Raw genomic sequence first — 57671 nt, forward strand, 5'->3', positions numbered from 1 at the left:
TTTAATGAGGCTTTGAACTCCTTTAATGAGGCTTTGAACTCCTTTAATGAGGCTTTGAACTCCTTTAATGAGGCTTGGAACTCCTTTAATGAGGCTTGGAACTCCTTTAATGAGGTTTTGAACTCCTTTAATGAGGCTTGGAACTCCTTTAATGAGGCTTTGAACTCCTTTAATCAGTCTTTGATACTCATTAATGAGTCTTTGAACTCCTTTAATGAGTCTTTGATACTCATTAATGAGCCTTTTGATACTTGCAGACGTAGCTTGGAACTTTGCGCCCTGCTCCCTTACCCCTCTGCCCCTCCGCTCCCCTGCCCCTCTGCCCCTCCGCTCCCCTGCCCCTCTGCCCCTCTGCCCCCTTCCCCCTTCCCCTCCCTACCCTATGACTTCCGCAGAAAAAGATCCTAAATTTGAAAATCTACTGGTTTATCTCAGACAAAGCCGGGGATTTGATTTTACAGGCTATAAGCGCTCGACTTTGATACGTCGGGTACTCAAGCGGATGCAGTCATTAACCATAGAAAATTTTGAAGAATATCAAGACTATCTAGAAGTTTATCCAGAAGAATTCAATTATCTTTTCAACACTATCCTAATTAACGTCACTGCTTTTTTTCGAGATTCATCAGCTTGGGAATATATAGCAGAGCAAATACTGCCTAATTTGATTAAGAATAAAAGAACTTCCGATCCAATCCGCATTTGGAGCGCTGGCTGTGCTTCTGGGGAAGAAGCTTATACCTTGGCAATGTTGATAGCTCAAATATTGGGAGCAGAGGAATTTCGCCAACGAGTGAAAATCTACGCCACAGATGTAGATGAAGATGCTCTCAATCAGGCTAGGCAAGCTGTGTATTCAGCAAAAGATGTCCAAGCTGTGCCAGATGAACTGCGGCAGAAATACTTTGAGATTATCGGAAACCGCTATGTCTTCCGCCAAGACTTGCGCCGTTCAGTGATTTTTGGTCGCCACGATTTGCTTCAGGATGCGCCCATTTCGCGCTTAGATTTATTAGTCAGCCGCAATACATTAATGTATTTCAATTCTGAAACTCAAGGGCGAATTCTGGCGCGGTTTCATTTTGCACTAAATGATAATGGCTATCTGTTTTTGGGAAAAGCAGAGATGCTATTGATGCATTCTAATTTGTTTACGCCATTGGACTTGAAAAACCGAATATTTACTAAAGTATCGACGGTGAATTTACGCGATCGCCTCTTAGTTATGGCAAATTCAGTAGATGACGAATCTAGCAGCCGTTTGTCTCGAAACCTCCGGCTGCGAGAGATGGGTTTTGACACAGCCCCAATCGCCCAAATAATCATTGATATCAATGGCACTCTGGTAATGGTGAACGAGCAGGCGCGGACTTTGTTCGCCCTTTCCCCCAAAGATTTAGCTCGTCCCTTCCAGGATCTAGAACTTTCCTATCGGCCAGTTGAATTGCGATCGCTAATTGAACGGGCTTATACTGAACGCCGTCCTGTGAGTCTAAACAATATAGAGCGCTATTTATCTAACACAGAAACCCAATATCTGGATGTGCAAATTACGCCTTTACAAGAAACAGATACCAATTTTTTAGGGGTCAGTATCTCCTTTCATGATGTCACCCGTTATATTAAACTCCAAGATGCCCTGCAACGTTCCCAACAGGAATTAGAAACTACCAACGAAGAATTACAATCTACTAATGAAGAATTGGAAACTACTAATGAAGAACTCCAATCTACCAATGAAGAATTAGAAACTACCAACGAAGAACTCCAATCTACTAATGAAGAATTGGAGACGATGAATGAAGAACTCCAATCTACTAATGAAGAATTACAGACAATTAATTACGAACTGAGCGATCGCACCACAGAACTGAATCGCACAAATATTTTCCTCGCCTCTGTTCTCAAGAGTTTCCAAACGGGAATAGTAGTAATTGACAGTAGCTTTAATATCTCTATTTGGAATTATATGGTCGAAGATTTATGGGGCTTGCGGACTGATGAAGTTCTAGGAAAGTCTCTCTTTAGCCTAGACATTGGGCTACCAGTCGAGCTGTTGCGATCGCCTATTCGCGACTCCCTATCCGGGAAAAAACAGTTTCAAGAAATGATTCTCGATGCTACCAATCGTCGGGGTAGGCAAATAAAATGTTACTTAGCAATCACTCCAATGCTTGGTATTGAAATGCAAGGAGCAGTTTTAATGATGGTAGATGTAGAGAGAGTCAGCAGTATGATTTCTACTCAAGAAATGGAGCAACGGCAGCAGCAGTAATAACAATTAACAATTAACAATTAACAATTAACAATTAAAGACAGCGATTTAAACCAGACTGTAGCAAGATTCACCACCAGAGTAACTGATGGTAGATGTAGATGTAGAGGTCTTAGAGGATGTTTGAAAAGTTTTTATACCAATTCTTTCTGAAGCTGCATAGAATTCGATCCCCCCTAGCCCCCCTTTTTAAGGGGGGAATTCAAAGTCCCCCTTTTTAAGGGGGATTTAGGGGGATCAAGATATGTGCAACTTCACATTAAATTGGTATTAGTGATGTATCAAACCCTTCAACTACTTTTCAAACATCCTTTTAAACCTTTTAATTTCCGATAAAAATGTTTAACTGAAGAGTATTGTATTAAATCCTTATTCTCATTGGTCGCTTTACTGAAGCAGAGGTCAGTTTTCCTTCTGCGTTTATCGATAAAAGCAATCATAGGAAAAAACTACAAATGACTAAGGCAAATTTTCAACAAGCGATTGTTGAGGCGCATCAGCGATTGGAAAACCTTTCGCAGCTTGCAAGTCTCGCTACAGATAATTCTATAAAGCAGGATTACCCTATAGAGCTTTTGCAACAAGCGATTACCGAAATCTCTATTTCTTTAGAAGAGTTACAGCAACAAAATGAGGAATTGATCGCTACACGCCATTTGGTAGAAGCAGAACGCCAACGTTATTACGATTTATTTAACTTTGCCCCAGATGGTTACTTACTTACAGACGCTACTGGAATGATTCAGGAAGCTAACTATGCTGCGGCTAAGTTATTGAATGTGCATCAGTCTTATCTGATTGGTAAACCAATGGCTGTGTTTGTGCATCAGACAGAACGGCAGAAATTTCGTAACATCATGCTGCAATTGCAACAGCAGGGGCAAATCCGCAGAGAAGAGTTACAGATTTTTCACGATCGAGGAAGTGTAAACTTTCCGGCAGAAATAACAGCGATCGCAGTGGAAAATAGTCAGGGTAAAACCGGAAGCTTGCGCTGGTTATTCCGAGACATTAGCGATCGCCACCAGCAAGAACAGAAAATTCGCGAACAAGCTGCCCTACTAGACATCACAACAGATGCAATTATCGTAGAGGATTTGCACAACCAAATCTTATTCTGGAACCACGGTGCAGAGAAGATATATGGCTGGCAAGTTCAAGAAGCTCAAGGAAAAAACACCTGGGAACTTTTATCTAAAAAAACCTCAACTCAACTCTTGGCGGCTCAGAAAACTGTGATTGAGCATGGAACATGGCAGGGAGAGTTACATAAATTTACCAAAAATGGTAGAGAAATAATCATTGCTAGCCGCTGGACATTGATGCTCGATGCTGTAGGCTTGCCTAAATCAATCCTAATTATTGACACCGATATCACCGAGAAAAAACAACTCGAAACTCACCTATTGCATAGTCAACGTTTAGAAAGCTTAGGCACTCTCGCCAGCGGTATTGCTCACGATCTCAACAATATTCTCACTCCAATCATGGGAATTGCTCATCTGCTGCCCCTAAAATATCCCCATCTTGATGACAGTTCGCTGCAAATGCTGAAGATACTAGAAAGCAATGCCAAACGGGGTGGTGATTTGGTGAGGCAAATTTTGTTATTTACTCGTGGTTCTGAAAAAAAATTCACAATCCTATTAGTATCGCAACTGCTTGAAGACATTAAACAGATAGCCCAACAGATATTCCCCAAATTCATCGACATCAACACAGACATAGCGCCAGAGATCGGGATGGTTTTCGGAGACAGTACTGAACTGCATCAGGTGTTCATGAACCTAGTAGTCAATGCTCGTGATGCCATGCCCAATGGTGGTAAACTCTGTATTTCTGCCACCAAGATATTCATCGATGAAAACCATGCCAGGATGCACATAGGCGCAACAGTTAATTCCTACGTGAAGACTACAGTTACTGATACTGGAGTTGGCATTGACTCAGAAATTATCGATCGGATTTTTGATCCCTTTTTCACCACCAAAGAAGTGGGTAAGGGTACGGGACTGGGTTTATCTATCTTGATGGGCATCGTCAAAAGCCACGGCGGTTTTGTGGAAGTAGCCAGTCAGGTAGGAATTGGGACTAAATTCCAAGTATATCTGCCAAGCAAGGAGGGCAGCATTTCTCAAATAATAGATGAGATAGAACTGCCAAGAGGTGAGGGAGAATTGATTTTAGTTGTTGATGATGAAGTAGCCATAACTCAGATCGCCAAAACCACACTGGAAATCCATAACTACAAGGTATTAACTGCCCAAAATGGGGTTGAGGCCATTGCCCTGTACACCGAGCATAAAGATGAAATTAGGCTAGTGCTGATAGATATGATGATGCCGTTAATGGGTGGGGAAACTGTCATCAGCACCTTGCAAATCATCAACCCACAAGTGCAAATTATTGCCATGAGTGGATTAGCTAGCTCTGAGGCATTAGTCCAAAATACGGGTATTGGTATCCAAGGCTTTTTAGCGAAACCCTTCACCCCCAAACAATTATTGAGCTTTGTCCAAAGAATATTCCGTTAAAATCAATTTGCTAGGATACTCAGCCAAATTTAAATTCTGGAGTTTTTTGACTCTGTGCTTACTCAGTTACCGACTATCAACGTCCTAAAACAGCCCACAAGTTCTGCTTGGGTTGAACAAGCGATCGCTAATTTAGATATCATCTTACTCGACCACTCCCACTGCGAACGCAAAGCAGCAGGCGTAGCCTTGAACATGATGTTTCGCTACCCTTCCAATACTAAAATGGTACGGGAGTTAACTGCGATCGCCCGCGAAGAACTAGAACATTTTGAACTAGTTAACCAATGGTTAGAACGCCGGAATATTCCCCTAGCTCCCCTACCACCGCCTCCCTATGGCGCGGGTTTAAAAGCTCAAGTACGCCCCAAAGAACCTGAGCGATTTCTGGATTCCTTACTAGTCACTGGTTTAATTGAAGCTCGTTCTCACGAACGCCTGGGACTATTAGCTGCTCACTGTCCAGAGCCAGAGTTAGCAAAATTTTATCGTGGGCTAATGGCATCCGAAGCGCGTCACTACGGTATATATTGGGTTTTAGCTGCTACTTATTTCGACAAAGAAATTGTCATGCAGCGGCTTGATGAATTAGCAATTGTCGAAAGCGAGTTGCTAGCGACTTTGCATCCAGAACCTAGAATTCACAGTTAGTAGACTAACCCAACAGATATGAAGCTTCAGCTAACACACCTGAGACTGCTTGTCTCCAATTACAAAGATTCTTTTCTGTTCTACCGGGATCTGCTGAAATTTGATGTCGATTGGGGCGATGAAGATAGCGGATATGCTGAGTTTAATACCGGATATCTCAAGCTGGGTTTGCTCAAACAAGAATTAATGGCTGAAGTAGTCCCCAGAATTGAACAGCCTTCATACGTTGTCAATCGAGATAAAATAGTCTTGATTTTGGCAGTCGATAACGTGGATGAGGTCTATGAGCAAGTAAAGGCTCAACATGCGCTCGTTGTGACTCAACCACAAGATCGTCCAAGCTGGGGAATCCGCACAGCTCATTTGCGCGATCCTGATGGCAATTTGATCGAAATCTACAACAATCTCGGAATTATCAGTTAAAAGTCTGCCAACAACGTTAAGCTGTTCCACATTTAAATTGCATAATTACGGCGGGCAAGATGCCCACCCCACAAGAGTTATATAAATTTTAGATATGCAAACTAGATGTGGTTTAGCTTATGAAGTAATTAATCATGAATTAGCATGATACAGAAATGGCTTTCTATTGTTGGCATTGGGGAAGATGGATTACAGGGGTTAAGCGCGATCGCTCGTTCTCTAGTCGATCGAGCTAAAGTAATTGTGGGAGGCGATCGTCATTTAGCAATGCTTCCTACAGACGATCGACGTGAGAAACTAGTCTGGTCATCTCCCATTAGCACTTCTGTAGACGAAATCATCCAGCGTCGGGGCCAGTCAATCTGCGTACTCGCAAGCGGCGATCCGATGTGTTATGGCATTGGTGTCACCTTGATGCGGCGAATTCCCGTCTCTGAAATGACGATTATCCCCGCACCTTCAGCCTTCAGCCTCGCCTGTGCCAGGGTGGGATGGTCTTTAACTGAGGTGGAAACCTTGAGTTTGAATGGTCGTCCATCCTCCTTACTCCAGTCTTACATTTACCCAAAAGCGCGGCTGTTGATTTTGAGTGAAGGCAAAGACACACCCGCCATTGTTGCTCAAATTTTGACAAATCGCGGCTATGGTGGCAGTAAAATTACCGTATTGGAGCGTATGGGCGGTACTCATGAAAGAATTGTAGAAGGTACGGCTGCATCTTGGAGTGAAACGGAAGTTGCAGTGTTGAATGCGATCGCAGTTGATTGTATTGCTGATGCTGGGGTTATCGCATTACCAAGATTGCCAGGATTACCAGATAAAGCCTACCACCATGATGGACAATTAACGAAGCGTGAAGTTAGGGCAATTACCCTAGCAGCTTTGGCTCCCACACCGGGAGAATTATTGTGGGATGTAGGCGCGGGTTGCGGCTCAATTTCCATTGAATGGATGCGGAGTAATGCGCGATGTCGAGCGATCGCGATCGAACAAAACTCGTCTAGACTACTGTATATTGCCGATAATGCCGCCACTCTCGGTACTCCAAATCTGCAAATCATTGAAGGGAAAGCGCCCCATACCCTGAAAGATTTGCCAGCACCAGATGCCATTTTTATTGGTGGTGGGGTGACAGCAACGGGACTTTTTGATGTTTGCTGGGAAGCACTGCGGCCGGGTGGACGTTTAGTGGCCAATGTTGTCACAGTAGAGGGTGAGCAAACTTTATTTCAATGGCATGAACGAGTCGGTGGCGATTTAACTCGTATTGCCATTCAGCGAGCGGAACCTATTGGTAAATTTTTAGGTTGGCGAGGAATGGCGGCTGTGACGCAATGGGTAGTAGTGAAGTCTTAAAAATTGAATAAAGTTATGAGTGCGTAGACGCTTAGTCTTGTCGCAGACATCGCTTTTGTAATTTGGTGATAGATTACGTAAAATATAATTTTTTATACTCAGTATATTTTGTACAATGTATCTTGCTGTCAAAATTATGAACAATTATGAGTATATTCTCTACCTCTAGATACAGCAAAATGAACATCTGTCTGCGGTTAAAATGTCTAATATTTATGTGCGATCGCAGCATTTTTAAATTTTCGCTTTTTGAAGAAACTAAACATAAATAGCCGCTCATTACCCGTTAATACACTGATATTCTTATACCTCAGTTACTTACAATATGCTACCAATTGGTTATTAATAACCCTACTTTTTAACACCTTACAAAATCCCATTATTCACTGATAGTAGCTACTATGCTCTGGGTATACTAAACCATAGAAAGAAAATTATCATAACTAAATGCAATGTTAGTAGAATCAGATAAAGTATTTCCTATACTTGGCTATCGCATTATTAAGCAACTATATTCAGGTAAAAAAACCTTAGTTTATCGAGCTATCAGAGAAAAAGATCGGCAATCAGTTATTTTAAAATTGATGCGTAACGAAGATCCTAACTTCGCTGAAATTAATCAGTTTCACAATCAATACACTATTACCCAAAACCTTGAAATTCCAGGCATAGTCAAACCAATCAACCTAGAAAAATATCACAATAGATATGTGATAGTAATGGAAGATTTTGGTGGTATTGCCCTTAATCTCTGGCAGCAAGAAGAGCAGAAAAAAGGAAATAATTCTGTTTCATTGAGTGAGTTTTTCGGTATTGCCATTGAAATTAGTGCAACTTTAGAACAACTACATCACTATCGCATCATTCACAAAGATATCAAACCCGCTAACATTTTAATTCATCCGCTAACAGGTAAAACTAGAATCATCGATTTTAGTATTGCTACTCTATTACCAAAAGAAATTCAATTTCTCACAAATCCCAACGTCCTAGAAGGTACTCTAGCTTATATTTCCCCTGAACAAACAGGACGTATGAATCGAGGGATAGACTACCGTACCGACTTTTATTCCTTGGGTATCACCTTCTTTGAACTCCTGACAGGGCAGTTACCATTTAGTACTACTGAACCGATGGAGTTAGTCTACTCTCACATTGCCAAAGAACCGCCAAAAGCTAGTCATATTAACTCCAATATTCCCACAATTTTATCTGATATTATCAGCAAGTTGATGGCAAAAAATGCCGAAGACCGATATCAGAGCGCTCATGGACTCAGGTATGACTTGGAGAGATGTCAAAACCAATGGCAAGAGAAAGGAAATATTACAGCCTTTGAATTAGGAATTCGGGATATCTCAAATCATTTTGCCATTCCTGAAAAACTTTATGGTCGTCAAAGAGAGATTGAAATTCTCCTCACTACTTTTGACCGGGTGACAAAGGGAAGCACGGAAATGATTTTAGTCTCTGGTTACTCAGGGATTGGTAAAACTGCTGTGGTTAATGAAGTCCACAAACCCATTGCCAGACAGCGTAGTTACTTTATCAAAGGAAAATTTGACCAATTCCAACGTGACATCCCGTTGTCAGGATTGGTGCAAGCTTTGCGAGATTTAATTAGTCAAATCCTTTCCGAAACAGACGCCCAAATTCAACAGTGGAAAACCAAAATTTTATCGGCATTGAGTACGCAATCTCAGGTAATAATTAATGTAATTCCTGAACTTGAAATTATTATTGGCAAACAACCCCCATCTGCTGAACTTGCTGGTAGCGCTGCTCAAAATCGCTTCAATTTATTGTTCCAGAGATTTATCCAGGTCTTCACTACTAAAGATCATCCTCTGGTTATTTTTCTAGATGATTTGCAATGGGCAGATACGGCTTCCTTGAAGTTTATTCAATTATTAATGGATGGAAATTCTTCTTCCCTTGCTAAAGATAAAGAGAATATATATGAAAGTAAAGGTAGTTTGCTGCTAATTAGTGCCTATAGGGACAATGAAGTTTCAAACCTACATCCACTACATTTGACACTACAAGAAATTGCCAAAGCAGGAGCAGTAATTAATACAATTAAACTCTCACCTTTAAGTCAGATTGATTTAAATCAAATGATTGCTGATACACTACGTTGTCCAGAAACCGTTGCTGTACCTCTGACTCAAATGGTGTTTTTCAAAACGAAAGGAAACCCATTTTTTGCATCTCAATTTATCAAACTATTATATGATGATGGACTGATTGAATTAGATTTTGATGCAGGTCATTGGAAGTACGACATTACCAAAATTAAAACCTTATCTCTTACAGATGATGTCGTAGAGTTTATGGGCATCCAAATAGGAAAATTGCCCCAAAATGTACAAAACGTCTTAAAAATAGCTGCATGTATTGGTAATGAGTTTGACTTAAAAACATTGTCACTTGTTAATGAAAAATCTTTAATAGATACTGCATCTGACTTATGGCAAGCATTACTTGAAGGACTGATTATACCTCAGAAAGATGGTTGTAATTTTACACCAGAAAATGATAGACAACTATTAAGCTTTTCCACTAGAGAATCGGAACATTTATCACTTAATAATGCCCAAATACCAAAATATAAATTCGTACATGACAGAGTTCAGCAAGCAGCCTATTCTCTAATTGCCAAAGACCAAATCAAGCAAATACACTTAAAAATTGGGCTGCTTCTCTTGAACAACACTCCAGTTGCCGAACGGGAAGAAAATATTTTTGAGCTGGTCAATCATTTCAATATTGCAGCCGAATTTATTACCCATCAAGCTAAACGTAATGAGTTAGCTGAAATGAGTCTGATGGCTGGACGTAAAGCTTTGGTATCAACAGCTTATTCATCGGCACTGAAGTATTTAACTATTGGAATTGAGCTACTAGCAGATGATAGTTGGGATACTAAATACGATCTCACCTTAGCTTTGTATAATACGGCAACAGAAGCGGCATATCTCAGTGGTGACTTTGAATATACAGAAAAATTTGTCCAGGTTGTGTTGCTAAAAGCGAAAACTTCACTAGATCAAGTGAAAGCTTATGAAGTTAAAATACAGTCTTATGGCGCACAAGGAAAAGAACTAGAAGCTGTCCATATTGCAAAAAGCTTTTTGAAAACTTTGGGAGTAGAGTTCCCTACAAATCCTAGCCAATCAGATATTCAGTTAGCAATAGAGGCAACATCTGCAAAGTTGGCTAATAGGTCTATTCAAGACTTAATTGAACTGCCGGAAATTACAGAAGCGCAACCACTAATAATCATGCGTATTCTATCTAGTTCAATTGGTCTTGCTTATACAGTTGCGCCGGAATTATTACTGTTTATTATTCTGAAACAGATCAATTTATCGATCAAATTTGGTAATTCTCCTTTGTCTGCTTTTGCGTATGTGATGTATGGAGTAATGTTGTGTGGGGTAATAGGAGATATTGATTCTGGATATAAATTTGGGAAACTAGCTGATAGTTTGTTGCCTAATTTCCAGACAAAAGAAGTAACTGGCAAGGTTATGGAAACATTTAATCACCTTGTCAGGCATTGGAAAGAGCATCTAAAGCAAACATTGAAACCCTTACTTGAGTCTTATACGACTAATCTCGAAGTCGGAGATATGGAATTTGCCGCTTATGCTCTTTATGGTTACTCTCAACATGCATACTTTACAGGACAAGAACTAATAAAACTTGAACAAGATATAGAAGTATATAGCAAGACCATTAAGCAAATAAAGCAAGAAAGAGTATTTTATTGGAATGAAATATTTCGGCAAACAATCTTGAATCTGCTAGGAGATGTTCAAAATCCGCAGAGTTTAATTGGTACAGCTTATGATGAAGAGAAAATGCTACCACTTCATCTGAAAGCTAAAGATGGAGTCGCACTGTTTTTCCTATATTTCTGCAAACTTCAGGTATGTTATCTGCTGGCAGATTACTCTCAAGCTCTTAAAAATACTGTCATGGCAGAAAAGTACTTATATGCTGGTGTAGGCATGTTTGTTACTGCTCAATTTTATTTCTATGATTCATTGACGCATCTAGCAGTATATGCTGATTTCGATGAATTTGAACAAAAAGAAATCCTGCATAGAGTGACAGAAAATCAGAAAAAAATGCAAAATTGGGGAGATCAGGCTCCCATGAACCACTTGCATAAATTTTATTTAGTAGAGGCAGAACGGCATCGAGTTCTTGGTGAATATCTTGAGGCGATAGATAATTATGAGAAAGCTATTTCTCTTGCCAAAGAAAATGATTACATTAACGAAGAAGCCCTTGCTTGCGAATTAGCCGCTATATTTTACCTCAAATGGGGTAAACAAAGAATTGCCCAATTCTATCTCACTGATGCCTACTATTGCTATGTTCGCTGGGGAGCATTAGCTAAAGTTTATGACTTGCAAAAACGCTATTCTGAATTACTTCTCCCGATGATTCAGCAAGAAGAAACTAGCTATTCTTGCAGTGAAAAAAATCTACCTGAACTCAGTCTACACCTATCTACACTTAGCAATAAATCTACTCTGATTACGAATGAAACTGTGATTGGCTCCAACACTAGTATTTCAGATATGTTAGATTTGGGAACTGTAATTAAAGCTTCTCAAGCAGTGTCTGGAGAGATTGAACTGGAGGCACTCCTTTCTACTTTAATGGAAGTTGTCATGGAGAATGCAGGAGCTTCTAAATGTGTGCTGATATTGAGTGAAGCTAATAACTTAGACTTAACTGTTGCCGCAATTAGTCCTGGTTCTACTTTTAGAGATACTCACACAGAGTTTTTATCTATTCCTTTAGAATCTAGCGATTGTGTTCCTATCTCTTTGATTAATTATGTCAAACGAACCCAAGAAATATTAGTAATTGATGACATTAAAGCGAAAGCGTCTTTTGCAGTAGATCGTTATATTAACCGTGAGGAGCCAAAGAGCATATTATGTATTCCGATGCTTAACCAGGGTAAATTGCTGGGACTGATTTATCTAGAAAATAATTTAACTACAGGAGCATTTACACGCGATCGCCTAGAAGTTCTCAAGCTCTTAACTATCCAAGCTGCAATCTCTTTAGAAAATGCTATTCTCTACAATAATTTGGCTGAAGCGAATGAGCAATTGGAGAAGTACAGTCATATATTAGAGGAAAGGGTGGTAGTAAGAACAGCAGAACTTAATGAAAAAAATCAGCATTTGCAAGAAGCCCTAGAAGAATTACAAAGTACCCAAAGTAAATTAATCCAAAGCGAAAAAATGTCTTCATTAGGGCAAATGGTAGCGGGAATTGCCCATGAAATTAATAACCCTATCAATTTTATTCATGGTAATATTACTCACGCAAGTGACTATGTTCAACAATTGCTAGATTTGATTAATATCTATCAGCAACAATATCCGCATCCCTCAGCAATAGTGGAGGAAAAAATTGAGGAAATGGATGTAGAATTCCTCACAGAAGACCTCCCAAGGGTTCTCGACTCGATGAAGGTGGGAAGTTCCCGTATCCGAAATATTATTCTGAGCTTACGTAACTTCTCTCGTCTAGATGAATCGGAAATGAAGCCTGTAGATATTCATGAAGGCATCGATAGTACTCTCATGATTTTGCAGCACCGACTCAAGGAAAAGAGCGATCGCGCGGAGATTGAAGTCTTTAAAGAATACGCACAACTGCCAGATGTTCTTTGCTATGCTGGTCAACTCAACCAAGTGTTTATGAATATTTTAAGTAATGCGATCGATGCTTTAGAGGACTACAACAATGGAGAAGATGCTCCAAGGAAAAATCCTCAGATTCGTATTCGTACTGAATTAGGAGAAGTAAACACGTTGAAGATTCGGATTGCTGATAACGGTTATGGGATGACTGCACAGGTGCAGCAGAAAATATTTGATCCATTTTTTACCACTAAGGCAGTAGGAAGTGGTACGGGGTTGGGGTTATCAATTAGCTATCAAGTGGTAGTGGACAAACACAAGGGTCAGTTAAGCTGTGAATCAACTCTGGGAGAGGGGACTGAGTTTGTGATTGAGATTCCACTGCAACAATAAGGGAACTCCAAGAAATAAATTATCCAATATTGTGGGGTGGGCATCTTGCCCGCTCTATGGACTGGGCGGGCGAGACGCCCACCCCACAAGAGTTATTGGATATTTTTTATTTGGAAGTTCCTAAGGCAAGCTAACGATATTGGAAAATTGACGTGAGTCTCCAACAGAGACTCACGTCAATTTAGCATAGGGTTCGGGTGAGAACTTCACCGAACCATATTCGGGAGATATCAACGAACGCTTGTTACCTCTACATTTGCCGCGATGGGCATAGCCCCGCCGGAGGCGATCGCCAAATCATTGAGAGATGGATGTTGTTTTTGTTTTGCTTGCAATTCCTCACCCAGATGCTTGTAAGCAGATGGATCTATTGGCATCAAAAACTCCCCAACCAAGTTCCCTCCTTGACGGCGGCTACTCAGACCCATGTCCTGAAGCAATTCATCAATGTAATGGAATGTAAAAGGAGTTACACATGCTCCACTGACGAAAGCATAAGGTCTATCTTTTTTCCTCCATTCCAACTCTGTTGTTACATCCTCTAGCATCTGTTGCGGGGATGGTAAAGGTAAATTTCCTTTAGCATACTCTGATAACCACCTAGCACCAATTTCTGCTGATAACTGGGCACAGAAAGTATAGTTATAACCAACAAAACCCATTTGGGGAACATGAGGGTGAATCAGATGGCGGTAAAGATGGATAGTGCCTTCTTCATCAAATACGTGTCTGCGGTACTTCTCTTCTAAAAAGGGGATATCCTGAAGAAAACCTGTGCCAAAGACAACAACATCTGTCTGTATTCGTTCGCCGTTATCCAATTCGACGCCACTAGCAAAAAATTTGTTGATTTTTGTCTTCACAGCACGAATTTTACCCGTGCGTACATGCTCAAAAAAGCCTTTAGGCACTAAGCCAATACTACAACCAATCAATTTGTTCATCGGTTGTTTGGGCACCATCCCACAAGCATCAAGGGGAAACTGTAAGCGCAGCATAATCTCATTTAGCCGCCAGAATGCCCACACTAGTGGCTTGCCAAAACTATGCAGCCACTTTTCCCATCCTTGAAGTTTATGATAGGGCATCCAAGTTTCTGCAAACCGAGTCAAGAAGACATACTTGATGTTCAGCAGACCGAGAAAGAAGTTAGGAACTTTCCACAGCGCTTGACGGAACACAAGGGTACATTCCTTAGCTTTGCTAGCTGCGAGATTCGCTAAATCGGTGGCTGACTTGCCAAAACCGACAACAACCACTCGCTTGCCCTCAATTACAGAGCCGTCATTAAAGTTGTTAGTATGTATTACCTGCCCTCCGGCGGCAATGAACTCTTCCATCCCCGGCAAGTTAGGAATGTAGGGAATATCATAAGTACCATTGCACACAATCACAAAATCAAACTCGTAATTTTGTTTTCCGATCTCCTGACCATTTTCTTGAAAGCTAACACTAACTACCCATCCAGGAGTATTTCCTGATTTGCGCTCCACTTTGGTGACATTCGCACCGAACTGAATTTTTTCTGTGACACCAAAGTGTTGGGCATAGGATTCAAGGTAAGCGCATATTTGCTCTCCTGAAGGCCATTCTGGATAAGAGGCAGGCATCGGAAAGTCTGAAAAAGCATAGGTGTCTCTGGGATTTTGAATTGACAGTCCTGGGTAAGCCCTCGACCTTTCCCATACACCACCAAGTCCCTGCCGTTTCTCGAACAATGTCACTTCGTAACCTTCCTCAAGAAACGTCTTTGCTGAGACTAATCCGCTGACTCCAGCCCCAATCACACATACTTGTTTCACCGTCATCTTGGGTTCTCCTAAATTATGAAACTAGTGTGGGAATCTGATATGAGCGATCGCTAACCACACTCAGATACTCTGACTGTTCTTGTGACTTCATCACATAAGTTAAGTATTCATACTGAGACGGTAAAGTTGAAGTTAGGTAATTGGCTCTTTCCCTAATTTCCAAAAATGCAGCCTCGGCGTTGTCATTTCCGATATGTTCTAAAATGGGAAGACTGCTTTCAGGCATGTAATTTAGCCCCAGCAACATTACCGAATAAGAGTAAGACTCGAAGCCGTGGTATTTCGGGTTGATAGTCTTATTGCTTGGCAGTCTATTTTTCCATAATCGTAATTTTTCCTGTAGTTCTTCTGGAACTTTGATATTGTTCTTAGTTGCTTTCCAGAATTCCGTGTCGGTGCGATCGCTAGCATAGTAATGAAGTGTCAAAAATTCTCGCACACCATCTATGCAGTCAGCGACAACTTTGTTATAGCTATGAATTAGCTCTTGGTTGAAAGATTTGCTGGGAAAGTGGCTAACTAACTCTTCAATTCCATGTTGAATGAAGAAGATGCCAGTAGATTCTAGTGGTTCCACAAATCCACTGGAAAGGCCAATTGCTACACAGTTTTTCACCCATGAGTTTCTGTTCCGTCCAATCCGCATCTTGATATGAGAGGCTTGACGATGATCGGCAACGGCTCCCAAATGCTGGCGAAATTCCTGTTCTGCGTCCTCAGCAGAAGTGAATGCACTCGAATAAACATACCCAGTACCATTTCTGCCATACAAAGGTATATTCCAGACCCAACCAGACGAAAGCGCCGTTGAGGTAGTGTAAGGGTTGATACCATCTTTTTTGATATCAGTTGGTATTTGCATGGCGATCGCGCGATCGCACAATAGTGAATCTGAATAAGAAATGAATGGCTCACCAAGGGCTTTGTTGATCAAAAGACCACGGAAACCAGTACAGTCAATGAAAAGGTCGCCACTGAGAATCCCATGCTCTTGGGTTGTGAGACTATCTATGCTCCCATCCTCAGTTAACTTAATATCTACCACATCATCAACAATTTGCTTTACTCCCCTTTCCATTGCATAATCTTTCATGAATCTTGCCAGTAGATTCGCATCAAAATGATAGGCATAGGGGTACTGAATCTTTAACTTATCCAGGATATTTTTCTTGACGATATTATCTTGAGAAAATTCATTTTGAACTTTGCGATCGAAGACTTTACCATCTAAATATTTTGGCGACAGTTTATAGTCACACAGCCAAGGAATTAGAAAGCAAGCATAATCAAATGCTTCTCGATCTTTCTTCATTTTCAGCCACCATTCCGAGATATCAAAGCCATCAATTACCTCATATCTCTGGAAGGGATGGTAGAAGTGTTGCCCCTTCGCATTCCAATTGACAAACTTAATTGCCATTTTATATGTGGCATTACACTTTGGCATCCATTCATATTCTTGTAGCCCAAGAAAATCAAAGAATACTTTGATAGTACTAAAAGTTGCTTCTCCAACTCCAATTTTGGTGATATTAGATGATTCCACTAGAGTAATATTAATATTTTTATCTAGTGCTTTACTCAAATAAGCTGCCGTCATCCAACCGGCTGAACCACCACCAACAATTACAATATTTTGTACATCCTGTACATTCTGTGACATAGCAAAAGTTCCTCTTGAAGTCTAAAATTAAGTAGGAAAGTCAATTACAAAAAACTTGTTCAAGAATTCATGCAGCTTTTAATTCTGGCTCGATTTGATGGGTTTTAGCATATATCAAAAGCTCATTTGTAAATTGTGTGAAAACTGTAAATAAGTTCTCAACTAATTCAAAAGCTTCTTGTCGAGTTTCTTCTGATAGTTGAATGTCTTGTAAAAATTGCTCTATTCCAGATGTACCCGTGATGTGACCAGTTTCAACATTCAGATGAAAATCGGCAAAATATCGGCATGGTTTTTGGGTAATAGCTTTAATTTCTCTACCAACCTCTGCCGCATTTGAAAACATGATGTTTCCGGTTGCTTCGAGAACTTCAATAATTACAATTTTCTGAATAGGAGTAGCGTTTGAAGTATATCGATATAGCTGATAGTTCAGCCAGCGAGCATTCTTAGTTTCTTCACTCCAAAGAAATTTCAATGCATCACTAAATTTCAATGATTTATCAAGTTCTAGATTCTTCAAATCTTCCAAAAACCACAGCCAATGATGGTCATCTTCATAAGTATGGTTGTTAATTAGTGCCTGAATTGGATCGTTTGTTGGTTCTACTCGCAAAAAATACTTATTCAATTCGCCAAAATTCATAATAAAATGGGCAGCGCATGGTGCCCAAGCTAATCTTTGTCTGGCATTTATACTCTTGTCTTGTATAAAACTAAACAAGGGTAATTGAGCATATTCTTGTTTTTTTTGTTCAATCAATGCTAGTAATTGTTGCATTTTTAATCGCACCGATTTCAATGTTTAATATCAGAGCAAAAATAAATTTCTTGCTTTGCTGTAGAAAGGATAATCTGCCACATCTTTGGTTGCTAAATTTCCAAAGTTTTTTTGATATTCATGGGCATAAAAACCACTATTTGAATAGCAAGCAATGCAGAACTTGTTATATTGCAATACAGTTAATTGAAGGATAATTGGTCTTTGAAGATGTGATAAATTGCTTCTCTACATCAATACTTTAGGTGTATTGTGTTATATCGTATTGAGGCTAACGCTAAATTGTAACCAGCTAATTTACTGTGATTTATTTTTACTTTAACTTCAACATGTCTATGTAATAAACGCAGGTTTTACGTAAGTACACTTGTTAAGAAATAGTCTGATATGAGCGTTTACTTTGCCCAGAAAAACCAAATCGGTCAGTTAAGCGTTCTGCCCTAGCTAAGATTTGAAAGCAGGCTCGTATATACTTGGAAAAATTTTTAGATTTGTTATAGCTAAATACAGTATCAATAATTACTTTTCATACCCAAGTGCCACTGCACACTCAAATTCTTCCGGTGCATATTGCAAATGTACTTGGGCATCAAACCAAGAAAATGTACTAGGAGTAACTTGTGGAAACAAAGAAGGCGCAATTTTACTAGCACGAGCAGCAACAACAGCCTGAGTCATAAATTCCAAAACCGTTGAATTGAGATCACAACGTCTGTCTGGGAATTTTGCTATTATTTGCTACTTTAAAATACATGCAAATAATTGAAATTTCTCCATTCCAAGCATTTCGCCGGAGTGTAGCAACAGTAATACAGGTAGTTCCAAAGGAGCTACGCTATGTAACAATATTGACATTACTGGGTGGTGCAGGCCCAGCGATCGCCATTTGGCTCAACAAAACGATTATTGATGAAATTACCCGCCTATTGAGTACAGGGACAACGCAGAATGCCATCACCCTGATACTTTCGCAACCGTTGCTACTGTACAGTATTGCAGGTTCGCTGCTAGTAAATTTGGTCAGTGATGCGATCGCTAACATCAATGCCTTTGTGTATACTTCTCTGCGCGACCGTATTTTCGGCTTTGTCCAAGGACAAGTAATTGAAAAGGTTGCCACTTTTGAAGATATTGCTCTGTTTGAAACACCCGATTTGCTCAATTTGGTGCAGTTGACCGAAAAGGGAGTGCAAAGACTTCCAGAGCTTTGTCTCAGGCTGGTGACAATGTTAGAAGGAATTTTTATCTTCATTCCAGCCATACTGCTTTCGGTGTCCCTGGCTCGGTGGGTACCGCTAATTTTGTTTAGCTGCGTTACCCCAGTGATGTATGTGCAGATGAAATACCGTAAGCAAGCTTGGGGAGTAGAAAGAACCCAAGCGAGTGTTTTTCGGGAAATGAACTTATATAAAACAGTTTTAACCGGGGAAACATACGCCAAAGAAATACGCTTGTTTAGCTTGCAACCCTTACTACTAGAACGCTGGCACGGACTTTACCGTACCATTTTTCGAGCAATGGAACAAATCCGCCGTCGGGGGACAACAGCGGTTATTGGTTGGTCTTTATTGAGTGGGTTCGGCTTGGCGTTGCCATACATCTACGTCATCCAGGGAGTGCTAGGTGGAACTCATACATTAGGAGATTTGGCACTTTACACTGGGGTAATTTTGGAAGTGCGTCGGAGTTTGGATAATCTGATGTCTGGTGGGTCAGAGTTATATAATATTGCACTGGCAACAACGCCGATTTTTCAGCTTTTGGAGTTAGAGCCGCAGTTGTCCCATTCTCATGCAGAGTTGCAATCAAAGTCAGTAACAAAGGTATGGGGAGAAGTCAGAGAATCGGCTGCTAACAATCGGAACTTTCAAAGAAATGGGAACGATCGCCGATCGCAAACAGGTATTGACATTCAAAATCTATCCTTTACCTATCCCAATAGCAATCAGCCAATCCTGAAAAACATCAATCTGACGATTCACCCCAACGAGATGATTGTACTGGTAGGTGAAAATGGTGCTGGCAAGACCACATTAGCAAAGCTATTATGTCGCCTCTACGATCCTAGCCAAGGTGCGATTATTTGGAATGGGCAAGATTTGCGATCGCTCCCATTAGAAGATTTGCGATCGCGTATTGATGTAGTGATGCAAGATTACGCTCGCTTTCCAACTACCGTGCGGGAGAATGTTGCTTTTGGGGATTTACTTAAAATAAAGGATGACGACGCGATTATGGAAGCGATTGCTGAGGCTGGTTTGGCAAGAGTAATTTCAAATCTCGATCGAGGTTTGGAAACTCTCTTAGGCAAACAGCTAGAAGGCGGTATCGATCTATCAGGAGGACAATGGCAAAGATTAGCGATCGCTCGTGCTTTGCTGCGACTCTCTCCAGCCGAGCTAGTTATCCTTGACGAACCAACAGCAAACCTCGATCCGAAAACAGAACACGAGATTTACAATATTTTGCGTAACCTAGCGAAGGGAAGAATAGCCGTTGTAGTCAGCCATCGCCTCGCTTTGGCAAAACTAGCAGATCGAGTAGTAGTACTAGAACACGGTCAAATTATCGAAGTAGGCACTCATGACGAACTTATGGCACTAGGGGGACAGTATCACTTGATGTTTTGTCGTCAAGCTAGTAGTTATAACTAATACCATTTCTTTGTGAGGCTGCGCTAAACCTTTGAAAATAATTGCCTACTCTTACACCGATCCGCTATTAGAAACTTCTCCCGATCGAGCCGATTGGGGATGGGAAGTGGATCGGGTTTATGAAGATTTAGGCAAGCCAGACTCTTCTTTCCGATCGCAATTACAACAATTATTTACCGATTGCCAAACTGAACCAGCAAATTATCTCCTGATTCGTCGGTTGGAAGAATTGGGCGATACTGTAGAGGAAATTAGCGATCGCCTCAATCAACTTGAAGTCATGGGAATCGCAGTAATCGCCACTGAACAGCCCTACACTTCCGAAAATTACCCTCTGGGCGCTGACTTGCTGAATTTACTACACGCAATCCAACGTCAACAACGCAGCCGTCGCATCCGCCAAGGACATGCCCGTAATCGTCTTGAAGTTGCACCGCCACCCGGTAAAGTTCCCTACGGCTATCGCAGAGGTAAGGGAAAATATACCATTGACCGCAGTACTTCACCAGTAGTCAAAGATTTTTTTGAACACTTTTTACTTTATGGTTCCCTGCGGGGTTCAGTGCGTTACTTGGCGAAAAAATACGGCAAGAAAATCTCTGTCACCACAGGAAGACGCTGGCTGACTAATCCAGTTTATCGCGGCAATACAGCCTACCAAAATGGTGAAATTATCTCCAATACCCATATTCCAATAATTTCTAAGGAAGAAGCAGCCCAAGTTGATCGGCTTTTACGCCGTAACAGCCGTTTACCATCCCGAACTGCTAGCGCACCGCGTTCTCTGGCTGGGTTGGTTGTCTGTGCTGAGTGTCAGTCGCATTTGACAGTTACCCGTGTTACCCAACGCAACCAAGATAAAGAGTATCTTTATTTACGTTCTACTAGCTGTCCCCAAAGCCCCAAGTGTAAGGCTATTCCCTACCAAGAGGTGTTGGAACATACCATTGAAACCGTTTGCCGTGATTTACCTCTGGCGGTAGCAGGAATGAATTTTCCTCAGTTGGATGCATTCAAGAATAGTTTAGGACAAGCGATCGCTCGTCAGCAAGAAATACTTGCTCAGTTACCCGCTTTAATTGAAACTGGAATTTTAGATGATGAAACAGCAAAGTTAAGGGCTTACAAACTCCGCACAGAAATTTCTGCACTCGAAGCAAAGTTGGCGATTCTTCCTCCAGTTAACTTACGTTCTGTTGCTCAAGCTGTTTCCATACCACAATTTTGGTTAGATTTGTCGGAAACAGAACGAAGATTTTACTTTCGAGAATTTATTAGGCAAATTGAGATTGTTTGTCAGAATAAAGAATTAAAGCTCCAAGTTATTTTTATTTTTTGATTGATATCATGTCCGCTTGATTACTTATCAAACCCGAAGAACCCCACCCCGCCAAAGCTACGCTTTGTCTCCCTGCCCCTAATCCCCAGAGGGGGCCCCGAGTTCCCCGCTTGCGGGGAGGGGATTAAGGGGTGGGGTGCAATGATTGTGGGAATCATAACTAATTATGCGGACATAATATTAATTGAAACACTATTTTTGAGACGGTTGATCCTTAGTATACGCAACAGGTTTTGGCCCTGCATTCCGCACATTGATAACTTTATTCAGGATGTCAAACCAAAAAGGCGCACCCATAGCAATAGCAAAACCACTTACTATCCAACCACAAATTAATTTAAAAACCTGTGAAATTCTGATGTAAACTATATTCGATTTCGTTGTATCTAATACCTCAAACTGTTGATTAATATTTTGCCATCCAATGGGTATAGAAGCATTTCCTAATAGCTTTTCAATCTCCTTTCTGGCTTCTAGATCGTTAATATAATCGATTCTTTGACTTGCACTTTGAGTAATAGTAGAGCGGATAACCGAATCCTGCGACAGTCTTTTAACCAAGTGAAATGTATCAGTATTAGTTAAAAAGGCAACTAATATTCCAATTAAAATAGCAACTCCTTTGGCATTTCGCTTATAAACACCGCTTGCTCGATCCATCGAGCGATCGAACCATGTTTCTACTTCATTTTTAAATTGATTCACTTCCTCTGTGAGATCGCCAATCTTTATCCTGCTACGTTGAGCAATTACACTAAGGCTCTTAATTAAACTATCAGGGACTTCATCAGGTAACTCTTTATTAACAAAATCTATAAATTTCTGGTCAATTTCTCCATAAATTTCTTGAATTTTTGTGTAACTTGCACTATTTGGACTATTAATACCTTTTTTAAGTTCTTTATAAGAGGCTAATATCATCTGCAAATTGGTTTTTGCTTCTTCACTAGGATGTTTAACATAATTAATGAGCTCAGGAATTTTTAAGGTATCTAATAAAGTAATTGAAAATGTTTCCGAAGGAAGATAGGAAGGGCCGCTTTGTTTTTCTAATACTAGTTTGTCAGGTTTTTTAGTAATTTCTTGGAAATGCTTTTCTACTTTACCCTTGGCTTGGTGATTCAATGTATTAATCAAAGGATCGTTATAAAGTTTCTGTACTAGATGGATTGCATTAATAATATCTGATTTTTCACTTTCACTACCACCTGATAAAAGTAATTCAATTGAAGTTCTTAAATGTTTTGCTCTCCATTGTAATAATGTGGCAAGTAATTCCTGAATTTCCGAAGCTAGCAAGCTCAAAATCAAGTAAATAAAAACCAAGCCAAGAGTAATATCTACAACTACAGGTAAATTCATTGATAGTCTCCAATAATTTTTAGCTATTTATTGTTATCAAAAGTGCTTAAAAAATTATATATCATAGATATCTAAATTCAAGAGTTGCTTAATTAAAATTAAAAAATCAAAATCAGTTTATTTAGACAGTTTTATTAAAGACTATTTTGAATTAAAAATTATTGAATTTGCTTTAATGAAAAATAAATAATTATATTTTTCATAAAACCACTATTCAAAAATTTGATAGACAAATTTTTGAATTATTCAGTATATCATTTAATTGATGTAGCAATCAGTTCCAAAATTTATGGAATTAGCTAGAGAAAAAGTAAATAGATAAAATTTAAACTAAGCGTCACCTTAAAAAGAAAATACAAGTTTATTTACGGACTATCTAACAGGTAATAAATAATTGTTTGTATTATTTTTATCATTTATTAGCTGAAATGTGATTTAAATAACCAATATAAATTTTTCAAAAAATAGCGCTAATTATAAAAAATTGAGTTAATCTTGGAAACTAGCAATTGTTAAGAACATACGTTGTTACTGGGTGGCAACATGGGAGATTCGCTAGATGTCTCTATGTAATCAAACCAGCATGTAAAATGATTACCAGAGAATATGCAAGAAGGAAGCTTTATTTGGAGTCATCTGGAAAAACAGCATCGCACGGTTGGCAAATGGATTGATTGGGTATGGCTAATAGTATTGCTGTTGGCAGCAGTATTACTGTTTAGCATCAATCTGGGAGGGTTGCCGCTGCGAGATTGGGATGAAGGTACTGTGGCACAGGTTGCTCGTGAAATTTGGCACGCCCCAGCAGGTTCAATGCGTTGGCTTTACCCAACGTTAGGAGGCGAACCATATCACAACAAGCCGCCTTTGATGCATTTGCTAATAGCTTGGGCTTATTCTCTAGGAGGCGAAAATGAGTTGACAACGCGCCTACCGGGAGCAATTTTAACAGCAACATCTGTACCTTTACTGTATTGCATTGCTCGAGAGATATTTCGCCAACGCTGGGCTGCTATTTATAGCGCCTTGATTTACCTAACAATGCTACCTGTGGTACGTCATGGGCGGTTAGCAATGTTGGATGGGGCGATGGTAAGTTTTTTGATGGTGATGATGTTATGCGTGTTGCGATCGCGCCGAGATTTACGCTATTGTCTTGGTGTTGGCATTAGCTTTGGGTTTATTTGTTTAACTCAAGGACTGTTAGGTGTATTACTCGGTGCGATCGCGATTGTATTTCTATTTTGGGATACGCCACGACTGCTCACTTGTTACTATCTCTGGATCGCAATCTTAATTGGCATTCTACCTGTAGCTGGTTGGTATGGTGCCCAACTAATTCACTATGGTTATACTTTCGCCCAAATTGGTATTGCCAACCCATCACTAGGCCGAATTGGCTCAGTTGTAGAAGGGAATTCTGAACCACCTTGGTACTATGTGATTGAACTTCTCAAATACACATGGCCGTGGTTATTATTCTTACCACAAACTGTCCGCTTAACTTGGGAAAATCGCAACCTTAGCTGGGCAAAACTAGTAATGGCGTGGAGTGGGGTTTATCTACTGGTAATTTCCTTCATGATTACCAAAGTTCCCTGGTATCTATTCCCGATTTACCCTAGTTTAGCTTTAGCTTTTGGTATCCAATTATCAGAAACGGAAAATTCGCCTTTACTCTCATCTTATCCCCGTGCTTGGGTTGCTGGTTTGGCAATACTTGCTGTGGCTGCTTCTGCTGGTAGTATTTATTTCAGTTCCGGTACAACACCAAAAACAGATTTACAACTGATTTTTGCCGCCGTAGCTTTAACTATGACATTAGCAGCTATTTTGGCAGAACGAGGTGACGGACAATTTCTGAAGATTTTGTTTTGGGGAAGTTATATTTCGCTGCTGCTGTTAATGAAATCTAACTACTGGGTTTGGGAATTATCTGAAGCCTATCCAGTGAAACCAGTCGCCGCCATGATTGTACGAGCAAATCCTGCGACGAGGAAGATTTACACATCTTTTCCTTACCATCGTCCCTCGTTGGATTATTATAGCGATCGCACCATTATTCCCGCTTCTGTTGGTGAACTGGAATATTATTGGCACTACAACGGCCAACCCTACTTCCTGCTTAATGTATCTGATTTCAACAATCTTGAACTAGAGTCGATGAAGCTAATTGACCAAGCTGAAGGTTGGAAATTAGTCACAAAAGATATCAATAGATTGTAAGTATGGGGCATGGAGCATTGAAAAGAGGCAGAGGGGAAAGACTTACTGCTCCCCTGCTCCCCTGCTCCCCTGCTTCCCTACTTGTCCCCTTGTCAGGAAAAAATCAGGATGATTTATATTTTGAGCCATCAGGCATAATCGCACCTTCGGTAAAGGCACTGCTCAATTCATAATCGCTCACTTTAGCATTTTTGAGATTAGCACCAGTTAGGTAAGCTCCTTCCAGGTTAGCACCACTCAAACTAGCATCTCTCAAATCTGCACCACTCAGGTTTGCATAGCTCAAATCTGCACAAATTAAATTGGCACTTCTGAGATTGGCACTATTAAGATTAGCCTGGCTTAAGCAAGCAAAACCCAGTTTTGTATAACTTAAATCTGCACCACTAAGTTTAGTCTGGCTGAGATTAGCATTATCTAAATTGGCATAGCTCAAATTAGCATTGCTCAAGTCACTTTCTATCAAATTGGCTTTACTAAGATTGGCATGGGAGAGATTAATATCTACTAACTCCGCACCAGGAGCATCCAAACCTTTCAGAGAAACACCATCCTCATTCAAATCTTGCAGTGCCAAAATTCTGGCATAACTAACTTTAACATTGTGTGCTGCATCAACCGTACTCCAAGCTTGATAATGAAATTGTTTTCTACGATCTGGAGCTTCTTTAATGAATAGAACTAGTGCCACCACCAAACTGATAGTGTCAGCAGCACCCAAAACCTCTGCTAGTAAAGAGTTGTCATCGACAATTAAAAGAATTACCGTAAAGATAACTACCGAAGCTATGGCGACTAACCATGTTGGTGCTATCCAGAAAGCGTCAATAAGTTTCCTCGCTAAAGTTACAAGTTTTTTCTCAGCTTGGACAGCTTTAGATGAAGATTCTTCCCCTGCACCTTTTAACATCAACGCAGTAATTGCTCTATAAGCATCTCGCCAAGCTTTTTTGACTTCAGGAGTCCAATCTTCTTGGAGATATTGCTCAAGCGTCACCAGCAGTGTTTCCCCAACTGGGCCATAATATTTGGGAATGGCTCCATAGCCGACGTGTCTACCTCCTAGAGCGTTGAGAACTGGCCCTAAAGTTTCTGGGCTGCGGAGATTTTCTACTACCAAAACCAGAGAATTTAACAGCTTTTTCTGTTGATTCACCATATCAGTCTTGGTAAACAGTGGTTTCACCTCTGGGTGAGCTTTAAACAAATTATCATAGAAGCTGGCTGCAAATTCATTAGCGTAAGGTTTTACTTTTTCAAAACTTTGCTCTAATATTTCAACATTTAAAGACATATTTTTCTATGATATTAGGACTTACGTACAGGTAACGGAAAATCGAACCACAGAGACACAGAGAACACGGAGGAATAAGAGTTTGAGAGATATTTTGCGTAAGTCCTGGATATGTAAAGAATAAATAGTTTAATTTTTTGGACTACGAGCGATACGATTAATAAAATTGATAAAATATTAAAATTTCTGTACGTATGATTTCATAAATAACAGTTAAAAACTCAAATTCTCTAATTCCTGCCATAAAATTTTACAAGGATTTTAATAATTATAAAAAGGGATTACCGATCAAAATTTGGGCTATAAATTTTCTTTTTTATAGCCCAAATTTCATTAGATGTCTGGTGGGCGATCGCTCTTTAAGCGGACATAATATAAAACCGCGTCCTATTTGGGGTAATAAGACACGGTTTTATCAGAGTATTTAGTTATAATATTACAAAAATCAAAGTAGAATTTGATTTATACCAAAGTAATCGATTTACTGGGATTTGTTTCCTGGTTCATTAACTTTCTCTGTTGTGGGAAGTATTTGGCGATCGTAACTTGTCTTTTCTTGGGTCAAAGCGATCGCACCAAAGAAAATCGCACTACCTACAGCCAAGGCTACCATCGGACGCTTGAGTAGGATAAAATCTCTGAGAATCCTCGCTAAAGGTCGGCTTTGACGACGTAGCGACGAAGACATCATCAATTGTCTCCAAGTAAACGGATCGCGGACATAATGACCACTTTGGCAAACTACTAGCCTTTCCTGGCAATAGGGACAGCAAAACAAGCCCATGCGTGTTTTAACTGGTTTAGGCGTAGCATTTCTTTGGCAAATTGGGCAAGTAACATAATGATTATCAAAAGTGTGTATATTCATTTACCTCGTCCGCCTAGTCCACTTACTCGCTCTATAACAATAGCTATATTGAATTGGGGTCAATCAATGTACGATCTGATATCAGGCATCAATCATACATACATTCTATTACTACCAAGGATGCCTCAATAGTCGCAACACGAGTATAGCTAGATTTAAACAAGGATGACTCATGGTTAATGTTTACGGGTACTACCACCCAGCCAAAAAACTTTGTTGTCTCTAGAAAAAATAGTGTTGGTGCCCACTCGCACCCCACTAGCAGCAGCTACGCTCAACTTAGGCATTGCTGACCCTTAACTAATAATTGTCCCTCATTTAACCATTCTCCCCACACAAATTTTGCACAATGACATTTTTAGCTAAAGCTTTGTAAGTTAAGCAAATAAAGTCTACTTGTCCGGTTGCTAAATAATGGCTCACAATGATAAGTAACAGATAAAAATTTAAATTTTTTCTTACATTTACCCCGCCTCTCAATGACTCTCTTGCCTCCCACTCAACTGAGGAAGGTAACGGAACAACCTGCCTTTCCTACACCTTCCGCTCGTTTAGCTCACCTAATTAATCGTTTTCAGCCATCCCCAGAAACAGTGGTACTGTTTTTAGCCATGCTCATTGGCGGTGGTACTGGTATGGGTGTAGTCACCTTTCACTATTTAATCCAATTGGTTCACCAGCTGATGCTGGAAAATTTAATGGGTCAAATTGGCGCCTGGGGTGCTTGGACTTTAGCCTGCGTTCCCACCCTTGGCGGATTAATTGTTGGCTTGATGCGCTGGCGCACTCAAGACTTTGGCCCTGGACTTTCATCTCTCATCGCCGCCTCTCAAGGAAAAGAGATTAGGCGACCACTAAGACCAGTTAGCAAAATGCTAGCCGCATCTGTTTCTTTAGGGAGCGGTGCTTCTTTGGGGCCAGAGGGGCCGAGTGTCGAAATTGGCGCAAATTTTGGGATGTTGTTCTCTGTAATTCTCAATGTATCTCAAGAACGACAACGCTTGCTGTTAAGTGCTGGCGCGGCGGCGGGACTGGCGGCGGGATTTAATGCTCCCATAGCTGGAGTATTTTTTGCTCTGGAGGTGGTGATGGGAGCGACATCTTTCGCTACTTCTGCTGTCAGTGTGGTGCTGTTAGCTGCGGTGGTAGCAGCATTAATTGCCCAAATTGGTTTGGGGGCCCAACCTGCTTTTGATTTACCTGTTTACCAAGTTCGCAGTCCTTTGGAATTACCCCTTTACCTAGGTTTGGGTTTAGGGGCCAGCCTCGTTTCTCTGGCTTATACCCAATCAATTCGTTTAGCAAAAGCTTGCTTTGCTGGGAAGGTTCCAGGTTTTGCCTTTTTGGGACGAATTCCTGAGCCAATTCATCCAATTATTGGCGGTGCAATTATTGGCGCTGTTGCTTTGCAGTTCCCGCAAATTCTAGGTGTCGGTTATGAAACTGTAGAAGCAATGCTTCAAGATGTGGAGTTTCCACTCTACTTATTGGTGGTGTTGTTGGTGGTGAAATTATTGATGACTGCAATTAGTGCAGGTAGTGGTTTCATTGGTGGTTTGTTCGCACCAGCAATGTTTTTAGGTGCTTCTTTTGGATCGGCTTACGCCAAAATGTTGGCTGTAGCATTCCCGACAATTTGCGATCAAATGGCGGCTCCCCCAGCTTACGCGATGGTGGGAATGGCAGCAGTTCTGGCTGCTAGTGTAAGAGCGCCATTAACGGCTATTTTAATGCTGTTTGAATTAACCCGTGACTATCGAATTGTTTTACCGTTGATGGCAGCTGTCGGTTTGAGTGTTTGGCTAGTAGAAAGGATTAAACCAACTTTTAACTCTAACTCTAATCTACAACAAATTGGTCTTTCGGAATTGAAAGATGAACAAGCGGAAATTGTGCAGCAAATTTTGGTAGAAGATGCCATGTATCCCTGTCCCAAAAAGTTACCTGCAACTCTGGGAGTATTAGATGCCGCTGTAGAAATGACCCGCGATCGCGTTCGTAGTGCTTTAGTATTTGATGAAGCAGAGCAATTAGTTGGTATACTTTCTTTGGAAGATATTAACCGTGCCCTTGCTATTTGGCAAACATACCCAAATTCTCTAACTGAAATTCCCGATAATTTATCCAGTCAAACCCTCATAGACATTTGTACTACTGAAATACTCTATGCATGGCAAGATGAACTTTTATCTGAGGCTTTAGATCGAATGAGTCTTCGAGGTTTACATCAATTACCAGTGGTAGCACGAGACCAACCCGATCGCATTTTGGGTTTATTAGAAAAAGAGCAAATTGCATTAACCTGTAATTTAGCAGTTACGCGCAAGGCACTTCGCCACTATTTACCAGTCTTACCCACCACAGATATAGTCATTAGTCATTAGTCATTAGTCATTAGTCATCAGTCATTAGTCATTAGTCATTATTTTTCACAAAGGACACTTGACTAATGACTGTTTATAGTCATTGTTTTTCACAAAGAACAAATGACAAATGACAAATGACAACGGACAAAGGACAAATGACAACGGACAAAGGACAAATGACCATTTATTAAGCCGTGGCTTCTATGGCTTCATCACCTTCGCGATCTTCTGGATCTACCTGTCTCAGACGAATGTGCTTTTTGCCTAAAGTGATCAGAAACTCATCTCCTGGTTTAAGATTCATCTGTTTTGTATAAGCTGAACCTATAAGTAAGTTACCATTCGATTGCACACTAATTCTATAGCTAGCACTACGTCCACCACGCCCATTAGCACTGGGTGTACTGTCTAACTGAATGCCTTCAGCATCAATTAGGGCATTTAAGAACTTCATCATATTGACGCGTTCTATACCATTTTTGGTAACGGTATAGTAGCCGCACTTCTTAGCTTTGTCTTCTTTGCTCTCGTTCTCTAGCTCTTTGACTTTTTTGAGCAGTTCTTCGCCGAGTAAGGGTTCAATTTTTTTCTGTTTAGGCATCAACTTAGGTCGAAAATGAATGTTTGAAGTGTTTGAATCGATTTTATTTTAGCTGAGGTTGAGCTAACAGGAACATAATCCTTTAGTTTTTATCTCAACCTAGCCAAGTATATTACACTCAGATGCACAATTGTTATGCCATTACCAATATTGACAAGACAATCTATTTTAGAAAATGCTGGCAATGCTGATAACTATATATATATAGTTTGTGAATTACTGCTAGACTATATGAGTTTTAAGTTTTCTAAACTAACGCTCAAGAGGTTGTCTATTTCTTAAGGATGAGAACTGAGTCACAGAATGATAAGCAAAACTGATCCTTAGTCATTAGTCAATGGTAATTAGTCATTGGTTATTTAGAAACGACAAACTAAAGAAGTCTCAGAGTCGGAAGCCGACCCTCAGAATTTCTTTTCAGGGAGATGCAGTGCAAAGGACAAACAACAAAGCTTGCCAAAATGAAATTAACTACCAGAGGACACTATAGTGTAAAGGCGTTGCTAGATTTAAGTTTACAGCCAAGATATGGGCCTGTATCTGTGAGAGCGATCGCAAAACGCCAAGATATTCCAGCTCCTTACCTCGAAAAACTACTAATAGAAATGCGTCGTGCGTCAATAGTTAAATCAATTCGTGGTAGCATCGGCGGATATCAATTAGCAAGAGAGCCTGCACAAATATCTATAGGACAAATCTTAGAAGCTGTTGGCGAGACTAGCCATTTACCTCATCACACCCCAGCACCTACACAAGCTGAAGATTGGGTAACGTTTAGCCTCTGGCAGAGACTCAACCAAAAACTCAAAGAAGCTTTATACAGTATTACTCTGGCAGACCTTTATTACGATGCTCGGAGTCGGCAAGCTTCTCTTGGAGAAGAAGCTAGTTTTGTGGTTTAGTCAAGAGTCAATGGTCTAAATATTGACCCTTGACTTTTAACCCAAGACTTATGACTATGACTAATAATATCTATATCTTAATAATTGCAGCATTTTTAGATTACTTAATTGGCGATCCTTGGGATTGGCCTCATCCAGTACAACTTATGGGGTGGGTAATTGCTCGCCTGACCAAATTTTTTATCCACTTATGTCAAAATTCTCTAACACAACGCCTAGCTGGAATTGTACTAGGCATCATCTTAATAATTGGTAGCGGTCTTGTTGGCTTTTTGATGATTCAAATTGCCAGATGGGTTCATCCACTCTTAGGAATTGCCATAAATAGCATTCTTTTGGCTAGTTGTTTTGCTGGCAAAAGTTTGCGAGTAGCAGCGGAGGCTGTTTTACAACCTTTAACAGTCGGAGATTTGGAGAAAGCTCGAAAGATTTTAAGTAATTATGTTGGTCGAGATACCCAAAACCTCTCACAAGCAGAAATTTCACGAGCCGTTTTAGAAACGGTTGCAGAAAATGCCACCGATGGGGTGATGGCTCCGCTTTTTTATGCAATTGTTGGTGTCTTTATACCAGTTGTGGGGCCAACTCCCTTAGCTTTAGCATATAAAGCCAGCAGTACCCTTGATTCAATGGTGGGCTATCGGGAAGCACCCTATACTTATTTAGGATGGTTCTGTGCGCGGTTAGAAGATTATTTGACTTGGCTACCTTGTCGGTTAACAGTCGTGACTCTGGCGCTATTATCGGGTAAGCCGATGCATATTTGGCAAATTTGTCGTCGGGATGCAATTAAAGATCCTAGTCCCAATTCTGGCTGGAGTGAGTGCGCCTATGCTGCATTTTTAGGTGTACAGATGGGGGGTACAAATTGGTATCGGGGGGTAGCTAAGTACAAACCACTGCTAGGAGATGCTATTTATGCCATTACTGCAACTTCTATTCAGAATGCTTTACAGCTGACTCGATATTGTTTTTTGCTATGGTTAGGGATAGCGATCGCAATATTCTTAATGCTCCCAAATAAAATGTAAAGTTAGGAGTTAGGAGTTAAGAGTTAAGAGTTAAGAATAAAAACTCCTAACTCTTAACTCATCACTCCTAACTCCTAACTGATGACTCGCTATGTCTGCCAAAGTAGTTGAAATTCTCTCATCCGAAGAAATCCGTCGTACCTTGACTCGTCTTGCTTCTCAAATTGTCGAAAGGACGCGTGATTTATCTCAACTGGTGCTTCTTGGTATTTATACTAGGGGTGCGTTATTAGCCGAATTATTGGCGCGTCAGATTGAGACGCTCGAAGGTGTCGCAGTTTCAGTCGGTGCTTTGGATATTACATTTTATCGAGATGACCTTGACAAAATTGGATTGCGGACTCCAACGAAAAGCGAAATTCCTTTTGACCTTACCGGGAAAACGGTTGTACTGGTGGATGATGTGATTTTCAAAGGACGGACGATTCGCGCGGCTTTGAACGCAGTCAACGATTACGGTAGGCCAGAGGTGATTCGTTTAGCTGTGTTAGTAGACAGAGGCCATCGAGAATTACCAATTCACCCAGATTTTATTGGCAAAAAGTTACCTACAGCTAAAGAAGAAATTGTCAAAGTTTACTTACAAAATTGTGATGGACGAGATGCAGTAGAGTTGATTGCAGATTAGGCTGTGGAGGCAGGGGAGCAGAGGGGCAGAGGGGCAGGAAGTACAAACTGATGCATTAATCCGGCATTTGTCCCTCATGTACTTGAAAACTAATGTCAGTAATCAAGCAAAAATGATCCCACGGGTAAGGGCAACTGTGAGAAGTCTGTAAAACCTTGTTAAAAAATAAAGCTTGTTTGGCTGCCTTGCCAGAAAACCACAACTCCTAATGAGAAAATAAGACATTCTAACCAAGCGATCGCCATAAGATTGTTAACAAACCTGTTAATCAGACCCAATTTTTTTGAATTTAAAGGAAACAAAAGCATTATGGGACATGACTGAGAAAATTAGTGCCTCAAGATACTCCTGAAAGCCAGTCTTTGTTTAATAAGGTTTGTGTAGAATTTGGTGGTGAGGTTCTTTACTTGATTCTCAATTGCAGCAATCCAGGTTTCATTTATGAGTCAGTCTTTTTCTCAAAACCAAGCAAGACGAAATCGCCAACAGAGACTCTGGCAACAAAAATGGAGTTTAAAGACTAAAGCAATGGTTTGGGCACTAGGTATCAGTGTCCTCCCTGTAGTTGCGATTGGAACAGCTACTTACAACTATGGCATTAATTTAATTAACACACAAACTCCGCAAGTAAGACAAGAGAGTGTAAAAAGTTCACCAGAAAGTGAACTTGCTCTAAAAAGACAATTGTCACTCTTGTTAACTGGTATGGGAGTAACAGCAATTTTAGCAGGTGCGATCGCTGTTTTTGTGACGAATCGAGTTATGAGTCGAGTCAGCAACGTTGCTGCAATTTCTAATAATATTAAAAAGAGGCTACGTCCAGACAGCGAGTTTACTCAAGTCTTTATCGCTGGCCAAGATGAATTAGTGATGTTAGAGAGAAACATCACCTTATTCACAGACCTACTTTCGGTTTTAATACAGGAGAAAGAAGCCGAAGCTGATTACTCTCAACTATTAATCAAAATTACCCGTTGGGTTCGAGAATCATTCAATGAAGAAGATGTTCTCAAAACTACCTCAGAAGAAATTCGTAAAGCTTTAAGCATCGATCGCGTCACCATCTTTTGCTTCGACTCCAACTATAATGGAACCTTTATCGCCGAATCAGTAGCACCTGGTTTACCGAAAATATTAGGGGTTACAGTTTCCGATCCTGGATTTGAGGCAGGGTATATAGAAAAATACCAAAATGGTAGCATCCATGCTACTGATAATATCCATCAAGGCGATCTCAGTGATGCTGATATTGAGTTGCTGGAGCAATTTGCTGTCAAATCTAGTTTAGTAACACCTATTCTCAAAGGCAAACGGCTATTCGGTTTATTGATTGCACATCAATGTTCTAGACTTCGCTTTTGGCAACAATCTGAGATTGATTTGTTTTCTCAGATAGCCATGCAAGTAGGATTTGCCCTTGACTACGCCAACCTTCTACAACAAGTAGATACCAAAGCAGATAAAGCTCAGGTATTTATCGAAATTACCCGCAGCATTCGTCAATCGCTCAACGAAGAAGATGTCCTCAAAACGACGGTGGAAGAGGTTCGTAAAGCATTGAGTACTGACCGAGTACTGGTTTATAGCTTTTACCCTAATTGGTCTGGAATTATAATTGCCGAATCAGTGGTTCCAGGTTATCCCAAAGTTTTGCGGTCTGAAATTCAAGACATCTGTTTCGGTCAGGGTTATGTAGAAAAGTATCAGTCTGGTCGCGTTGTAGCCACAAACAATATTTATGAAGCAGGTTTGGCTGATTGTCACATTAGCCTCCTGGAATCCTTTGCTGTCAAAGCAAATCTGGTCGCCCCCATTCTCAAAGATGAACAATTATTTGGCTTATTAATTGCCCATCAATGTTCCAGACCCCGTGATTGGCAACAATCTGAGATTGATTTATTTGCTCAGACAGCGATGCAAGTCGGGTTTGCTCTCGACCATGCAAGACTGCTGCAACGAATCGAGGCTGAGGGTGTGCAAAGTCAGTTGTTAGCAGATACTATCGGCATCATTCGCCAATCACTCAACGAAGAGGATGTTCTCAAAACCACTGTGGAAGAGGTTCGCAAAGCTCTGAGTACCGACCGAGTGATGGTTTATAGCTTTGATGCTAATTGGTCTGGAACAGTGATTGCGGAATCAGTTGTTCTCACTTACCCAAAAGTTTTGCGAGCTGAAATCCAAGACCCATGTTTCGGTCAAGGCTATGTAGAAGAGTATCAGTCTGGTCGCGTTCTCGCAATCAACAATATTTATGAAGCTGGTTTGGCTGATTGCCATATTAACTTGCTCGAATCCTTTGGGGTGAAAGCAAATCTAGTAGCCCCCATTATTAAAGATAAAGAGCTATTTGGCTTGTTAATTGCACATCAATGCTCCAAACCTCGTGATTGGAAACAATCTGAGATTGATTTATTTGGCCAGATAGCGATGCAAGTAGGATTTGCTCTCGACCATGCAAGACTCCTGCAAAGAATTGAAGCTGAAAGGATGCGAAGTCAGTTACTAGTCGATATTATCCGCAGCATCCGCCAATCCCTCAAAGAAGAGGATGTCATCAAAACTACTGTAGAAGAGGTTCGCAAAGCACTGAGTACTGACCGAGTGTTAGTTTATAGCTTTTACGCTAATTGGTTCGGAATTATTATTGCTGAATCCGTGCTTCCGGGTTATCCCAAAGTTTTGCGGTCTAAAATCCATGACCCCTGTTTCACTCAAGGCTATGTAGAAAAGTACCAGTCTGGTCGCGTTGTTGCAATCAACAACATTTATGAGTCTAGTTTGGCTGATTGTCACATTAACCTGCTCGCATCTTTTGGTGTGAAAGCAAATTTAGTAGCACCAATTATTAAAGATGAGCAGCTATTTGGCTTGTTAATTGCACATCAGTGTTCTGAACCCCGTAATTGGCAACAATCTGAGATTGATTTATTTGCCCAGATAGCCATGCAAGTAGGATTTACTCTCGATCATGCTAGGCTCCTACAAGCGTATCAAACTGCTGAAGCTAATTCTGATGAATAGTAGGGGCGCGCAGCTGTGCACCCCTAATTGATATATGTATTTTTACGTGACACTTGGTGTAACTTTTGACGAATCAGCTGCCAGAGCGATCGCTAATGGTAAAATTCGATGTTCCTGAATTTGAATCCTGGCGTGGAGTGTTTCTGCTGTATCATCCGGCAATACTGGCACTGCTGCTTGCATTAATATTGGGCCGCTATCCATTTCTAAGCAAGCTATATGCACTGTACAACCAGTAATTTTTACCCCAGATGCCAAGGCTTGTTCTACAGCATGGATTCCCTTGAAACTAGGTAACAAACTAGGATGGATATTAATAATTCTCTCAGGGAAGGCATCAATGAAAACTGACGTTAATAATCGCATCCAACCTGCCAAAATCACCCATTCTACATCGTAGTGCCGCAATGTCTGCACAATTTTTTCGTCAAATTCTTCTCGGTTTTGATAGTTGCGGTGATTTAATAATACAGTTTCTACACCTCTATTAGCTGCTCTGACGGCTGCTTTCGCTGAGGGATTATTGTAAATTAAAACTTGAATTTGAGCATTTAGCCGCCCATCTTGGATAGCTTGGGCAACTACATCAAAATTGCTGCCATTCCCAGAAGCCATAATTCCCAGTTTTAAAGGGGCGAATTGTTGGTAATCATCGCTAATGTTGGGAGAAATTAAGCTAAGGGTAGAATCAAGGCGGAGAGTCATAACAGCTAGGAGGGTTAATTTATAGATGCCAAAAATATATACTAAGTCGTGGTTGGATAATGATACAGTAGCCGCGTGGATTTTTCTCGCACCAGCATTAATTTTGCTGGGTGTTTTTATCATTTGGCCAATCGTCTATTTGTTCTATCTCAGTTTCACTGCTGGTAGTTTCAGCTTAAAAGGTATTTATTGGATAGGCTTAAAAAACTATTGGCGCTTGCTACTCGACCCCGATTTCTGGCAAGTTCTGGGTAACACCTTTTATTTTACTGTTGCTACCATCATTCCCAGTTTAGTTATCTCCTTGGGATTGGCAGTACTGTTAAACCGTTCCATTCCCTTGCGGGGCATCCTGCGGAGTGCCTATTTTCTACCTTCAATTATTTCACTTGTGGCAGCCGGTTTGGGATTTCGCTGGCTGTTTCAAACATCAGGGCCAGTTAACGGACTTTTAGATTTTTTTGGGATTTCAGAAATTCCCTGGCTAGGAGATACATTTTGGGCAATGCCAGTAATTATTTTAATGAGTATTTGGAAACAACTCGGTTTCAATATGGTAGTTTTTTTAGCCGGGTTGCAAGCAATTCCTTCCAGTCGTTATGAAGCAGCAGACTTAGATGGAGCGAATGCTTGGCAACAATTTTGGTATATTACTTTGCCCGGATTACGCCCGACTGTAATATTTGCAGTCATTACTACCGCAATTTTTACATTGCGGAGTTTTGAGCAAGTTTTTGTGATGACTGGCGGTGGGCCACTAAATTCAACTAATCTGCTGGTTTACTACATTTACCAAGAGGCTTTTGGTCAATTTGATTTTGGTTATGCAGCAGCAGGAGCGACTGTGTTACTAGCAGTGGCGCTGGTACTAGTTTATTTGCAACTGCAAACTTGGGGAGAGGAGTAGAGGAGGCAGGGGGGCAGGGGGGAATTTTGGCAATTGCTGAGTTGTCGCGCAAATATGCAATGCCGAGTTTTTACTTCTTATATAGGCTGCGATATTCCCAAGGATTTATAAATTTAGTATCGCTCCAAACGCCGAGCCGTTGTTCCTTCGCTTTGGCTTCGGCTTGTTGAACTAAGTCTTTACTAGGACACTTGTTTAAATAGGGACGATAGACTTTTGCTAGACCTTCTTGCAACAATACCTGTTGTACAAAAGTGCCATTTTTTAAACGGACTTCAGCAATTTTACGCCCATAGCGATCGCTATCGGTGATATTCAAAGTCACGCGATCGCCTCCTTGTTGTACCAGTTGTTGCACCCGTTCTTGGGCTTTCACACCCCAACTAAATTGATTGCGATCGCTTGTGCGTTTACTCTGTTTTTCTTTGTTTGTATGAGCGATTTCTGGCGCATCTACACAAGCAAAACGCACGGTAAGATTTTTGCCATCGGCATCTTTTACTACTAAAGTATCACCATCACTGACTCGCTCAACTGGTTCTCCAGAATTCCCGATAAAGCGATCGCAGCCCATCAAATTTAAAATTATGATAGTTGCACAAAGCCAAAATCGCACTGGTTTAGTTAATTTCTCCATCCAAACTTACCTGCATTACCTCTGTGGAATGATACTAGCAAAATGCAAAGATATATTTGTTAACTGTTGACATATAGTTCCACAGACAATTCAAAATTCCAAATGGTAAGACCCTCTGGCAGCAATCGATAGAAAATGCGGATTAGTATAAGAATTGTAACCTTCCAATTGTCAGCGGGAATTTCTGATGAACTTCTTGACTAACCTTCTGCATCTAGCTGGTTCAAGTGTTTTTGCCTATTACTCTGCTGCTCAAATTCGTGATTCTAAAACCCGCCCCAATATCCTTGCGGGGTTTCAGTTAGCCGAATCTGGCTCTGTGCCATTTTTATCCGCACTTAGCGAGCGCGCAGCTGCTGAAGGTGATACATGGCTAGCCGAAAAATTAGCAAAACATGCATCAGATGAAACTAAGCATGGTCAAATTTTTGCCCACGCCTTACAACAGCTGAATAAACAAGTTATAGATTTCAAGCGTCAACCCCAAACTACATCTACAAAAAAATCACAACAGCGTAGTCCCTTTTTCGCAGCATTTTATGAAGGCTACACCCAAGAACAGCTAAAACCAGCTGTAATTGACTGGGATATGTTTATGGCTAGCACATATATTCTGGAGTTAGATGCTAGTAAAGACTTTGCGCGAATGGCGAAAGTATTACCTGATAACGAGCCAACCGCTCGTAACTTGAAGTTAGGAATGCTAAGTATTGCCCAAGATGAAACTGGACATGCTGCTTATCTCTACGAAGCGATGATGCGCCGGATGTCTGCAACTGAAGTGCAAAACCTCGTAGATATGTGGCGAACCCGCAAGGTGAATGCCTTGTTGGCAATGGTTGGCGGTATCCTTCAGCGTAACGGTGAAACGCGATCGCTAGTCCAAGATAGTGCGCCGTCGGAAATCGATTCTGAATTGGTAGCTACGTAATTATAGATATTTTGAGTATCTAACCATCAACTACCCCTGGCTCAAACTTTCGTTAGCCAGGGGTTTCTGAACCTGAGATTTTTGAAGCTTCTTTGCTCTGCTGTATATTACTAGTTTAGCGGCGTATTCTGGTAGAGATTGGGACTCATTATCTAAAGCTTCTCAGACATTCTCTAAGAGCGATCGCAATGTAATGAGGTTAAATAAGATTTGTCACGTAATTTTTCAATATAGCAGGCAGTTCTTCCTTGCTTATTTCATGCGTAACTATCTGTACCGTTAATTTCTCAGCTTCTTCTTCTGTTATTTCAATATCGTAATCATTGGCATTTAAAAAAGTCACCATAGCAGCAAAAGCAGTGCGTTTGTTACCTTGTTCAAAAGCGTGATTGCAGGCTATGTGGAATAGTTAATGCAGATGCCTGTTCATAAATTGTGGGATGTAAATACTCTCCCCCAAAAGTTGCTTGAGGCGCGTAAAGAGCAGAGTCAAGCAAGCCTTCATTAATTATGTTTGATGACTCGCCAGTTTCACTGACGAGTGCTTCATGTATAAGGATTACGTCTTCTTTCCCAAGAAATTTAGGATGCTGCAAGTCTCTTGTAAACTGGTTCCCATTTTTTCATTGTTGATAGGAAGATTAACACAGTTTCTGATTCTTGAGGAGTTATATCTCCTAAATCAAATGCGTTAACCTCCTCTTGGGAGAACGCGTTAACTCGTAACCCTGCTTCAAGGAGTGAGTTTAGACTATGTTTTAGGGTTTCTACGACAACATAATTTATGTCTTTTTTAGGAGTTTCAGGACTAACTAAGCTTTTGAGGTCTTTGTATAGAGCGACAGAACCTGATGTTAGCTCTTCAATTGCTTTTTTTGCGTCTTCTCCCCAGTATAAAACCCAGTATCCATCGTCTAAAATTTCCTTTAAAAGGAAATTGGATTTGACAAAGTACAGTACTGTTAATTCTCCAACGCTAGCTCTGTCGCGAATTTTTTCAAGCAGTTTGACAAGTCTATGAAGTTTTTGTTGAAGTTGAGCTATCTCTTCTCTAAGCTCATCTTGCGAGATCCCTCTAGTACTGACAATTTCAGCGAGTTTGGCGCTGGTTTCATGTTGTGCATTAGGAAAATCCAGGTATTGCTGAAACTGCTCTATTTGTGCTTGAAATGTTGAGATTTTTTCTTGTATGAGCATGAAGCGTGGAGAGATTACCTTGTCTGGAAGGCTCTACTTGATTGGATAGCTATCTATCCAATTCTAAAACAAGCGATCGCACTTTGCTGATTACTGTTACAGTAATCAGCAAACATCTGCCTCCAGTTGACTGCAAAAGACAGCAAGTATCTATTCTATTGTCATATTCCTCCAGCTGCTACACTAATTATGAAAGACATAAAACAAGTAATACAGGACTTACGCAAAATATCTCTCAAACTCTTATTCCTCCGTGTTCTCTGTGTCTCTGTGGTTCGATTTTCCGTTACCTGTGCGTAAGTCCTATAATAATCAGATAACTAGCGGTACTACCGAGCAAACCTGAGTCAGGTTATTCCTACAAAAAAACTATGAAAGCTGAAGCAGAAAACCATCTCAGGCTGACTTGTGAAGTAGAAACTACCCTAAAAGTGATTGGCGGACGCTGGAAAGTTTTAATTATTAGAGAATTAATGACTGGTGTCAAACGCTTTGGTGAGTTGCAACGAGCTTTACCTGGAGTTACGCAAAAGATGCTAACTCAGCAACTTAGAGAAATGGAGGAAGACGGCATTATTCATCGAGAAGTTTATCCCCAAATTCCACCCAAGGTAGAATATTCACTGACGCCTTTAGGAGAAACTTTGCAACCAATTCTCTATGCTATGCACGAATGGGCTGTGCAACATTTAGCTCAAACAAATCATCATTAATATTGATTTTGAAGAAGAATTCAGAAGTCAGAATGGGCTAAACGCCCCGCTACCGCTAACAGGAGTCAGAATGAAGACGCGACTCGAAAATACTCGCTACCGCTGCGCTATCAGTGCGGGATTCAGACCCGCAACTGTTTTGTTGCACCACTAAATATGCAGATTTAGTGAGGGTCTTAAACCCCTGGATTTATCCACCAGCGATACACTGAGCGCAGTCGTTGTGTCGCACAAAATACCCAACTGAATTCTGGCTCCTGACTCCTGAATTCTGTTTCAATAAATAATAATTGCTAATTTTTAAGACAACTGTAGTATTACGGCTTGCCTAACTTACAATTTGAGGTTTGCGGTGCGTTAAGCTAATGCGGTAACACACCCTACACTATATTTTAATTATTTGCACTTACTTAACTTAAATAAATAATTGCTAATTTTCAATTCAAGCAAGCAAGCACATTGATGAGCAGGATATTGAATTTTTAATTCATTCATTGCTTCTTAAATATTCAATCGCTGCCTCTAATTTTGAAGGGTAACTTTCAGCAAACCTTTCAAACCAAAGTCCTTCAGACGAAAGTGGATCTACTTTGGTTAACCATTCTTTCGCCTGCACTTTTAAAGCTTCGAGTTGTTTGGCTTTGATTTTTTCTTGTCGAATTCGTTCCTGTTCAAGTTCTTGCTGTCTTTTTAATTCAATCGCAGCATCCTCTTCGGCAAAATCAGCCTTAACATCTGCCAAAAGGTTATCTATCAAAGATGCCGACTTTGGCGATGATGGAATAAACGATTTGGCTGCGACTGATTTTGATTCCAGCTTTTGTGGTTGTACTTCTTTGTATTCAGTTTCGAGTTCAGCTAATAGCTTATCAATGGAATCCATTTTGGCAATTCCTAATAAATAGTATAGCTAGTCATTAATAGCATTGAGTAGCACTTCCGATAGACTCAAATCTTCCATATCTTCCATAGTAATGGTGTCACAGATATCAAACTTAGCACCAGCACTTTGGAGTTCATCATCTAAGACTTTGAGAAAGCGGGTAGCTTGTTGGTCTGTGCCAACTTGAATAAAAGAAATAGCTAATTCTTCATCTCGTTCGATGCGACGAGAAGCTTCAATAATTACCCTCATGACTGCTTTGCGATCGTCCGGCTCACCATCAGTAACCACTAAAATTGTTTCACCATTTGGCTTGGTTTGACCGGCTGCTTTGCGTTGAAGGTAATCATCAGTTGCATGTTTTAACACACTTGCCAAATCAGTTGTACCAGAGGGATCGTTCTCTCGAAAAATTTGTGATACCTTGGTGGATGTGACATTTTCGTATCGCTTGAATTTGCCAGAAAATACATAGATAGTGATACCATCTGGATCAAATTGCTCACACTTGCTAGCTAAAGCTAAAGTTGATTCTTGGGCTGCAACCCATCTAGTTCTACCACCCTTTTGATCTTGGGTTGCCATGCTACCGCTTTTGTCAATAATCAATGTATAATCACGATTTTCTAGCATTATTCAATTCTCCAATTAAGAATTAACAGTTACTGAACTATGGGCGATCGCCAAACATACAGCAGAGTTTAAGTTGGTAAGGTACACAAGGGAAGTCTGTTACCCAAGTATAAAGCGTGTTTTACTCCTGAATTCTGAATTCTGCTATACTAGTCAGTTATTGCGTTCGTCAGCACATCTACAAGACTCATTTCTTCTAAGTCGTCTAAAGTGACGGTATCGCAAATATCAAATTTAGCGCCGACGCTTTGTAACTGGTCATCCAAAGCTTTGAGGAATTTAGTTGCTTGGGCATCTGAACCTACTTGAATAATCGAAATTCCTAATTCTTCATCACGCTCCATCTGGCGAGTAGCATGAATGATCACTTCAAACACAGCCTTGCGATCGTCTGGTTCACCATCGGTGATCACTAAAATTGTCTCTCCGTTTGGCTTGGTTTTACCAGCTGCTTTGCGTTGAAAGTAGTTATTGAGGGCATCTTGGAGTACACCTGCTAAGTTTGTTGTGCCAGAAGGGTCATTTTCGAGAAATATCTGGGCGACTTTAGCTGAGGTGACATCATCGTAGCGTTTAAATCTCCCAGAAAAAACGTAAACGGTAATGCCATCGGGGTCAAACTGTTCAGCCTTTCTGGCCAAAGCCAGAGTAGACTCTTGAGCGATTTCCCATCTACTTCTACCACCCATTTGGTCGGGTGTAGACATACTACCGCTTTTATCAATGATTAAGGTATAGTCGCGATCGCTCATCATAATCTTCCTTTGATTGTTACCCTGTGGTTCTAGTCTAATCCACGAATTTAACGATACCGTAAGTACTTTAAGGTTTCGTATCAATTGTGCTACTCAAAAAAGCCGCATCACAGTTGATGAATGCGTTGGCAACATCGCTACTGTGATTTCTTTGGTCATATTCCAGAAGAATTAATTGGCAAGTCAGACTATGCTTTTTTTGCAAGCAGAAGCTGATGTGTTCTGGGAAATAGATGAACTGGTTTTCACAACAAATATTACTAATGAGAACCAGCATCTTTTTACTGATGCTCAGGGTAGGACAAGGCGCTGAGTTTGTGATTAAGATTCCCCTGATCCAGAATAAGCCAGCATAATTCGTAATTGATAAGTAGTAATTACGAATTACGAATTACGAATTAGCTAAATACCTCCACTTCTTCAGGAACCTTCATTTGGTCGAGAATTCCCCAAATTTCCTGTAACATCGGGTCTAACCCGGTGCGAGTAACCGCTGAAATCACAAAAACGGGGGCGTAGGAGAGATGATTAAGTTGGGTGGCTAACGCCTCCAAATCGACGGTTTCCCGATCGACTGCATCAATTTTATTCAGCGCCAAAATTTGCGGACGTTCTGCTAAACCCCGTCCATAAGCTTGTAATTCTTCCTTAATTGTGTTGTAGTCTCTAACCACATCATCACTAGTGGCATCAATCAAGTGAAGTAGCACCCGCGTGCGTTCGATATGGCGCAAGAAATCATGTCCCAGCCCTGCCCCATGAGCTGCTCCTTCAATGAGTCCGGGAATGTCGGCGAAAACAGTACCATCGCCAGTAGGTTTCCGCACTACACCCAAATTTGGAATCAGGGTAGTGAAAGGGTAGTCTGCGATTTTCGGACGTGCAGCCGATAAAGATGAAATTAAAGTGGATTTACCAGCATTTGGTAAGCCAATAATCCCGACTTCTGCCAAAAGTTTTAACTCTAGGCGCAGCTGCTTTATTTCCCCTGGTAATCCTGGGAGAGCATATTCTGGGGCGCGGTTACGGTTGCTCAAGAAATGCTGATTTCCCAGTCCGCCTTTACCACCTTGGGCAATCAGCAAAGTCTGCTTAGGCTCAGTTAAATCTCCCAGGAGTTCGCCAGTTTCAGCATCATAAATGGTTGTACCGCAGGGAACTTCGATAATTAAATCCTTTCCTCCTGCTCCGGTGCAGTTATTTGGCCCACCACGAGTCCCTTTTTCGGCCTGAAAGCGATGGTTGTATCTGAAGTCCAACAAAGTTTGTAAGTTTTCATCGGCAACGAAAAATATCGAACCACCTCTTCCCCCATTACCACCGGAGGGGCCACCAGTCGGCACGTACTTCTCTCGCCGGAAGGCGACAATACCATCGCCGCCCTTACCAGCTTCAACTTCAATTTTTGCTTGATCGATAAATTGCATCTTTCTAAAGTCCTGTTAGCGGATAGCCAGGGTTTAACCCGTGCTGAATTATGAGTTGCGAGTTATATGGGAGTTATAAATTATAAGTTTTAAAATCTCATTTCTCACTACTTTACTTGTAACTCACACTCCCTACTCCCCTGCCCCTTTTGCTCAAGATATGGGAATATTATAAAGTTGTAGCTAACCGCCTACGTAGAGGTTTAAAGTGGATACCATTGCAATTCCTGCTCTAAATCGGCCAGTGGATGCCACGGTAGAAATTCCTGGTTCTAAAAGTCTGACCAATCGGGCGTTGCTTGTCGCAGCTTTGGCGCAAGGTGACTCCATTTTAGAAAATGCCTTATTTAGTGAAGACAGTGAGTATTTTGCTAAATGCGTAGAGCAATTGGGCATTCCCATTACTTTGAATCCTCAACTGGCACAAATTCAAGTGGCGGGAAGGGGAGGCGAAATTCCAGCTAAACAGGCAGATTTATTTGTGGGTTTGGCAGGTACAGCAGCACGGTTTATTTCGGCGCTGGTGGCACTGGGGAACGGTGAATATCGCCTAGATGGCGTTCCCCGGATGCGAGAACGACCGATGGGCGACTTGTTGACGGTGCTGCAAATGGGTGGAGCAACCATTAACTTTGAGGGAAACTCCGGGTTTATGCCGTACACCGTCTATAGTCGGCAATTCGCTGGTGGAAATTTTCGGGTGAAAGCAAACCAAACAAGTCAGCAACTTTCGGCATTGCTGATGATTGCGCCTTACGCTCAACAAGACACAATTATTGAGGTTGAAGGTACGTTGGTTTCTCAGTCTTACATCAAAATGACCTGTCGTCTGATGGCAGACTTTGGCGTGGAGGTGATTCAAATCGGCGATAATCAATTTCAGATTAAAGCGGGACAACGTTACCAAGCTCGACATTACACAGTCGAACCCGATGCGTCAAATGCTTCTTACTTTTTTGCCGCCGCTGCTGTCACGGGTGGACGGGTGCGTGTCAAACATTTGACCAAACAATCCTGTCAGGGTGATATTCTGTGGCTGAATGTTTTAGAACAGATGGGTTGCCAAATTAAGGATGGGGATGATTACACCGAAGTGACAGGGCCGAAGCAATTGCAAGGCATCGACATTGATATGAATGATATATCGGATCTAGTGCAAACATTAGGAGCGATCGCACCCTTTGCCAGTTCCCCGATTACCATTCGGAACGTGGAACATATTCGCTATAAGGAAACTGACCGAATTAAAGCTGTGGTGACAGAGTTACGGCGGCTAGGAGTTGAGGTTGAAGAATTTGCAGATAGACTGAAAATTCAACCCGGCCCCATTACCCCGGCGGCAATTGAAACCTATCACGATCATCGAATGGCGATGGCTTTTGCTGTCACTGGCTTGAAGGTTCCAGGGATTGTAATTAAAGATCCTGGTTGTACAGCGAAGACTTTTCCAGATTACTTTACCCGATTCTTCCAAATGCTCGAACAATAAAAGCTATTTTCGCTCAACTTACTTTTTCAGTGCCAAAGTTAAGCCATCTGCGATCGCTACTACACTAAGACTAACTCGCTGGTCTTGATGCAGTTTTTGATTAAAGGCACGAATTCTTTTAGTTCTATTATCTTGCACTTGCGGGTCGGCAACCCTGCCTGACCAGAGAACATTATCGATCGCAATCAGTCCCCCCGGACGCACTAATTGCAGCGATCGCTCATAATAGGCATCATAGTTGCTCTTATCTGCATCGATGAAGGCAAAATCAAAAGTTTCTCCTTCTCCTGTTGCCAGTAGCCAATCCAAAGTCTGCAAAGCTGGGGCAATATGCAGTTGAATTTTATCTGCTACTCCTGCTTGTTGCCAATAACGTCTAGCGATCGTTGTAAATTCTTCACTAATATCACAGGCTACCACCTTACCGTCCCTTGGTAACGCCAATGCCACCACCAGGGAACTATAACCTGTAAATACCCCAATTTCCAAAGTTTTCTTAGCTCCCAACAACTGCACCAGTAACGCGAGAAACTGCCCTTGTTCGGGAGCAATCTGCATTCTCCCGATTGGATATTGGGCTGTTTCTTGCCTCAGTTGGGTTAAAATTTCTGGTTCTCGCAGAGAGACTGACAGTAAATAGTCGTAGAGGTTTTGTTCGAGTCCTAGTGTTTTAGTTGTCATGGGCATTGGGCATGGAGAATAGGGGACGAGTCTTTGATATTCGTGAATGATTTTTTAAAAGTCAAAATTATATTTAAATGCAACTCAGTATGATGAGCAAAGCGATGTCTACGACGGGCTGCGCCTACGATCAGGATATTTTAAATCATGCCAAACCTTAAAGAAGATGATAACGCCCTGCGTGAGGTGTTGATCCAAGCAAAAACCATCGCTGTTGTGGGTCACTCTGATAAACGCTATCGTACTAGTTATCAAATCGCCCAATTCTTGCGACAAAAAGGGTATACAGTCTATGCCGTCAACCCGATAATTAAAGACATTGACGGTCAAGCCAGTTATCCTGTACTCCAGAAATTACCCGAACCCGTGGATATTATTAATGTGTTTCGCCGTTCTGAGTGCTTGCCAGAAATTATAGATGAAGCAATTTCTATCAATGCGAAAACTGTATGGACACAACTGGGTATCTGGCATCAACCATCAGCACAAAAAGCTATAGATGCAGGACTCAATGTGATTATGGATGCTTGTATTAAAATTGAATATCTGCGGCTGAGAGTAGATTCAACAGAAAATGTCTAGTATTTATGCGTACAGATAACTCTAACAATCTACATGATTGTAATTATTATGCAAAAAGCGTAGTTTACCACTGTAAGCATCGCACAAACATTTTATGTGTAGAGATATTGCATACCAAGTCTTTGTTTGAGTTACTTGCTTAAACCCTTCTAGAATAAAAACTATTGTGGGTATTTTATTACTAAAGTTGTTTTTATTGTGGGAGGTTATGATGAGCCGTCCAATAATTCTTGGTATTGTCGGTGATAGCGCGGCTGGTAAAACAACACTAACGCGAGGAATCGCTCAGGTACTCGGCCCAGAAAATGTCACGCTCATCTGTACAGATGATTATCACCGTTACGATCGCCAACAACGTGCAGAAATTGGCATCACAGCCCTTCACCCAGACTGCAATCACTTAGATATTATGCAGCAACATCTGTCGCTGCTACGCACGGGACAGCCAATTCTGAAGCCAGTTTACAGCCATAAAACCGGCACATTCGAGCCACCACAGTATATCAAGCCTAATAAATTCGTCATTATTGAAGGATTACTCGGTTATTCTACCCGTGCCGCTCGTGATTCTTACGATGTTAAAGTTTACCTTGCACCCCCAGAAACACTACGTTCTAAGTGGAAAGTTAAACGAGACACCCAAAAGCGCGGCTACACAGCTGAACAGGTATTAGCGGAATTAGAAAAGCGCGAACCAGATTCAGCAGAGTTTATCCGTCCGCAGCGGCAATGGTCTGATATAGTCATTAGTTTTTATCCACCCACAGAGGAAGATGATGAAACCAATGGACATCTGAATGTCCGTCTGGTATTACGTCCGACAATTCCCCATCCAGATTTTACCCAGATTGTCAACTCTGGCTATGGTAATTCTGACTCAGCGATCCGCTTGGGATTAGACAGGGATATGAGTAAGCCTGTAGATGTCTTAGAAGTTGATGGTCATGCAACTTTAGACCAAGTAAATAAGTTAGAGCATATTATTTGTTCTGATATGCCGCATTTACGAAGTATTTGCGATCGCGAAAGTAATCCAGAACTGGGTAAAATTGCTGGTACAACTGGAGAAACACTGCAAAGTTACCCCCTGGCTTTGACTCAGTTGATTATTACCTACCACATGCTGAAAGCAACACAAATTTATCAGTGAGTGAAAGAAAATTATTTATCCATTGTTCCTAGATATAATCTGGGAATGTTTCATAAATAAGTTGATTTAGACTTTTTTAGGGTCAAGAATACGCATAAAGTTTATGAACAAGCGAAGCATTTGAATATCTTCCTCAGCAAAGGGATCTGGATCAAAGTGCATTACATCATTTCGCAATTCGCGTATAATGTCTAAATGCTTAATGAAAGTTGCCCGATCAATTGAAATGTTGAGGTTATTCCAATGTTCGGGCTTTTCAAGCAACCGTAAGTATTCCCCAAAAGTTAGATCAACTACAGAATTTATTACGCGCTCATCCTTTGGATCTCGAACTGAAGCAAGCTGCTCGGTAGTGAACTTACCGTCGATTAAACGTCGAACATAGTTCTCAATTTCACCAACTAATAGAAAAGGTTCAGTAAGTTGACGAAACTGCAAACTTAAATCACTTGTTGTTACTATCCCAGAAATCTTCTGATCCTGCTGACGAACAAGCACATATCCATGTTTAACAATCAAGTCGATGGCGGAAAACAATGAGGATTCTGCTGTCACTTCAGGCACTGTTGTTTCCATACAATCACGAACCCTTTCGCAGGGACGCTTAAGAGATATTCTCCTACCAATTGATTCCCAACTGATTACCCCTTTTACTTCCCGCTCTGATTGCATCACTGGAAGTTGTGAGAAGTCACGCATCATCATTAATGTTGTTGCTTCTAACAGTGGTAAGTTCGGATTAACTACTATAGGGGTACTGTTTGCTGATGCAAGTTGTCCAATACGAAAAGTTGGATCTTCAATGGCTCCATAAACAAACTCTGCTGTAGTAACCTCCGCAGTTGCATCTGGTAGATAAGTTGCTGAAATAGCATCTTCAGTTATAGCTTTTGCTTCTGCTTCATTAGGCTTCTGAGCAGGAACAAAACGTACTTCGGCATCAATGTATACGTTAGTGAAGTCTGGCTCAGTTGCCAAATTTACCTCGGTAAGAGCTTTGCGGATTGTATCTACAACAAATCTACGTCGCTTGGCACCGAACCATGTAAGAAGAGTTCTGACAGTTTCCTGAGCTTGGCTGTTATCTTCATATACTTGCCGAGCGATTTCTTGGAGCTTTTCTGGAACCATTAGATACGTACTTTTTCTCCGGAAAATTGTTATAATTCTAACTTTAAATAGAAGTTTGATGCAGAAAGCCGATAGATAAACTAATGTAGGCTGACCATAAGCTAGTGAGCATTCAAGTAAGTTGCATAGAAGCAGGGCTGAAGCCCTTATTAAAAGCGAATAATTCTAGAAAAATGAATGAGGATTAGCTTAGTAAGTAGTGTGTACTGTAAAGTCTTTGTTTACTGAGAACTGCACCAAACTCATTTTGCAAGGATGGTCGCCTTTATATTAATACAACAGCTTGCTACTGATAACCGTAGTTTCTCTGAGAACAAGATAGTTAGAAATATGAAAAAACTTACCAAGGTTAAAGATTTTCTCAAATAAAGATGATTTTGAGAGCAAACGAGGGATAACTAAGGATAGTTCTATGTGTGGTGCTATTTTCTTAGTTTAATATGACCTATTGCCTCAGAATTGCTGACCTACCTACAAATGAGCGTCCGCGCGAGCGATTAATGACGCATGGTGCAAAAATTTTAGCCACAGCGGAGTTAATCGCAATTCTTCTAGGCACTGGTCAAGGGCCAGGAAAACTATCTGCTGTGGGTTTGGGACAATATATCTTGAGCGAATTAGCCAAACACCAACGCGATCCTTTGGTAGTTCTGCGAGAAGTTAGCCCTGCTGAGTTGATGCAAATTTCTGGTGTTGGCCCGGCGAAGGCGACAAGTATCTTAGCAGCAATTGAATTGGGTAAACGCGCCTTTCAATCACGTCCCAATGATGGCACATTAATTGATAGCCCACTTGCTGCTGCTGCTACCCTTAGCCAAGATTTGATGTGGCAGATACAAGAACGTTTTGCAGTGGTGCTGTTAGATGTCAAGAATCGTTTGCTGGGTACGCAAGTAATTACTATTGGCACTGCAACCGAAACCCTAGCTTCTCCCCGTGATATTTTTCGAGAAGTTATTCGTCAAGGTGCAACGCGGGTAATAGTTGCCCACAACCATCCTTCTGGGAACCTTGAACCCAGCCAAGAAGATATAGAATTGACGCGTCAGTTATTATCAGGGGCGCAGCTTTTGGGCATTCCAGTACTAGATCATCTGATTTTGGGCAATGGTAATCATCAAAGTTTACGAGAACTAACAACCTTGTGGGATGAGCATCCGCAGGGGGATTAAAATAATTCGTAATTCGTAATTCGTAATTCGTAATTCGTAATTCGTAATTAAAGACTTGTGAGAATCGCAACCCGCAGATCCCCGACTTCTTTAAGAAGTCGGGGATCTTGTTTCTGAGTGTTTGATTTAGGGTTACTATCTTACAACTTATTTGCTTTCCTGCATGTTTCTGACTAGTTTAGTCACTAGCTTTCTGGGAGTAAATCTTACAGATTCAGCGAGTAGCTTATTTTTAATTCCAGGAACAACAACAGTTTTGTTTTCAAATAGACCGCGATAGCCGATTTCGGCTACTGTTTCCGCAGTCATAATTTTTTGACCGCTTACCAACTTTGAGTCTTCCATTGCGGCTCTTTGTTGAAAACCAGATTCGGTAGGCCCTGGACATAGCGCCGTCACAGAGACACCTGTACCTTCTAATTCATTTGCGATCGCTTCTGAAAACGATAAGACATAAGCTTTACTAGCGTAGTATACTGCCATCAGTGGCCCTGGTTGAAAAGCAGCAGTGGAAGCCAGGTTTAATATTTTTCCAGACCCCCGTTTAACCATACCTTTGAGAAATAACTTGGTTAAATGTGTCAGACATAAAACATTAACCTGTAGCAATTGCATTTCAGCATTCAGGTCAATTTCGTTAAATAATCCGTAGGTAGCAAACCCGGCATTGTTCACCAACACATCAATATTGATTGATGCTTGTTCTAGCTCCGTGAAAATTTCTTCTGGGGCTAATGGGTTAGATAAATCTTTGGAAATAACTTTGACATCAATGCCAAATTTCTTTTTAAATTCATCGGCTATTTTATTCAGCTTTTCCAGACTTCTAGCTACCAACACAAGATTGTAACCATCCTGAGCAAATAATTTCACAAATTCATAACCAATGCCGCCAGATGCACCAGTAATAAGAGCCGTTTGTTTGCGATTAGTCTGCATAATTTTCCTCTATTAACAGCTTGAAATAAATAGACATCTGATGAAAATAACTATGTGTTAATCCAGAAACCTTATAGATACGGAGGTTGTATCTATCCATTCTTTTTCACACATGTCTTTTAGAAATCATTAGTTATTAGTCATTATTAACCTAACGTTCTTTAAGCTTGATTATTCTCTCTCCAGAACAATTAAGAAATGCTAAGTAAACACAACTAATCACTTATTTATTTCCATTGGGAAATTTCCAAGCGAACTGCTGCATTTGCTCCTAAGACTTTTTGCCCGCGTTCAGGTAAAGAAACATACGCAACATATATACCCGAACTAGATTCTGAAGTCGGATTTAACTTTGTTACTGGCTCTTTTTCTTCAGAATTCCAACTGTATTTGGCCTCATAACTGCTATTTGATTCGGAAACATCAGTAATTAGATAGTCAGACCACAAAGGTACTTGGTCGAGATGATGGTCACGTAACCAATTCTTCTCTTGTTTTGTAAAGGAATGCAGTGCTAAACGCAGGGCATATCTACAGGTATTATCATCATTGACTGAGTTTTTGGGGATTAAGAAAGCTGTAAATAGCGGAATAGGTTTATCTGTTCGGGTTAACTCTTGTGTAATTGGGCAATAATGAGCGATCGCTTGCTCATATATTGGAATAGGAAGACCACGCAAAGCCACCCTAGTTTCCAGTTGATAAAAGTTATTGTCCAAGTCTTGTAACTCAACATTGCTCAGAGACAGTTTCACCTGGATATCACCAAACAAAAATCGTTGCAGGTTTTGATAACCTTCTTCGGAGTTCAATATGCCATAACGTCCGCCATGAGAGCGATGAACATAAGCACGATGAGATCCAAGGATATAAGCTTTATCAATCTGAACTAGACCATCACTTTTCACTCCAACAAGATTGCGTGAAAGACCAAAAGCTTCTTCATAATCATGTGCATTCGTGCCGATTAGAGAAAAAACGCGGCTTGGCGAAAATGCAGTATCTATGCTTTGTAGTGTTTCTAACTGAAAGTCATCGGGTAACTCAGTTGTTGGCTTTATACCAGGTGTTAAATACTGATACATCCTCTGGGGGCCAAAGTCATCAGAATTATTCAATTGGAACCTGTCTCTAAGGTTTTCAATTAAGCCACCCCCGACCTCAAAATAAATACCGCCATGAGGTGTAGCATAGGTAAAGAATTTGTCAATGTGATCCGCAGCTTGCTCGTTTTCATCTGGATAAATCTTTTGAATCAAGCTGCGACAAACAAGACCTCCCATCGAGTGGGCAACAAGATAAATTTTCTCAGCACCCGTCGTTTTTTTGACATTCTGGATCAGTTTTCTTAAACCCTTAGCTATCTCCTCCATCTCTTGTCGAACTACACTTGAGGAGCCAAAGCTAGGTGTAGAGATATCATAAAATCGATAGATCCAAATAGTTTGATGAAGTTGATCGGACAATCTTTTAATCTGATTGCTCACATTCTGATTGTCAACAATCGGTTGATAACCATGATCGGTCATTAGCCGCAGCAATGGACTCTCGAAAAAAAACTTCTGGGGATTTTCCTTCTCATCTACTCGAATATGGGTTGAACCACTATTGAATCCATAAAACGGATCGTTGACTGTTTGCTCAACGTCTTTTTCTGTACCTGCATATCCACGAACGAAGACGATTGGTAAATACGGCATATATATCCTTGCTATTTAATCAATATTTTTTCTCGTTCCCAGATTTAACCTGGAAACGAGTGCAGAATATCAAGACAATTTGTCTTAGTACAACATTTTATTAATTCGTAGCGAATTCTCTGCGTTTAAAACACTACGATTTTACACGGAAGCTGTACTTAGAAAGTTTTCACAAACTCAATTAGGGCTTTCTTATCTTCATCTGGCAGATTTGAGCCAAAATAATGACCCTCATCTTCTACAAAGTCAGGAGATTTGTTGGCTCTTAAAAGCACACGTGCCAACTTACCCTTAATTCCACCCCCTGGTTTCAAATCTTGGAAAAGGCTGCCGAGATTGAGAGATGTAATCGCCTCTCTAATATTGATGCTTGCTAGCAAATTCACAGGCGTACCTTTAGGAACAGGAAGTTTAAATCTCGGATTCGGATCTCCTGGGGGAAGCTCTAATTTGGTATCTTTAGATGTTCTGCTGATAATTCCCTCACGCTTTTCAGGCCACAGCAGCTTTTCCATTGCATCCGTATAGGCTTCTACACGTCCTTTCACTGAAGGATCTTCGTTGTAAAGTCCTAGTGTGTTGTTGTGAAGAAGTGGTGCTGTTGCCCAAATGCTTACTAGCGAGGGTGTACGGTAATAACCCAAACCGCCGTCAGGTATCTTAAATTCGATAGGTTTTTTCTCATCAAAGGGGTTGTACAGCGTTAAAGTACCTGGTGAAGGCAGTTCTTTGTAAGTCTTCGACGAGAACTGATCCCAAATATGCCCTTTAGTGGCATTTGTCCCTAGCGATCGCGCCACATTGGTTCCAATTAGGGTAACTGGATAACGCTGGTCATCAGACAAGAAGTTGTGGTCAAGAAAATTACTACTGAGTACAGACTCTTCGTACCATTTTTGAGCCTGTTCGGTGTCAGCTGCGATCGCATCTGGTGGCTTTTTGCTGGAATGGCAACTAGCACAAGTGCTAGCAAAAACCAGTTTGCCACGTTTGAGAACTTCTTCATCTTTAGTCAAGAACTGTTCGCCATCTGGTGCATCTTTCAGGTGCATCGGCTTGATGGTTTTCAAGAATGCTTCAGCATCAGCCATACGTGCTTCTGTCTGTCTCCAGCCTTCACACTCCTTCCGCGCCTTTTCGATATCAAAAGGTTTTTGGGGAGTTCTGCCTAATAAAGGCTCATGGAGACTTGTCCAGTAATCGCCGCACATCCCAATGTTGACGTAGACGCGTAGTGAGGCAATTGCCACTCCTGTAGAGTCCGCACCATCCTTGAGAATATGATTAACATCCTTGGTTGAACCATCGTTCATTACCTCTGGATATTTGGGGCGATCGCCTAAATTAAAAATGGAATTGATCGCATTCGGATTGTTGATGTGATCGGTGGCAATCCGAGAAGTATCAGAAGTTCCAGGTCTTTGAGAATCAAGTACTTGCTTAACAAAACTATTTTCTCCAACGCTGGATGCAAATAATTTATTTTCCTTAATGTACTGATTACCCAATGCTGCTACAAGGTTTTCCCATTTTGGATGTTCCTTGTCTTTGGGTGGATTAAGGGGATCTAACGCTACGTGACAGATGGCGCAGGACTGGCCAATTACGTAAGGAGGCTCAATTTGTGAGGTTTTGGCATATTCAACAGGGTTCCATTTTGCCGAGTCGAAGTTGGGGTTTTGGAATTTACGTAACCCAATAACACCAGTTGAGAGCGGATCTTTACACTTATCTAGCCACAAACCATATTCATCTGGCGCTGTTGCTTTTTCACATCCAGGATCGTTAATTGCGCCATAACGTTGCAATCGCTCGTCATGCACGCGCGAGTCAATCAGCTTTAACAAGTCAACACCGCCATGTGTTCGCTTCGCTAAATCACGATAGTACTTAGAATTACCTCCAGTCCATAAGTACCAAGTGCAACGACCTCGTTTCTCGGCATCTGTCAAATTCTCCTTTGTGTATTCTGGGAGATAACCGATACCCGCACAGTTATCAGGGTATTCAGATACACCCGTATCCGAATACTCAGTACTTATGGACGTAGGTATTTCACTATACTCATCAGCTAGAGCTGTAGGCGTTCCATAAAAGCCGCAGACTATAAACACAGTCACGAATAGGAGGAGCAGACAGCCCTTAAAAATTAGACTTGTCTTTTTCATAAAACTCTCTGGTTGTAACACCTAAACCTTTTCCACTGCACCTCACTTTTGCAGAGGTACACTAATGCTTCATCACTAATTTCCCATTTTCCAGATTTAGTCTTGGGATATTTTGATGATTAATGTACCTTACTGAGGTTCGTTATATATGAAGTTACTACACAAGTTTGTAAAACGTCATCAATAAACTTTTATACATTTCTAAATCAAAAATTTAAAAATTTGTAAATTTACAATGGTCTTCAATAACCAATTTGCTATGGTTATATCGATTTCCTACATACTTGGTTAGGTTTGTAACAAATTGTTAGCAGCTATTTTTAGCTACTTTTAAGGTTGCCTTAACCTTTTAAGAGAAATAAAAGACGGAAATTTTGACTTTTTTTAAGAATTGCTCTGTAAATCCCGTAGGTTTACAAATTGCAAAAGTCTTTATATAACTGTAAAAACCAATAAGGATAAATATCCATGCTGAAACTGGTTAAGTAAATTTAAGTAACAAAAACTTAATACTTAGCCCTCCCATCCGAAAACCTCCACTGTAGATTTGTAGACATAAAAAATTGCTCTCCCAGAGACACTAGAAATAATAGTTCTCTGGCGAGACTGTTAGTGCTACGAATAATTTTGACTTCTAATTTTATTGCCGAAATAATAGATAAAGACAGAAGAACACATGGAAAACGATATTATATTTGAGCCATTGAGATTCCGTAATCTCACAGTAAAAAATCGGATATTTCGCTCTAGTATTTCTGGCAGATGGGATAACTATGATGGTTCAGGTACTCAAGCCCGAATCAACTGGGAAGAAAAGTTTGCTCGTGGTGGTGTAGGAGCGATTATTAGTTCCTTTGTCCCAGTCGCCATCCGGGGACGAATTATGCCCAATTACGCCACCATTAACTGTGATGAGCGCATTCCTTTTTGGCGAAAAGTAGGAGAAAGAGTCCACGAATATGACTGTAAATTTATTTTGCAATTAAGTCATTCGGGGCGACAGCAAGATATTGGTGGTGTAGAAAACTTAGGAAAAAAAGCCTTAAGTTCCACTAGCCAAACTGAGCCATTCCACGGCTTTTTGTGTCAAGCGATGACACTAACAGAGATTAAAGAAACAATTCAATACTTCGCCGATGGTGCTAGACGTGCCCGTGAAGCCGGTTTGGACGGAGTGGAATTGCACAGTGCTAATGGATATCTTTTTAATCAATTTCTCAGTTCTGGAATTAACGACCGTCAAGACGAATATGGTGGTTCATTAGAGAATCGAGCGCGGTTTTTGCTAGATGTAATTAGAGCAATCCGCAAAGAAGTAGGCAACGACTTTCATTTGCAATTCAAAATTAGTGCCGTTGACTATAACAACGCCGTCACCTTTTGGGAAAAACCAGGTAATACCATAGAAGATTCTATTCAAGTTTGTCAATGGGCAGAAGAAGCTGGGGCTGATGCTGTCCATGTGTCAACTGGTAGCTTATTTCCTCACCCACTCAATCCCATTGGTGATTTTAATTTTGATGTCATTACTAGAACTTATGATGCCATGTTGTCGAGTGGTGTCGAAACCACACGTAACTACATTTTATTTCGCAAAGCATTTTTGCATCCAATTTTCAATTTTTTATGGAATCGTGTGAAAAAGCAATTGCCTCCTCAAGCATTTAGTGGTGATGATGTAAAAGACCCCAAAATCAAGCAGTTACTAATAGAGAACCAAGGCAGAAACTTACTAGATTCCAGAGAAATTAAAAAGCACGTTAATATTCCTGTATTATGTACAGGTGGTTTACAGCAAGCTTCTTATATTCGCCAGGCAATAAATGATCATTATTGTGATGGGGTGACAATGGCTCGTACTCTAATTGCTAATAATGACCTAGTTAAATCTTTTCAAGCAGGTAAAGACTTGGCAGATAAACCCTGTACTTATTGCAATAAATGTCTGCTGAATGTAATTGAAAATCCCTTGGGTTGTTACGAGCAGGATCGCTTCAATAGCTATGAAGAG

The 57671-nt window shown here is 40.8% G+C and carries 43 protein-coding genes and 1 pseudogene (1 of these 44 running past the window's edge); 23 read left to right on the forward strand and 21 right to left on the reverse strand.

Annotated elements, in window-relative coordinates:
- From ACM0OX_RS16125 to ACM0OX_RS16155, 7 genes and pseudogenes are all read left to right on the forward strand, one after another.
- A pseudogene (locus ACM0OX_RS16125) lies at positions 1-408 on the forward strand (hypothetical protein); the annotation flags it as partial.
- Positions 383-2275 (forward strand): CheR family methyltransferase, encoded by a 1893-nt coding sequence (locus ACM0OX_RS16130; RefSeq protein ID WP_414516086.1) that lies wholly within the window; start codon positions 383-385, stop codon positions 2273-2275. The pseudogene ACM0OX_RS16125 and the gene ACM0OX_RS16130, both read left to right, overlap by 26 nt.
- Positions 2276-2730: 455 nt before the next feature.
- A complete protein-coding gene (locus ACM0OX_RS16135; protein WP_414516088.1) occupies positions 2731-4809 on the forward strand; it encodes a PAS domain S-box protein in 2079 nt (692 codons plus the stop codon).
- Positions 4810-4863: 54 nt separating this feature from the next.
- Positions 4864-5460, forward strand: coding sequence for a tRNA-(ms[2]io[6]A)-hydroxylase (locus ACM0OX_RS16140; RefSeq protein ID WP_334839021.1), 597 nt, complete (start codon positions 4864-4866; stop codon positions 5458-5460).
- 18 nt (positions 5461-5478) lie between these two features.
- Positions 5479-5883: a VOC family protein gene (locus tag ACM0OX_RS16145; protein ID WP_414516089.1), complete on the forward strand. Its 405-nt coding sequence runs from the start codon at positions 5479-5481 to the stop codon at positions 5881-5883.
- A gap of 144 nt (positions 5884-6027) precedes the next feature.
- Positions 6028-7239: a precorrin-6y C5,15-methyltransferase (decarboxylating) subunit CbiE gene (gene cbiE, locus ACM0OX_RS16150; RefSeq protein ID WP_414516091.1), complete on the forward strand. Its 1212-nt coding sequence runs from the start codon at positions 6028-6030 to the stop codon at positions 7237-7239.
- 452 nt (positions 7240-7691) lie between these two features.
- Positions 7692-13310, forward strand: coding sequence for an AAA family ATPase (locus ACM0OX_RS16155; protein ID WP_414516093.1), 5619 nt, complete (start codon positions 7692-7694; stop codon positions 13308-13310).
- A 230-nt stretch (positions 13311-13540) separates the two neighbouring features.
- Here the strand turns inward: ACM0OX_RS16155 and ACM0OX_RS16160 are convergent, their stop codons facing one another.
- From ACM0OX_RS16160 to ACM0OX_RS16175, 4 genes are all read right to left on the reverse strand, one after another.
- Positions 13541-15118: a flavin-containing monooxygenase gene (locus ACM0OX_RS16160; RefSeq protein WP_414516095.1), complete on the reverse strand. Its 1578-nt coding sequence runs from the start codon at positions 15116-15118 to the stop codon at positions 13541-13543.
- Positions 15119-15134: 16 nt separating this feature from the next.
- Positions 15135-16784, reverse strand: a complete 1650-nt coding sequence (locus tag ACM0OX_RS16165) for a tryptophan halogenase family protein (protein ID WP_414516097.1) — start codon at positions 16782-16784, stop codon at positions 15135-15137.
- Between the two features lie 67 nt (positions 16785-16851).
- The gene (locus ACM0OX_RS16170; RefSeq protein WP_414516098.1) at positions 16852-17565 is read right to left on the reverse strand and encodes a hypothetical protein; all 714 of its coding nucleotides are present in this window, start codon (positions 17563-17565) and stop codon (positions 16852-16854) included.
- A 519-nt stretch (positions 17566-18084) separates the two neighbouring features.
- Positions 18085-18243 (reverse strand): hypothetical protein, encoded by a 159-nt coding sequence (locus tag ACM0OX_RS16175; protein WP_414516099.1) that lies wholly within the window; start codon positions 18241-18243, stop codon positions 18085-18087.
- A 74-nt stretch (positions 18244-18317) separates the two neighbouring features.
- Between ACM0OX_RS16175 and ACM0OX_RS16180 the strand changes: the two genes are divergently transcribed.
- Together ACM0OX_RS16180 and ACM0OX_RS16185 are read left to right on the forward strand one after the other, a co-directional pair.
- Positions 18318-20219: an ABC transporter ATP-binding protein gene (locus ACM0OX_RS16180; RefSeq protein WP_414516100.1), complete on the forward strand. Its 1902-nt coding sequence runs from the start codon at positions 18318-18320 to the stop codon at positions 20217-20219.
- A 31-nt stretch (positions 20220-20250) separates the two neighbouring features.
- Entirely contained in the window at positions 20251-21558 is a 1308-nt protein-coding gene (locus ACM0OX_RS16185) for a recombinase family protein (RefSeq protein ID WP_414516101.1), read from the forward strand.
- A 192-nt stretch (positions 21559-21750) separates the two neighbouring features.
- Here ACM0OX_RS16185 and ACM0OX_RS16190 read toward each other — a convergent pair whose 3' ends face one another.
- Positions 21751-22920, reverse strand: coding sequence for a hypothetical protein (locus tag ACM0OX_RS16190; RefSeq protein WP_414516102.1), 1170 nt, complete (start codon positions 22918-22920; stop codon positions 21751-21753).
- Positions 22921-23526: 606 nt separating this feature from the next.
- Here ACM0OX_RS16190 and ACM0OX_RS16195 point away from each other — a divergent pair.
- Complete coding sequence (locus ACM0OX_RS16195) at positions 23527-25146, forward strand: ArnT family glycosyltransferase (RefSeq protein ID WP_414516104.1); 1620 nt, start codon at positions 23527-23529, stop codon at positions 25144-25146.
- Between the two features lie 103 nt (positions 25147-25249).
- Here ACM0OX_RS16195 and ACM0OX_RS16200 read toward each other — a convergent pair whose 3' ends face one another.
- On the reverse strand, positions 25250-26440 hold the full coding sequence (locus tag ACM0OX_RS16200; RefSeq protein WP_414516106.1) for a pentapeptide repeat-containing protein: 1191 nt from the start codon (positions 26438-26440) through the stop codon (positions 25250-25252).
- Between the two features lie 481 nt (positions 26441-26921).
- Entirely contained in the window at positions 26922-27308 is a 387-nt protein-coding gene (locus ACM0OX_RS16205; protein ID WP_322673143.1) for a hypothetical protein, read from the reverse strand.
- Between the two features lie 479 nt (positions 27309-27787).
- Between ACM0OX_RS16205 and ACM0OX_RS16210 the strand changes: the two genes are divergently transcribed.
- Entirely contained in the window at positions 27788-29692 is a 1905-nt protein-coding gene (locus ACM0OX_RS16210) for a chloride channel protein (protein ID WP_414516108.1), read from the forward strand.
- Positions 29693-29861: 169 nt separating this feature from the next.
- Here the strand turns inward: ACM0OX_RS16210 and ACM0OX_RS16215 are convergent, their stop codons facing one another.
- The gene (locus ACM0OX_RS16215; RefSeq protein WP_094353004.1) at positions 29862-30275 is read right to left on the reverse strand and encodes an AbrB family transcriptional regulator; all 414 of its coding nucleotides are present in this window, start codon (positions 30273-30275) and stop codon (positions 29862-29864) included.
- Positions 30276-30736: 461 nt separating this feature from the next.
- On the opposite strand from ACM0OX_RS16215, the gene ACM0OX_RS16220 reads away from it, so the two are divergent.
- The 4 genes from ACM0OX_RS16220 (at position 30737) to ACM0OX_RS16235 (ending at position 35860) form a co-directional block, all read left to right on the forward strand.
- The gene (locus ACM0OX_RS16220; protein WP_414516109.1) at positions 30737-31177 is read left to right on the forward strand and encodes an Rrf2 family transcriptional regulator; all 441 of its coding nucleotides are present in this window, start codon (positions 30737-30739) and stop codon (positions 31175-31177) included.
- 56 nt (positions 31178-31233) lie between these two features.
- Positions 31234-32208, forward strand: a complete 975-nt coding sequence (cbiB, locus tag ACM0OX_RS16225) for an adenosylcobinamide-phosphate synthase CbiB (RefSeq protein ID WP_414516153.1) — start codon at positions 31234-31236, stop codon at positions 32206-32208.
- A 91-nt stretch (positions 32209-32299) separates the two neighbouring features.
- Positions 32300-32836 carry a bifunctional pyr operon transcriptional regulator/uracil phosphoribosyltransferase PyrR gene (pyrR, locus tag ACM0OX_RS16230; protein ID WP_094353001.1) on the forward strand — a complete coding sequence of 179 codons (537 nt, stop codon included), beginning with the start codon at positions 32300-32302 and terminating at the stop codon, positions 32834-32836.
- 441 nt (positions 32837-33277) lie between these two features.
- Positions 33278-35860, forward strand: coding sequence for a GAF domain-containing protein (locus ACM0OX_RS16235; protein WP_414516111.1), 2583 nt, complete (start codon positions 33278-33280; stop codon positions 35858-35860).
- Positions 35861-35902: 42 nt separating this feature from the next.
- Here the strand turns inward: ACM0OX_RS16235 and purN are convergent, their stop codons facing one another.
- Positions 35903-36565, reverse strand: coding sequence for a phosphoribosylglycinamide formyltransferase (gene purN, locus ACM0OX_RS16240; RefSeq protein ID WP_414516112.1), 663 nt, complete (start codon positions 36563-36565; stop codon positions 35903-35905).
- Between the two features lie 25 nt (positions 36566-36590).
- Here purN and ACM0OX_RS16245 point away from each other — a divergent pair, with 25 nt between their 5' ends.
- Positions 36591-37472, forward strand: coding sequence for a carbohydrate ABC transporter permease (locus ACM0OX_RS16245; protein WP_414516114.1), 882 nt, complete (start codon positions 36591-36593; stop codon positions 37470-37472).
- A gap of 70 nt (positions 37473-37542) precedes the next feature.
- Here ACM0OX_RS16245 and ACM0OX_RS16250 read toward each other — a convergent pair whose 3' ends face one another.
- Positions 37543-38109: a thermonuclease family protein gene (locus tag ACM0OX_RS16250; RefSeq protein ID WP_414516116.1), complete on the reverse strand. Its 567-nt coding sequence runs from the start codon at positions 38107-38109 to the stop codon at positions 37543-37545.
- Between the two features lie 187 nt (positions 38110-38296).
- Here ACM0OX_RS16250 and ACM0OX_RS16255 point away from each other — a divergent pair, with 187 nt between their 5' ends.
- Positions 38297-39040, forward strand: a complete 744-nt coding sequence (locus ACM0OX_RS16255; RefSeq protein WP_414516117.1) for a ferritin-like domain-containing protein — start codon at positions 38297-38299, stop codon at positions 39038-39040.
- A gap of 199 nt (positions 39041-39239) precedes the next feature.
- Here the strand turns inward: ACM0OX_RS16255 and ACM0OX_RS16260 are convergent, their stop codons facing one another.
- Complete coding sequence (locus ACM0OX_RS16260) at positions 39240-39440, reverse strand: type II toxin-antitoxin system death-on-curing family toxin (RefSeq protein WP_414516155.1); 201 nt, start codon at positions 39438-39440, stop codon at positions 39240-39242.
- A 182-nt stretch (positions 39441-39622) separates the two neighbouring features.
- Positions 39623-40237, reverse strand: coding sequence for a hypothetical protein (locus ACM0OX_RS16265; RefSeq protein WP_414516119.1), 615 nt, complete (start codon positions 40235-40237; stop codon positions 39623-39625).
- Positions 40238-40608: 371 nt separating this feature from the next.
- On the opposite strand from ACM0OX_RS16265, the gene ACM0OX_RS16270 reads away from it, so the two are divergent.
- Positions 40609-40950, forward strand: a complete 342-nt coding sequence (locus tag ACM0OX_RS16270; RefSeq protein ID WP_414516120.1) for a winged helix-turn-helix transcriptional regulator — start codon at positions 40609-40611, stop codon at positions 40948-40950.
- 487 nt (positions 40951-41437) lie between these two features.
- Here ACM0OX_RS16270 and ACM0OX_RS16275 read toward each other — a convergent pair whose 3' ends face one another.
- The 4 genes from ACM0OX_RS16275 to obgE all read right to left on the reverse strand — a co-directional run bounded on the left by ACM0OX_RS16275 (position 41438) and on the right by obgE (position 44648).
- On the reverse strand, positions 41438-41833 hold the full coding sequence (locus ACM0OX_RS16275; protein ID WP_414516121.1) for a salt stress protein, Slr1339 family: 396 nt from the start codon (positions 41831-41833) through the stop codon (positions 41438-41440).
- A 27-nt stretch (positions 41834-41860) separates the two neighbouring features.
- The gene (locus ACM0OX_RS16280) at positions 41861-42466 is read right to left on the reverse strand and encodes a vWA domain-containing protein (RefSeq protein WP_414516123.1); all 606 of its coding nucleotides are present in this window, start codon (positions 42464-42466) and stop codon (positions 41861-41863) included.
- A 149-nt stretch (positions 42467-42615) separates the two neighbouring features.
- Complete coding sequence (locus ACM0OX_RS16285) at positions 42616-43221, reverse strand: vWA domain-containing protein (RefSeq protein ID WP_414516124.1); 606 nt, start codon at positions 43219-43221, stop codon at positions 42616-42618.
- Positions 43222-43619: 398 nt separating this feature from the next.
- Complete coding sequence (obgE, locus tag ACM0OX_RS16290) at positions 43620-44648, reverse strand: GTPase ObgE (protein ID WP_414516126.1); 1029 nt, start codon at positions 44646-44648, stop codon at positions 43620-43622.
- A 208-nt stretch (positions 44649-44856) separates the two neighbouring features.
- Between obgE and aroA the strand changes: the two genes are divergently transcribed.
- The gene (aroA, locus tag ACM0OX_RS16295) at positions 44857-46137 is read left to right on the forward strand and encodes a 3-phosphoshikimate 1-carboxyvinyltransferase (RefSeq protein WP_414516128.1); all 1281 of its coding nucleotides are present in this window, start codon (positions 44857-44859) and stop codon (positions 46135-46137) included.
- 18 nt (positions 46138-46155) lie between these two features.
- On the opposite strand, the gene ACM0OX_RS16300 is transcribed toward aroA, so the two are convergent.
- Entirely contained in the window at positions 46156-46818 is a 663-nt protein-coding gene (locus ACM0OX_RS16300) for a class I SAM-dependent methyltransferase (RefSeq protein WP_414516129.1), read from the reverse strand.
- 147 nt (positions 46819-46965) lie between these two features.
- Here ACM0OX_RS16300 and ACM0OX_RS16305 point away from each other — a divergent pair, with 147 nt between their 5' ends.
- Both ACM0OX_RS16305 and ACM0OX_RS16310 read left to right on the forward strand, forming a co-directional pair.
- Positions 46966-47400, forward strand: coding sequence for a CoA-binding protein (locus ACM0OX_RS16305; RefSeq protein ID WP_414516131.1), 435 nt, complete (start codon positions 46966-46968; stop codon positions 47398-47400).
- A 211-nt stretch (positions 47401-47611) separates the two neighbouring features.
- A complete protein-coding gene (locus ACM0OX_RS16310; protein ID WP_414516157.1) occupies positions 47612-48550 on the forward strand; it encodes a phosphoribulokinase in 939 nt (312 codons plus the stop codon).
- A gap of 66 nt (positions 48551-48616) precedes the next feature.
- Here the strand turns inward: ACM0OX_RS16310 and ACM0OX_RS16315 are convergent, their stop codons facing one another.
- On the reverse strand, positions 48617-49681 hold the full coding sequence (locus ACM0OX_RS16315) for a CBS domain-containing protein (protein ID WP_414516132.1): 1065 nt from the start codon (positions 49679-49681) through the stop codon (positions 48617-48619).
- A gap of 440 nt (positions 49682-50121) precedes the next feature.
- Between ACM0OX_RS16315 and radC the strand changes: the two genes are divergently transcribed.
- Positions 50122-50853, forward strand: coding sequence for a RadC family protein (radC, locus tag ACM0OX_RS16320; protein WP_414516134.1), 732 nt, complete (start codon positions 50122-50124; stop codon positions 50851-50853).
- Between the two features lie 147 nt (positions 50854-51000).
- On the opposite strand, the gene ACM0OX_RS16325 is transcribed toward radC, so the two are convergent.
- From ACM0OX_RS16325 to ACM0OX_RS16335, 3 genes are all read right to left on the reverse strand, one after another.
- Positions 51001-51792, reverse strand: a complete 792-nt coding sequence (locus ACM0OX_RS16325) for an SDR family NAD(P)-dependent oxidoreductase (protein WP_414516136.1) — start codon at positions 51790-51792, stop codon at positions 51001-51003.
- Positions 51793-52019: 227 nt separating this feature from the next.
- On the reverse strand, positions 52020-53492 hold the full coding sequence (locus tag ACM0OX_RS16330) for a lipase family alpha/beta hydrolase (RefSeq protein ID WP_414516137.1): 1473 nt from the start codon (positions 53490-53492) through the stop codon (positions 52020-52022).
- Between the two features lie 158 nt (positions 53493-53650).
- Positions 53651-55660, reverse strand: a complete 2010-nt coding sequence (locus ACM0OX_RS16335; protein ID WP_414516139.1) for a hypothetical protein — start codon at positions 55658-55660, stop codon at positions 53651-53653.
- A gap of 676 nt (positions 55661-56336) precedes the next feature.
- Here ACM0OX_RS16335 and ACM0OX_RS16340 point away from each other — a divergent pair.
- Positions 56337-57671: the 5' portion of an NADH:flavin oxidoreductase gene (locus ACM0OX_RS16340; protein ID WP_414516140.1), read on the forward strand. 60 nt of this gene lie beyond the right edge of the window; the window shows 1335 of its 1395 coding nt (coding positions 1-1335); the start codon lies at positions 56337-56339; its stop codon lies off the right edge, out of view.

It is taken from the genome of Nostoc sp. PCC 9305, from assembly GCF_963920915.1.
In the GTDB taxonomy this organism is placed as follows: domain Bacteria; phylum Cyanobacteriota; class Cyanobacteriia; order Cyanobacteriales; family Nostocaceae; genus Nostoc.

Coding starts and splice junctions, on each gene's coding strand:
- ACM0OX_RS16130 (WP_414516086.1), top strand. CDS start 383: ATGACTTCCGCAGAAAAAGATCCTAAATTTGAAAATCTACTGGTTTAT.
- ACM0OX_RS16135 (WP_414516088.1), top strand. CDS start 2,731: ATGACTAAGGCAAATTTTCAACAAGCGATTGTTGAGGCGCATCAGCGA.
- ACM0OX_RS16145 (WP_414516089.1), top strand. CDS start 5,479: ATGAAGCTTCAGCTAACACACCTGAGACTGCTTGTCTCCAATTACAAA.
- cbiE (WP_414516091.1), top strand. CDS start 6,028: ATGATACAGAAATGGCTTTCTATTGTTGGCATTGGGGAAGATGGATTA.
- ACM0OX_RS16155 (WP_414516093.1), top strand. CDS start 7,692: ATGTTAGTAGAATCAGATAAAGTATTTCCTATACTTGGCTATCGCATT.
- ACM0OX_RS16160 (WP_414516095.1), bottom strand. CDS start 15,118: ATGACGGTGAAACAAGTATGTGTGATTGGGGCTGGAGTCAGCGGATTA.
- ACM0OX_RS16165 (WP_414516097.1), bottom strand. CDS start 16,784: ATGTCACAGAATGTACAGGATGTACAAAATATTGTAATTGTTGGTGGT.
- ACM0OX_RS16170 (WP_414516098.1), bottom strand. CDS start 17,565: ATGCAACAATTACTAGCATTGATTGAACAAAAAAAACAAGAATATGCT.
- ACM0OX_RS16175 (WP_414516099.1), bottom strand. CDS start 18,243: ATGACTCAGGCTGTTGTTGCTGCTCGTGCTAGTAAAATTGCGCCTTCT.
- ACM0OX_RS16180 (WP_414516100.1), top strand. CDS start 18,318: ATGCAAATAATTGAAATTTCTCCATTCCAAGCATTTCGCCGGAGTGTA.
- ACM0OX_RS16190 (WP_414516102.1), bottom strand. CDS start 22,920: ATGAATTTACCTGTAGTTGTAGATATTACTCTTGGCTTGGTTTTTATT.
- ACM0OX_RS16195 (WP_414516104.1), top strand. CDS start 23,527: ATGCAAGAAGGAAGCTTTATTTGGAGTCATCTGGAAAAACAGCATCGC.
- ACM0OX_RS16200 (WP_414516106.1), bottom strand. CDS start 26,440: ATGTCTTTAAATGTTGAAATATTAGAGCAAAGTTTTGAAAAAGTAAAA.
- ACM0OX_RS16205 (WP_322673143.1), bottom strand. CDS start 27,308: ATGAATATACACACTTTTGATAATCATTATGTTACTTGCCCAATTTGC.
- ACM0OX_RS16210 (WP_414516108.1), top strand. CDS start 27,788: ATGACTCTCTTGCCTCCCACTCAACTGAGGAAGGTAACGGAACAACCT.
- ACM0OX_RS16215 (WP_094353004.1), bottom strand. CDS start 30,275: ATGCCTAAACAGAAAAAAATTGAACCCTTACTCGGCGAAGAACTGCTC.
- ACM0OX_RS16220 (WP_414516109.1), top strand. CDS start 30,737: ATGAAATTAACTACCAGAGGACACTATAGTGTAAAGGCGTTGCTAGAT.
- cbiB (WP_414516153.1), top strand. CDS start 31,234: ATGACTAATAATATCTATATCTTAATAATTGCAGCATTTTTAGATTAC.
- pyrR (WP_094353001.1), top strand. CDS start 32,300: ATGTCTGCCAAAGTAGTTGAAATTCTCTCATCCGAAGAAATCCGTCGT.
- ACM0OX_RS16235 (WP_414516111.1), top strand. CDS start 33,278: ATGAGTCAGTCTTTTTCTCAAAACCAAGCAAGACGAAATCGCCAACAG.
- purN (WP_414516112.1), bottom strand. CDS start 36,565: ATGACTCTCCGCCTTGATTCTACCCTTAGCTTAATTTCTCCCAACATT.
- ACM0OX_RS16245 (WP_414516114.1), top strand. CDS start 36,591: ATGCCAAAAATATATACTAAGTCGTGGTTGGATAATGATACAGTAGCC.
- ACM0OX_RS16250 (WP_414516116.1), bottom strand. CDS start 38,109: ATGGAGAAATTAACTAAACCAGTGCGATTTTGGCTTTGTGCAACTATC.
- ACM0OX_RS16255 (WP_414516117.1), top strand. CDS start 38,297: ATGAACTTCTTGACTAACCTTCTGCATCTAGCTGGTTCAAGTGTTTTT.
- ACM0OX_RS16265 (WP_414516119.1), bottom strand. CDS start 40,237: ATGCTCATACAAGAAAAAATCTCAACATTTCAAGCACAAATAGAGCAG.
- ACM0OX_RS16270 (WP_414516120.1), top strand. CDS start 40,609: ATGAAAGCTGAAGCAGAAAACCATCTCAGGCTGACTTGTGAAGTAGAA.
- ACM0OX_RS16275 (WP_414516121.1), bottom strand. CDS start 41,833: ATGGATTCCATTGATAAGCTATTAGCTGAACTCGAAACTGAATACAAA.
- ACM0OX_RS16280 (WP_414516123.1), bottom strand. CDS start 42,466: ATGCTAGAAAATCGTGATTATACATTGATTATTGACAAAAGCGGTAGC.
- ACM0OX_RS16285 (WP_414516124.1), bottom strand. CDS start 43,221: ATGATGAGCGATCGCGACTATACCTTAATCATTGATAAAAGCGGTAGT.
- obgE (WP_414516126.1), bottom strand. CDS start 44,648: ATGCAATTTATCGATCAAGCAAAAATTGAAGTTGAAGCTGGTAAGGGC.
- ACM0OX_RS16300 (WP_414516129.1), bottom strand. CDS start 46,818: ATGACAACTAAAACACTAGGACTCGAACAAAACCTCTACGACTATTTA.
- ACM0OX_RS16305 (WP_414516131.1), top strand. CDS start 46,966: ATGCCAAACCTTAAAGAAGATGATAACGCCCTGCGTGAGGTGTTGATC.
- ACM0OX_RS16310 (WP_414516157.1), top strand. CDS start 47,612: ATGAGCCGTCCAATAATTCTTGGTATTGTCGGTGATAGCGCGGCTGGT.
- ACM0OX_RS16315 (WP_414516132.1), bottom strand. CDS start 49,681: ATGGTTCCAGAAAAGCTCCAAGAAATCGCTCGGCAAGTATATGAAGAT.
- radC (WP_414516134.1), top strand. CDS start 50,122: ATGACCTATTGCCTCAGAATTGCTGACCTACCTACAAATGAGCGTCCG.
- ACM0OX_RS16325 (WP_414516136.1), bottom strand. CDS start 51,792: ATGCAGACTAATCGCAAACAAACGGCTCTTATTACTGGTGCATCTGGC.
- ACM0OX_RS16330 (WP_414516137.1), bottom strand. CDS start 53,492: ATGCCGTATTTACCAATCGTCTTCGTTCGTGGATATGCAGGTACAGAA.
- ACM0OX_RS16335 (WP_414516139.1), bottom strand. CDS start 55,660: ATGAAAAAGACAAGTCTAATTTTTAAGGGCTGTCTGCTCCTCCTATTC.